The following is a 57,671-nucleotide window of genomic DNA, read 5'->3' on the forward strand; positions in this document are numbered from 1 at the left end:
AAACAGGCTCTTGATGATTTTCGCCAATTTCGGCGGTGATGGCTGCGGTTAAGGCGGTTTTATTCGCCGTGACGGCCTTGGTAGGCTCGCTTGTGACGCTGCCGGTATAGTGTCCGCTGACCTTTCCACTTGCGGTTAGGGTAAGGCTTTTGCCAATATCGCTTTCACGAACCGTATATGTGCTGCCACTGCCGGCATCCTGGCCGTCCAATTTCCAGCTCAATAGGACATCAGAGGCTGCGCCTTCGGGATCAGCCGCGGTGAGGGAAAGAATTTCCCCGACAGTGACGGTTTTTCCGCTGCCGCTCATTGTGACGCCTTTTAAGGGAGCGGTCACACGGAGGGTGATGGTCGCCATGATGGAGGCGTCGGTGGGATTTTCAGGAATCGCCATGATAACAACGTCTCCCGGCGCCTTTGCGGTAACGGTGCCGTCTTTATCGACAGTGGCGGTGCTTTCCGATGAGCTGCTCCATTTGACGTTTTTATTCGTGGCGTTATCCGGTTTGACGGAAGCGGTTAAAGGCAGGGTACTGCCAGTTTCGATACTGTCCGCTGTTTTTTGAATAACAACGCTGTCGACCGGGATATCTACCGGTTCTTTTTTTGTGACGGTAACGGCGCAGGTAGTTTTGTAGCTGCCGTCTTTTGTCACAACCGTAATTTTACTCTGTCCCTCGGCTAAAGCTGTGACTTTCCCGTTTCCGTCGACATTTGCAATTTTGCTGTCCTCGGCATACCATGCGATGGTTTTGTCTGCAGCGTTATCCGGAACGACTTTAGCGGTTAATACAGCGGTGTCGCCCACAGTCATGGTGAGCTGGCTTTGATCCAGGGATACGCCGGTAACACGGACTACTGCAGGCGTTGGTGTTGGTGTCGGCTCAGGCGTGGGCGTTGGCGTCGGTCCAGGCGTTGGCGCGGGTGTGGGGGCAGGGACCGGCTGTGGTGATGACGGCTGCGGCGTTTGCTGTGGCGCTGCCGGATTTGTCTGCCCGCCGCTGCTGGTATTATCGGCATTGCCGCTGGTATTATTGCTTTCGCGGCTGGTGTTGTCTGCCGTGGTGCTGGCGGTGGTATCAGTCGTTTTGGTCGAATCCACTTTGTTGTTCACGTCGTTCCCGTTCGCGCTTTTCGCGATAGGATTGGCGGAAACCTTAACGTTTGCGGGGACGATATTGCCCTGAATGTTTTCTTCTCGGTTGGTAATGACGTTTTCGACAACACCTTCTCCAGTAAGGCTTAACGTGGTTTCTGTGGCCAGTGTGTTTACTCTGGCGTCTTTCGCGATGTTCACGGTGCTGTCTTTGGCTTTATCTGTCACGATGAGCTTTCCGACTTCGGAGCTGGCATTGAGGTTTATCTCTGCCTTGGCGTTAATGTCAAGCTTATCGACTTTGGCGTTGATGACGAGTTTGGTCTCTTTGGCGTTTTCACCGACGACCAGTGTCTTAAGAGGGCTGTCGATCGTCATTTCGGCCTTGCCGTCCAGCTTGACGGTTTCGATCTTGGCTTCTTTGGCAATGGCAACAGTACTCCCCTCGCCATTTTTAGCGATTGACAGTGTGCTGATCTGTCCGCTGAGCTCCAGCTTTGCGGGCTGGATAACGTTCAGCTCTGCCGCCTCGGATTCTTTGTCCAGAATAAGGCGGACGTCTTTTTTGTTGACGCTGATTTTATTCAACGCGGTTTTTTCAAAATGGACGGAGTTTGCGCCGCCGCCGTTGATGTCCGTATCTTTGGAAATACGGCTGTTGCGGACGGTAACGGTTCCTTCTCCAACGGCTTTGTCGATGGTCAGGGTGCCGTTGATGGTGGCGTTTTCCAGTATGACGCCATCTGATTTGATCTGTACGTCGCCATAGGTGGCCTGATCGCTGTAGGTTCCTGCTGTGTCAAAGACTTTTGCTGCTGTCTGTTCGCTGCTTTTCCTGCCGCAGCCAAAGACCAGCAAAAGAATGGTGATCACGGCCAGAAGGACAATCGCGATGTTTTTCTTCTTCATCTTTTTACCTCTCGTATAGGATTATTTTATTTATAGTTATCGGGCATGGCCCTTGATAAGTAAATAATGATCTAATATTGCGCGTTTCTTTGAAAAGGCTTTTGTTTTTTTGAGAAACGCTTTACTTTTTTATTCCAAACCTTACCGCTTCCAGGAGCGTCGAAGCCATAAAAATGCCGAAGCGCACTTAGGTCGAAACGCAGCCAGGTAATCTTTTTTTGACAGAGGTTTACCTCCGCTGCTTTATCTGCCAGCTGCTTATAAAGGATTTCTGGCCGCCATTCATAAGCGTTTGAATAATCTTTGTATTTTTGGCTATCCACGCATGAGGCTTGGAGGGGATTATCATAAAAAAGCTTCTTAAGAATAAGGGTGGTTTCATCAAACTGGTAGCAGCGAGAAGCCTCTTTATCTATTACTGCGGGAGAGCCGCCTAAATCCCGCAACACATTGTGAGCGGCTGAAAATGCTTCTTCTCTTAGGAATAACTCGATTTTTTCACAGCAGCGTATATCTGGATAAGGATACAGATTTTTTAAGGAAAGATCTTTGCCTAAAAGGCACTTTATACCCTGTTCATCAAAGCTGCTGAGGATTTTTTTCAGCAAACGCTGCTGTTTTGCTTCCTCCAGAACAATTTTAATTTTGTTTTTTCGTATTTCGGCCATTACAGAAAGCTCAGGTTGATCGTTTTCACTCAAATATTCCACACCATAGCAAATGAATGGCACCATAGACAAGCGCGCCGCCTCCTGGTATAAACGTCCCCAGTCTAACTCTGAGGACGGCGGGGCTGGCGGATGTGCCGTCAGCACCGAACTGGCCAATTCATGCAGATACTGCGTTTCAGTTGTGCTGTTTTTCATACTGTCTCCTTAGCCCAAAACCGATTAAATATTTCTTTAACCTTATTTGTTTATAATATTAGCTGTTGCCATAGATAATACGGGTGCAGCTCGTTTTTTATTCGTGGAATCCTGTCATTCCACGAACTTTCCAGCGAAAACCCTGTAATCAGAGGGATTTTTTTGTTTTTTGACCAGAATTTGACCAGATTTTCAGAGGTTTTCGATTTTCGACATTTCGATACGGTCCTGCTCATCAATGGCATGTACATAAATCTGCAAGGTGATGCTGGGGTTTGAATGACCAAGGATTCTGCTTAATGTGGAGATCTGCATATTTTTGCTGGCCGCAATGGTGGCAAAGGTATGCCGTAGAGCATGGAAATTTACACAACGGATTCCAGCTTCTTTCAGAAGCGCCGAAAAATAATTTTGATAGGCTCTCGGGTCCAGATAGGAGCCTTGCCGGTTACTGAACACAAAGCTTTCTTCAGCGATGACGCCGCTTTTTTTCAAGCTTTTCTGATATGCGTGTAACAGCCTATAAATACCGTCGTTCATGGGAATATCTCTTTCAGAACAGGCGGATTTTGTTTGGCCAAACACGACTTCGGTTTTGTTCTTTTCAGACGATTCTGCCTTGACCCGCTGAATTGAATGACGGACATGAATCGTTTTTGACTGCAGATCAATATCGGCCCAGCGCAAGGCTGCCAGCTCGCCCAGGCGGATACCTGTTTTTAAGGCGAGTAAGATGGCGCGGGCTCTTTTGTCATAAAGCTTATCTTCAAGCACTTTTTCCAATTTTTGATACTCACTTTGTTTTAAATAATTGGGTTTTTTCTTTTGTCTGGGGGGAATATGTATATTTTTGCAGGGATTATTCTGAACCAGCTCTAATTCGAGCATCTTTTCAAAAAAGGACGACAGCAGTACAAGATGGATTTTTATGGTAGCGGGGGCCAGCCCCTTGCGGTTTTTTGCGTCGTTGCTAAGATAATGAATATAATCTTGAACCGTCTTTGTGGTCACTTCATTGACAGGGCAGTCCCCGAGCTGCGGCAGAATATGCTTATAGACGATGCTGCAATAGCGTGTGTAGGAGGAAGCCTTTACAGTAAGCTTTTTAGATTCTTCCAGCCATTGAACAAGGCACTGCCTCAGCGTTGCGCTGCTCTGGGCAAATTTATTATGCGAATAGCTTTCCGCCATACGCTCCAGGCTTTCTACCGGTAAGTTTTTTCTTTTTTGTTTGCGGATCAGACGTTCCAATGCTACTTTTTCGGAGACGCTTTTTTCAGCCTCCTCCAAAAGCGCTACGGCTTCCCGGTAAGTATCGGCGTAGATCGACCGGTAGATCGCTTTTCCATGAATACCCTTATATCCAGTAATATAACGCCCCTCATAACGGTGATCGGAACGCTTATATACATTTTTACGATGTTTTTTCATTACGATTCCTCCTCATACCATTTTTTTGACCAGATATACAATAATTATAAAACTTAAATAGTTCCAAAAGCGCTACTCGCACAGGCGGTTTCCTGTGACAACAATATTTTTGCCGCACATTTTTAAAATTAATGTATATAATTAATGGGAAAAGTGATATAATAAAAACAATATTTAATATTTGTATCTAAAGAGTGTTGCATTTTTGTTCGTGGAATGACAGGATTCCACGAGCTTTTTATATTTTCGGACTATAATTTTTAACAAAAAATAAAAAACACAGCTATATGATGGTAGCTGTGTTTTTTGTGAGAAAAAATTTCTGTTAATTTACAGTTCTTCGGCCGCCCCGGTCTTGTTCAGAATCACGACTGCGGCGATGACAACAGCGATCCCGAGAATCTGAATCCAGGAAATGACCTGCCCGAACATAAAATAGCCTAAAACAGCGGCGGTAATGGGCGAGAAGGCAGCCATCATATTGGTGATGGCCGGGTCCACCAGCGAGAAGGACTTGACCCAGACGTACTGGGTTAAAATCTGAGTAAAAATGCCGTAGGCGGCAATGGTGGCCACCAGCAGCGCGATGTTCTGCGCGGCGGCAATTTCTCCGACAACAGCCCAGGGTGGGCACACAGTCCAGTAAATCAGGGCAGCGCCCAGGTTATAGTAGGTGATCAGCACATCGTTGTCGATTTCATTGTTGAGTGCCCACTTGAGCAGCAGGGCAATGGCGCAGTTGCAGAACCAGTCCACCGCAATCCACAGAAGGCCCACGGGGCTGATGAAAGCTTCGGGTGAAAAGACATTCAGCACCATGACCATCCCCACAACCGCCAGGGAGAGGGAAAGAATTTTCCCCTTGGTGATCTTATATTTGAAGATAAATGAGGACAGCAGCATTAGAATAAAGACATGTGAAAAATCGAGAGCCGAGAAAACACCGGCGCCCATGTAATTTAAGCACATGGCATAAGAATAATAGGTCAGGGCATTGACGATGCCGCCGCCCACCAATACGATAAGCAGGTGTTTCCAGCAGATTTTAAATGCTTTTGGATTTTTCACCAGCGTTTTAATACCGTAAAAAATGATAATTATCATTGGCCCGAGCGACGAAACGGCAATATCACTCATGCCAAAATTTTTGAGCAGTGAGATGAAAATGCTCAGTGTTCCCCAGATTATTCCGGCAAGACCCCCGTACAGAATCCCCTTTGTCAGATTGCTTTTGCTTGTATCACTCATTTTAATTTCCCCCTTACATGATTAAGCTGATGATAAATGTTTCAAATTCTTTTTCCGTGACCGACAGGCTTTCCCGGATCAAGGCTTGATATTCCTCAGGATATTCTCTGATAAACGTTTCAATGCTTTGGTTTTCTTCATACATATGATTTTCCCCCCTAATATTTTCCGTATTCTCGTACAAATTGCAGCACCGCTTTCATTTTTTCAGGCTCTGCCTCACTAATGTGGAAAGGCGCTTTATTAAAGCCGAAGTAGAATTGCCCATACGCCATTCCAATATCCATAAGCTCTTTGGCCTTATCCAAACATTCTTGAAGTGGGTAATGTGTCAGATAATCCAGTGGATAGGCGCAGGAAACCATGTTTTTTCCTTTAAAAGCTTCGAGGGTTTTTGTGAAATCCTGATTTTGAATGGCGATGATGACCTTGTCTTTGGGCAGCTCGGCATAATAATCTAAATACCGGCCATCGCTGTAGTCTCCCTGAAACTGGAGGTACAGATAGTGCCCCTTTTCTACCAGGGTATCACAAACCTTCTTAAAAGTAGGCCAGAAGAATTTGTCAAAATTCCGAGGGCTGATCATAGGCGGCAGGTGCACAAAAGCACAGGCGCAGGACAGGCCGCTTTCATCCGCCGGAAGGGTATTTTCAACATAATCAATCATGACGGGCGCCAGCGCTTCGCAGGCTGCCTTCAGCTCTTTCTTCCTCCGACGCATATCAAGTGAAATCTGCGTCAGGCCTCTGAGGTGATCTCCGATCAGATCAAAAGGTGCGTAAAACATGGAGCCGTAATAGATTGGAACCTCATGTTCATACGTAACGGTAAAAAGCTGGTTATAGAAATTTGTCATTTGATTTTTTTCAAAAAGAAGGGTCTGGGCAATGGCACTTATAGCTTTTTGGTCGTCTTTTCCAATGGCACTGTACATTTTTGGAAGGATATTTTTGATAATACACGCCATGGGGTCAGCAATAAGCGCAGGATATTCTGTGTCGCTCAGTGCCATAACCTCGGGGTGCTGCATAATGCCATTTTCCCGGTTTTGTATCCATGTCCGGCTTCCTAAAAGAAAGCTTCTCTGCGGTGGTATCCAGCCAAGGCCAAAGGTGGCATCTATCTCAAAATCTGAAAGCAGCTTTTCATAGGCCTCAATAATTAAGGTGTAATCCCAGCTGGCCCTCATAAAATCCAGTCCTGCGTATTCACAGGCGTAGCTTGTCTCAAAATCTGCCAGTATGGGGACGTGCGCGGCTGTTTGCCCGCACATGGCATTCTTAATATTCTGAATGCGTTCTTCATAAATCATTTTAATCTCTCCCTTTTATTATATGCATATAATATTATATGCATATAAGTTTATAATCTGTTGATATTTTTGTCAAGTAATTTTTATTTTTTATTTTTTTTACAAAAAATGCATGCTATAATAAACCAGAGGTGAATTATGGCCAATTACAAAAAAGGAACAGAGACAAAAACAGCGCTATACGACAGCGCGAAGAAGTTTTTTTATACAAAAGGTTACAATGAAACGACCATTAAGGAAATTGTTGAGGACGCCGAATCAAATCCTGGTTTGTTTGTCTATTATTTTGAGGGAAAAGAGTCGGTTGCCATCAGCATTTTTCGGGAATTTGCAGATGCGATCACTTCTGCGCTTAAGGATATCCTCGTGCCGTTAGGAGAAAAAGGGGAGGATCTGCTCATTGATATGGTAGAATACCGGGCATATTTTGAGTGCATTAATGCCGGCCCTGAAATTATACGATTTTACAATGATATTTCTGAGCTTGGAAGCTTTCCAAAGCTGGTCATCAGCTGGATGGATTTCTTTACCCATAAACGTTATAAAGACGGTCTGAGATATGAAACGAATCCCATGATTTGTGATAAAACCTATTTTGATGCCGTCGCTTCTCTGACGGCAGGTATGCAGATTCAGTTTTTCAGGGATATTATCCAAAAGAATATTGATATTCCCTATGAGGACGCTGTCGATATGTTTTTAACGGAGTGTTACCGTTTTTTGGTGCCGGATAAAAATCAGGTTCTGGAAAATGTTCGGAAATCCCGTAAAGTGAACGAGGGGTTAAATTTTGTGGTGAGTGAATACTTTAAGGTGACGGTTGAGAAGAAAAAGCAGAAAATAAAAACACAGCTGTGAGATTTCACAACTGTGTTTTTTTATAATGTTTTATTTTACAAAAGATTTCCCATAAAGGTCAATGTTTTCTCCGGCTGCGTAGAGCACGCTTTTTCCAACGGGTTCGTCCTTCATGGTGTAATAATAGGTGGTAAAACAGAATACCGGGTCATCCCTGTCCACTAACAGTTTATTCTGGATAAAGCGGTTTGGCGTATCCATGGTAATCTCGAGGACTTTTTTGATTTCAAAACCATCGAGGATTTTGTTGATGGTCAGAAGGTTTTTTTCAGTCATATCCGCCATACTCTCCGGATTATAACGGCCGTTTAAGAGAAGCGCGGTAATGATATAACAGATAGGGAGAGTGTCGGAATACAGGATCTGGCGCAGCTCCACGGCTTTCATTTCCTGCCGGATCTCACGCATTTTTATGAGAGAGAGGCTTATGTCCTCAACGCTGATCTCGGTGATCTCCTCGTTAATATTGGCCTGTGGTGCGAAACTGATGAGGTACTGTTCCTTTTCACATTCCCGAACAAAGGTCCCTACCCGCTCCACAGCGCTCAGGTAGCCCTTATTGATTAAGGAGGAGATGCTCTTGCGGACTGTGACGATGCTGGTGCTGTACTTTTTAGCCAGCTCGGCATAGGTGGGGAGCTTTTCTCCAGGCTTCAGGTTGCCGTAATGGATGTCGTCCATAATATCATTGATGATCTGATCGTATATTTTTACTTTCATTGGTGTCACCTGCTTTGGCCTTTAGGGCAGATAGGTAATGCCGGTCAGCTTACAGCACTCCTTCCTTATATAAAGCTTGCGCATACCCAGAGGGTCGTCGTTATCCATGAGGTTTTGGGTAATCTGCATGACGGGCGTATCCTCGGGGATATTCAGCTTTTCCGCGGCCTGGGCGTCACAGCATGCGGCCTCGATGTGAATGCGTTCCTGGGTAATGTAAAGATGGTTTCGCTGGTTGACGATTTCGCTGAAGCTGTTGTACTCAAAATCGTCGTTCCAGGGAGAAATGCCGGGAAAATAAGGAATAAACTGGTTGTCATAGATGACGGGAAGGTCATCCTTGAACAGAAGCCAGTTGATGAGCACAATGCGGGAGTCCGGCGCGACCCGCAGATGATAAACCAACTCGATGGTGGGTTTGATGATCTCTGAGCCCAGCAGCTCCACGCGGTTGTAGGGCTCCTTTAAAATGTTTTCAGGCTTTAAGGAGAGGACAAACTTATCGTTGGTTTTGGCCAGCACATAGTTGCCCTTGCCGGGAATGGTATAGACATAGCCCTCCTCGATAAGGTTACGCAGGGCGTTGCGGATGGTGATCCGGCTGACTTTAAATTCCTCGGCCAGGGTGTTCTCCGGCGGCAGCGGTGTATCGGGCAGATAAATGCGCTGCTTGATTTTATTTTTTATTTTATCGCAGATTTCGTCGTATTTATAACTTATGGGAAACGCCCCCTTCCATCCATTCCTTACAGAGGTTTACGCCTTCGTAAACATCCTTGGTAAAAGCATCGGCGCCTACGTATGCCACAGCGTCCTTGTGCGTTGACAGGCCGCCGAGGATGATCTTTACTTCATCTCTCAGGTTTTCCTTTACCAGGAGCTCGTTGGTCTCTTTCATATATTTTACGCCGTTTGCCATGATCGAGCTGATGGCAATCACATCGGGATGGGATTTTTTGGTTTCCTCCACGATTTTTTCCGGCGAGATGTCAATGCCCAGGTCGATGACCTTAAAGCCGGACATGAGGGCCGCGCTTTTGAAAATGGACTTTCCAATGTCGTGGAGATCGCATTCGATGGTGCATAAAAGAATGGTGCCGATAGCCTCTTCGGGATTTTCCTTTTCGAGCTTCAGGCAGTCGAGCTTTAGAATTTCCTCAAAAATAATGCCGGCCATCATGAGGTCGGTGACGCCGTAACGTCCAGTTTCAAAATATTTGCCAACCTCGTCCAGTCCGGCCTGGACGGATTCGATGATCTGCATCTGGGAGGCGCCTTCTTTAACGGCGTAGCGTACCAGCTTGATGACCTTTTTTTCTTCCAGTTTTTTAACAGCGGTTACGATGGATTCTAGCAATGGGGGGCCTCCTTTTTAATCGATAAATGCTTTGGGCAGATAGTCTTCGATGCGTTTTTTCTGCGCATGGGTCAGTGGCGGCGCTGTATAATTTCCAAGCCGCTCATCAATGAGTGCGCTTGTTTCTTCGATAATATCCTGCTCTCCGTCTGTGCTTTTAAAGGGATAGGGATGGTAATGCTTTCGGATAAGGCGCAGATTACTCATGTTGATATAGTTATCGGTGCATCCGGTCTCCTTGATGGCGTCTTTCATCAGGGTTACAGCGTTGACCTCAAAGCCGTTTAAATAATGTTTAACCGTAGCGTACAGGGCTTCGTCCAGGATATATTTATTATAATTGACAGTGTTTAGAGAATCCTCCATGCCAAAGGCATGCATCATGCAGTCGATGCCGGAAAACAGGCAGGAAAAAAGGTTCATGAAGCTCTCGGCGCCGCTCTGGTAGTCCAGGTACTTGGAGTCTGTAAAGACACCGCCGGACCGGACAGGAATCTTATAAAACCGGCCCATTTCTGCTGCGGCCATGGTAAAGAGCGCAGTGGTTGGCTCGCCGGGGGAAGCGTCTGCGTTAAATGGATTCACGCCAAAAAGCGGGAAGCCGTAGACAATGGGAAGGCCCGGCCGCACCATTTGAGCCAGAATAATACCAGCCAGCACGGCGGCATTGCTGATCAGGAAGTTGGAAGTTGGCAGAGGCGGTGCGGTCAGCCCGCTGAGTCCGCTGCCGCAGGCCACCATCAGGGGCTGATTTTCCTCTCCGTGTACCAGAATGACATCGGCGGTGCCCTCTCCCATGATCAGCGGTGCGGAGATATTGATATTGCCGATGAGGAGATTGCTGTCCTGGGAGTCCCAGTATTCTCTGGCAAAACGAATGCTTTCACGTGCCGACGGGCCGCTCTGGGTCATGGAAAAGGCAGGCTTATCGGAATATTTTAGGCACATGGCCATTTTATATTTTTCTCTGAAATCAATGGGAACATCCATGGGCTCAAGAACATAGGGACAGGCCATGCTCATCAGTCTGCTTGTCTGGTTGAGCTTTGTAAAATTGATAAAGTCTTCGCGTCCCGCCAAATGGCTGACGTTGTTCTTCTTTGCATAGGTGGCGCCGTAGGGCGGCATGGTGCAGGTAGTACCGTCGCCCACGGTTACACGGTGACCGGGTGTGTTAAAGGTAAAGGAGGAAGGCACGTCGACAAGACGGTCTTCTACGATTTTGGGCGGAAGAAAGACCTTTTTGCCTTCTACCTTTGCACCGTTTTTTTTAAAGGTGCTTCTTGCTTTTTCAGAATGAACAACAATACCTGTGTTTTCCAAAATATCCAGAGAATATTCATGAATTTGCTGGCACTCTTCTTTTTCAGAAAATGAATAGCGTAATTTCATGGGTGACCTTCCTTTTAAGTATAACCGGGTAACAAAATAAAATCTGATACCACTAATGATACCAGATTTTATCCGAAAAATGAATACTATATATAGAGGGTTAATTAAAACTTTTCGTCTTCAGGCAGATAACGGTTCAGGATATCCTTCTGAGTCTTGGTTAAGTCAGGTAATGTATAGCTTGCGACACGTTCTTCTACTTCTTTGCTGGCGCGCTCGCGGAGATCGCCGATTTCATCGAAGATCGGCTGTGGGTTGCCAGCCTGGCGGTTAAAGAGTTTGGTCAGCCAATGTTCCTGACGGTATTCCTTCGGCGTTCTTCCGGAGAGGTAATTGCCAAGAGGACCGGCTTTCTTGATGGCGTCAAATACTTTTTCGGCCTTGACGTCAGAGATGTCGATACCCCTGTTGAGGCGCAGTAAAATACGGTTGACTTCTTCGTCAAGAACAAATTTTTCATAGCTTCCCAGTGCATAGGCCTGGAGAATACCGGCATGGTTCAGAACAAAGTCGGATTTTCCGAGATAGGTGGTCATGAGGATCATGAAGCTTTCAACACCGGCCTGATAGTCTGGTTTTAAGGAGTCTGTACCGGCAATACCGGTTCTTACTGGCAGCTGGTAGTAGCGGCCAAGAGCCAGAGAGGCCATCTGGATGAGCTGGGCTTCCGGTGCACCGATGGAGCAGGCTACGCTGCGCATATCGGTAGCGGTAGAAACGGTACCGTAGATAACAGGGTTGCCAGGGTTGATCAGCTGAGTTAAAACGATACCGGCCAGAATGGTCGCGTTATTCTGGATAACAGAACCGAGAAGTGCTGCCGGTGCGGTCAGGTTGGTCATAGAGCAGGTGATGATGGTAACCGGCTGTCCTTCTTCAACCAGCCCCATGATATTGTCAAGAACTTCATAGGAATAGCCGAGTGGCGACAGTGCACAGGTATTGGTTAAGAGCACCGGGCGGTCCCAGATGTCATAGAATTCTTTATAAAGCTTTGCGATGTCCTTGGCTTCCTGTTTTAAACTTTTGCCCCGGACGTTCATGCTGTTGGCGACATTGCCGTAGGTTGGTTTCTGAGAATATTTCAGGCACATGGCGACCTGAGGCAGATAGAAATCTTCTTTGGTCTTGTCCAGATCTGGTGTATCGTATGCGGAGTTGTTGACAAAGTCAGTGACATCGCTGGTATCCATTAATTTCAGGAATTTAACCATGTCGTCTTTTTGCGCAACGCGGTATTCGTCATCTTCAAATAAGAATTTCGGTGGTCCGTAGCAGCCAACTGTTTTTGGCTTATAGCGTTCGCCTATTTTGGTTTCGCCGGCAGCGGTATAAACGGTAAAGGTTTTGGGTGCGGTTTCGAGCGCCTTGTTTAACAGGTCTTCATCGATCTTTACAATGCTGCCTTCAACGGTAGCGCCGTGCTTTTTAAAGATTTCCAGTGCTTCTGGACAGTCGAAAGAAACCCCTACTTCCTTCAAAACTCTCAGCGAGTATTCGTGTAATAATTCAACATCTCTGGTAGAAACATATTTGTCATAAAATCTTCTGTTAACGTACATGGTACACCTCCAAATTTAATAAATACATGTATTTCACAAGCTCAATATATCACGATATGGAAAGGTTGTCAATACAAAAAACTGGAAAAATATAAAAATTTTGATAAATTTCAGGGTTTAAATCGGGTTATTTAGTAAAAAACAGTAGTTTTCTTCTATAGAAGCCTTAAAGAAACATCGTAAAAAATAGAAAATAATTATTTTTTTGGTTGACGTTTCTAATGAAATCGTGTTATACTTCGTTTATAAAAGACATGTATTTCACAAAAAGCATGCTTTTTTACAGAAGCATTTCGATCGTCGTTGTTGTTTATCTCAGAATGGAGGCAATTATGAAAAAGATATTTGAGTCTGTAGATAAAACAATTTTTTTGGTAGCCGGAAGTATCACTTTGTTACTTGCCATTGTCAGCATTGTTTTTACCGAACAGGTCGCAAGCATATTTTCTGGTATTTTTAATTTCTTTACGAGTACACTGGGGTTTGCCTATATTGGCTTTGCGCTCTTTGTAATTGTCGCCTGTTTGTTTGTCTCTTTCAGCAAATATGGAAAAATACGTCTGGGCGGAGATGATGAAAAACCTGAGTACAGCAACATCAGCTGGTTTTCGATGATTTTTGCGGCAGGCATGGGCATTGGCCTGGTATTCTGGAGTGTGGCGGAGCCCATGAACCATTTTATGGTGCCGCCCTTTGCTGATCCGCAGACACCGGAGGCAGCTGTGGAAGCGCTCCAGTATACTTTTCTGCACTGGGGAGTGCATCCCTGGGCATTATATGCAGCGGTCGCGCTGCCCATGGCCTACTTTCATTTCAGAAAGGGTCTGCCGCTTCTGGTGAGCTCGTCCTTCTATCCATTCCTTGGTGATAAGGCGCTGAAAGGCGGGTTTTCAAAAGGAATTGACACCTTTACAGTTATTTTGATTCTGATTGGCGTGGCCACATCCTTTGGGCTGGGAGCGCTGCAGATTCAGAGCGGTCTGGAATTTGTTTTCCATATCTCAGGCGGAACGCTGCTGGCGGTGGTGATTGTTGTTATCTGTACGGTTCTGTTTGTGATTTCCTCGACAGCAGGCATTGACCGGGGTATGAAGCTTCTCAGCAATACCAATACGGTCATTGTGTTTGCCGTTATGCTGTTTGTCCTGCTTGTGGGACCGACGCTGTATATCTTTAATATTACGCTGGAGAGTATCGGCGATTATATTTTTAAATTTATTCCCATGAGCTTTTTCACCGATGCTAACGGCACCGTGGCGGCTCATACGGGTGAAAACTGGATCGGTAACTGGACTGTCTTTTACTGGGCATGGTGGATTACCTGGACCCCCTTTGTGGGCAGCTTTATTGCCAAGATTTCAAAAGGGCGCACAATCCGGGAATTTGTCCTCGCTATTTTGGGTGTTCCAACCATCATGAGCTGTATCTGGTTTGGTATTATGGGCGGCACCGGCCTTAATATGGAGCTTACAAATCCTGGCAGCGTGATTCAGAACGGCGCTGTGGATACGAACAGCTCCGTGTTCCAGATGCTCAGCAATCTGCCGCTGTCCGGTGTTATTTCTGTCCTTGTCATGCTGTCCCTGCTGGTCTTTTTCCTGACCTCGGCTGATGCGGGTGTGCAGGTCGTGAGCACCATGAGCTCCAGGGGCAGAGAAAATTCTCAGAAGCTAATCAAGGTCATCTGGGGTGTGATCTTGGGCTTGCTTGCTATTATGTTTATCGTGACCGGAGGACTTTCTGCGGTGCAGTCATTGTCCTTTGCTTTCAGTTTCCCGTTCTTGATTATTATCTGCCTGATGATGGCGGGATTTTTCAAGTATCTTAAAAAAGAGGAATTGGATGAGTAATGCCGTTGTCGTCAAAGAACGAACGGGGCTGATTGTTTGTTAAATTTGGAGGGGTAATTATGGAATTAGATAAAAAGAAAAGAAATATTGTTCTCGTCATTTTGAGTATGATCGCCGGGATCGCTTACCTGACGCCGCTGATCCGGTTTTCCTTTTATGACCAGATGATCGTAGCGCTGAACATCAACGATGTGCAGCTGGGGACCATCGCCGGTGTTTACGGGCTTTTTAATGTTATCGGCTATGTGCCGAGCGGTATTTTGGCTGAAAAGTTTAACACGAAGAAACTGCTGATTCTGTCCTGTGGGGCCATGTGCCTGGTAACACTGTGGTATTCGAGCTTTCCGGGCTACACGGCGCTCATTATCATTCACGCGCTTTACGGCATCTTCAGTGTGGGAACTTTCTGGTCACCTTACCTTAAGGCCATTCGCAACCTGGGCAGCGAAAATGAACAGGGACGTCTCTTTGGGATCAGTGAAGGGCTGCGCGGTATCGGACAGACAGCGGTCGCTTTCCTCTGCCTGTGGGCCATGGGGCTTTTTGCGACTCAGGCAGCCGGCTTCAGAGCAGTGCTTTTAATTAACGCTGCGGCCTTTGCCCTGTTGACTGTCTTGGTGATCGTGCTGGTACCAGATTTTGATAAAGGCAAAAAAGAACAGAATGCCAAGGCGGAAAAAAAGGAAAGCATGTGGAAAGCTTTTGGCATGTCCTCCACCTGGCTGTGTATTTTTGTAATTATGTGCGGTTATACCCTCTGGAATACTGCCAATGGTTACATGGGCACATACTGTACCCGTGTGCTGAACATTTCGCCAGAGCTCTCAAGCACCCTGTCCATTATCCGGAGTTATATCATTGTCTTTGTGGCCGGCATTTCCGGCGGGATTATCATGGACAAGTTCAGCTATAAAGGCAAGGGGATGTTCTGGACCTTCCTGGCCACAGGCATCTGTGTGCTGGCCATCCTGTTTACCTCTAAGATTGTGGCAGTCTGTGTGGTCATTACCGTTGTGCTGGCTTATCTGGTCAATGTGCTTAAATCTACCTACTGGTCTATTCTGGGTGAAGCGGGTGTGCCGTTAGCCATGACCGGTATCGCCACCGGGATTATTTCCTTTATCGCACTGACACCAGATATCTTTGTAGCGCCGATCATCAGCCGATTTTTGGCCTACGGCGAAGCAGGCGGCAATGTAGAACTGGGCTTTAACATGATGCTGATCTGGATGGTTGTCTGGGCTGTACTCGGCGTTTTCTCCGCTATTTTACTCAAGAGACGCGGTGTGAAGACCAAGCAACTGGAACAGGCGGCACAGGTAGAAAACGCGTAAGCTGAAAAATAAAGCATCATCAATCTCATATAAAGAAGGCCCCGGGAATAACGCCCGGGGCCTTTTGCATATTAGCGCTTTACACACCTTCTTTGTTGTGCTTTAATAGAATTAAAGAAAACGATTATAACAGGAGGGCAAAATGAAGAAAGAAATCATCATCGGCGACTGGAAAATGCCGGAATGTGATACGGAAGCGTCTATGAACATGTGGAACGCCCGGGCTCAGGAGTTTGCAAAGCAGAGAGCCGTTGAGGAGAACGACTGGGTAGCGGCGCTTGTTAAGCGGCACGGCATGCTACCGGCGGACGGCGCGTTCCTGGATGTGGGCTGTGGCGCTGGAAAGTATACGGTCTATTTTGCAAAAAAATGCGCCGAGGCCTGCGGGACTGACTTTTCAGAGGAAATGATTAAGAGCGCTGAGCAGCGGGCCAGAGAGTCCGGAACAGATAATGCTTTCTTTTCCTGTGACAACTGGCATACCCTGGAGCTTGAGAAAAAGGGCTGGAATGGGAAATTTGATTTTGTACTGGCCAACATGACTCCGGCCATCCAGTCGGCAGAAACCTTTGAGAAGCTGACCGAAGCCAGCTGTGGCTGGTGCCTTTACATTCATCCGGTTTTAAGAACCGGCTCGGTGGCAGACCGGCTTAAAAAGAAAATTTTCGGTAAAAAGCCAGATCCCCGCTACCCTCAGCTTCAGTACGCCTTTAACCTGCTCTGGGAAAAGGGGCTTTTTCCGGCTGTGGAATACCGGGAGCACAACTGGATTCGCAGCTTTGAACTGGAACGGGCCATTGATATTTTTAAAAACGACCTGAGAAGTAAAAGAGCCCTGACCACCGGCGAGGAAGCCAGCATCGAAAAATACCTGGTCGAGCACGCGGTAAACGGCATTGTGGAGGAAGAAGTCCAGACAACGCAGTTTGCTCTGTACTGGGAGGTGTAATTAAAAAAAGACTGGAGGAGGATTCCAGTCTTTCTTTGATGTTATATAAGTCCGATAAGCATCCAGTATGGAACAGCAATGGCTAGAACAAAGACAAAACTTAAGATCATTTTCGTCCCCCAGATTCTTGTGAAATCTTTTCCGCTGGTTAGATTATACCCCATGAAAATAAGAACAAGTGCCCATTGATACGGGAACAGGATCTCCGTAGTGGACAGGTTCATGGTGTAATAGATAACCAATGGGCTGATACCGAGGCTGAGGGCGATTTGTGTCAGCGGAACCGTTAAGGTTGCATAGGTGGCCAGCGGCGTGAGGAAGATCTTTGCGACAACACAGACGAGCCAGACAGCTCCGATAACAAAGAATACGCTTTTACCCTGAAGCAGTGGAAGAACTGCGTCGGCGATGATCTGGCCAATGCCCAGCGAGTTTGCGACATGACCAATGGACAGACACGCGGTGGTGAAGATGGCCATAGTAAAATTGATTTTACTGATATCAACAGGCTTGCCTACATTGATTCCCGGAATAAAGAAAAGCAATGGGATTAAAGCAAAGCCCCAGCCGACATCAATACCGTGCAGGTCACTGGTGAACATAAAGATAAACAACAGAGAAACAACAATGAGGGACTTTTTTTCTTCAAGGGATACTTTTCCAAGTTTTGAGTACTCTTGAATAGCGTAATCTTTGATATTAATCTGTTTTTTGGGCTTACAAAGCTTAATCACCATAAATATACAGACTGCGAGCCAGAGAACAAACGGAATATTATTAATAAAATATTGAATCCATGTTACTTGAACAGGAGCAACCTCCTTGCCTAAAGAAGGCATAATCGCAAAGGTTGGGTTGTACAGAAAGAACGTAGGAAACCAGGAGGCAAAAAAGCCGCCCATCATAATGCCCGCGCTTTCCCTTGACTTTTCAAAATTCAAGGCTTTACAGATACCAAAAGATAAAGCGGCCATTGGAACATACGCCTTGCCGGGTGCGATGAGATTTAGAATAATACCCGCAATGGCAAGCCCCCAAAGGATACCGCTGTAGGTACCGCCCGTCTTAATGATGCTCCAAAAAGCAACTCTGTTTAGCAGGCCGATTCTTTCCAGAACATTGGCGAGTAAAAACCCGCCCATAAACATCCAGGGAATATTGCTGAACCAAGCGGCAAAAGCGATGTTTGGTTCAGCCACCTTCAGCAGCATATAGGAAACAGGCAGGGCGACTGCCACAACAAAATTTGGCAAAATATTAAAAGCAAACAAAAGAATAGCCGTGAGTGTGATTGCGGAAAAGGTTCTCAGCTGAGGGGTAAAAACACCCTGCGTGGGAATCAGCATGACGATAATGGGTGCAGCGATCACACAGATCCACATGATCAATGTTTTGGGGTTGGTTTTACGAATAGCGTCTGGCATGGAGTGCCTCCTTTAAATTAAATGATTGTGAAAATCATTTTGTAGAGCATGTCTTCATAGGATTGAAGAAGAGGATCAACGGTGGATTCAAGCGATGTTTCAATTTCGTTTTTAGGGACATCTCTCCAATTCGTATAGAAAGGCGATTCAAATGAACTGACAGTGGTATCCGGCTTTTCGTATTGATTATTATCAGGTCCTTTAGCTGTTTCGCCCGCGTTTTGATAATTCGTATTTTCGGCAACATACTGGATTACAGCAGCATAGTTTTCGATATTAATCGTATCGAGGGACATCGCGCTTTTATCGAAATTAAAGATAAAGCGCCCGCCCGGAGCCATAATATCAATCATTTCCTTTGCCTTATCAATACATTCCTGTTTTGTGCCGGTTTTTGTCAGTGTGATGGGGTATAATCCAGATAGCACGTGCTTGTTGCCGAGCTTTTCCTTGATGACTTTGGGATCGCCGTATTCAAACTGTATCCGTGTATTTTCAGGAAGATCCTGGAGCAGATCAAGGTAACGCATCCAGTCATGCTCACAGAAAAGCGATGCTGTCTGCCCATTCTCTGCCATAATGTGGATAAATTTAGAGAATGAGGGCCAGTATATTTTTTCAAAGTCTTTTTTTCTTAAGTATGTTCCAAGATGAAGCGGCATAAAAACTTCCCCAAGCTTATGGGGTTTAGCTGGAAGTCCTCTTTTCACCTGCATGGGCAGCATTGCTTCACAGGCTTCAATAATTTTTTCCGGACGCTGACGGACATCCATGTAGATGCCCTTAACACCTCTTAAAAAATCACCGATAAGGTCAAATGAAGCCTGACATAATGTATTTGCGCCTGCCGGAGGTGTGAAGTAACCATATTTTTTAAAAACAGGGGCTTTAATAGCGTTGAATTTTGCCTGATGGTCATAAAAAGCTTTCATTGCTTCGGCTAAAATCATACCGGCTCTTGGAGAATCGGTGTCCAGATTTTCGAAGATACGCGGTAAGGATTTTGTAACGATAAAGGTGTAGGGGTCCTTTATGAAGGCATCGTATTCATCTGCTTTTAGTGTTTCGAGATCAGTGTGCTGCATATAACCAGTTTGTCCCATTGAGTAACCTCTTGAGCCAAGCAGCTTAAAGACAGCGGGATTTTTTAAAATGCCGCCAACAGCCGGTGTATCGGATGGGATGAATTCACAGACACGGTCCATAGCGGCAGTTATGTTTTCGGGATCGAGATCCCAGAGGGTTTTGCCGACAGGAATTTCTGAATACTCCAGTGCGGCCTCAAGCGTCATTGAGGCTTTGATTGGTACGCGTTTAGGGATAACACCACTGTATACATCTTCAAATAATTTCGTTCTTTCCGCCTTTTTTTCCTGGGCGCTGGTCATTTTTTGATCACTCATTTCAGTATCCTCACATATTCAAATGATTTTTGAAGTTCAAACTTTTTTCCATTGCAATGTCTTGACAGAATTATATATTATCTTATAATTACGAATCAATGGAATTGAAAGACTTGTCAATTTACAGCGGTTGACACTTAATTGACAGCGTATTCAAAAGCGTTAAATCAAACCAATTAGCCGCCAGTATGGAATATAAACCAGAAGCATGTAAAAAAAGTTAAGAACCATAACCGTTCCAAAGATTCTGGTATAGTCTTTTGTCTTTATTAAGCCAAAAGAAAAATAGAAAAGGGGAAGCGCCCATTCATAAGGAAAAAGGACTTGGCAGGAGGCCTGATACATTTGGTAGTAGATTACCAGAGCGTTAATGCCGAGCGACTGGGCTGCCTGTACAAAAGGAACTGTATAGGTAGCCCAGATTGCGAGAGGAGTCAGAGCGAGGTTGGTAACGACGCAGATTGCCCAAATAATCATGAGGGTAAGTGTAACATTTGAAGCGCTGAGGTGAGGAAGGATCAGGCCGGCGATAAGACTGCCAAATCCAATATAGTTTGCCACGTAACCAATGGACAGACAGGAGGCGATGAAAACAATCATACCAAAATTGACAGAAGTGAGATCCTCAGGTTTACCAAGCTTTATTCCAGGGAGGAAAAAGACCAGTGCGACTAATGGGAACCCCCAGGCAAGAGGAAGATGATGGAGACCTGAGGTCAGGAAATACACAAAGACCAGAGCGCTGACAAGCGCTGTTTTTTTCTCTGTTTTTGACATCGGCCCCATCTGCGCAAGTTCATTTTGGGCGTGATCTACCGCGTTCAGCCCGTGCTCTGGTTTTGTGAGACGGGCGGTAACAAAGACAATGATAATAATCCATAGGATGCTGGGGATATTATGGTAAAAGTATTGAAAGAAGGTTAAATGTGTCTGAGCCACTGTTGAGCCTAATGTCTGCAGGTTATTGATTTCACTGCTGTAGATAAAATACTTTGGCATATAGGACGAGAAAAATCCCGTCAGCATGATCCCGGCAGAGGTAGATGATTTTCCAAGCTTCAGTGCTGCGCAGATGCCATAAGTGAGCATGGCCATTGGGATATAGCTCTCCCCTGGTGCCAGAAAATTCATGATAAATCCAGAAAGTGTGATGGAGAGCAGGAGCTTGTAATAAGTATTGCTGGCATGCTCAATGAGCACATAAGCAATTCTTTTAAGAAGGCCGGTCCGCATGAGAATATTTGACAGAATCATGCCGCCCATAAACATCCAGGGGACAGTACTTGTCCAGGGCGAAAAAACCACCTCTGTGGGGGCGAGATTTGTGATATTATAAAATATAGGCAGAATGAGCCCGGCAATAAGTTGAGGAATATACCCAAATGCAAATATAAAAATAGCAGCTATTGTGATGGCCGAGAAAACCTTTATCTCATAGGTAAAAGTCTCGTTTTCAGGTATCAGCATTATAACGGCTGGTACCAGAAGCGTTACAAACCAGGACCATTTTTCTTTATTAACAGCTGCGAAATATTTTTTTAGAGTAAATAGAATATTCATATACCTCTCCTTAAAATGACATGTAGCTAAATGCCAGGTATTCGTATTTTAATTTGATTTTACAAAGAAGCTTGAAAACCGTCAATGTGCTGGATGGAATTGTCAATTTTCTAAAATTGACAGTTTATGGACAAACTTACAGCGTACCAGAGCGAAGGAGGAAAAATGGAAAGTTATCAGGAATTATCACGATTGGGGTATTTAATGGACCTGTTTCATGTGAAAGGAATGGAGCTGGCTGATTATCTTCATGTGGATACTTCATTAATCAGCAAACTGAAAACGGGAAAACGAAAAATCAACACGAATTCTGAGATTTGTGACGAGATTGTAGATTTTTTTATCATGTTGGATAAAAGGTCGAATTATGCGTCCGTAAAAGGACTGCTTATGGAAGCGGGTCAGGCTTCAAAAGAGACAGAAGCAAGCGCGCTGAAGGTACTCCTAAAACGCTGGCTGGTAGAAGAAAATGACGCAAACAGCAGTTTTACAGACAAGACAGTCTATACAACAAAGGTCAAAATTTTTCAGGGAAAAACAGGACGCAGGAAGGCGGCTCAGGAATTTATTCAGTCCGTTTTATTGGAAAAAACAGCGCAGGATGTTTATGTGTTGGACTGGACAGAACACTATAGCTGGCAGTCAGAGGATACGGAGTTTTTTAAGGAGTGGAAAAAGCAGTACTTGAAGATTGCGGAAAAGGGACACCGGATTGTTTTTTTAATTTCGCTGAACCATAGTATTGACTATTTGATTAATACACTGCTCTATCGTCTTCCCATGCTGCTTACAGGCAATGTTCAATATCTGTATTATCCTGTGTATTCCCCACTTCTGTATAAACATAACATTGTCGTCTTAAAGAACAAAATGGCTTTGGTAAAAATTGCTGCAGATGAGATTACCCAAAAAGATATTACGCATATGTATACGGATTACCCAACAGTGAGACATTATGAAGAGCTGATCAAATCCGCCTATACGCTTTGCAAAAAATCGCATGAAGTAATCCATCATCAGGAAATACGGGAGTTGATTAAAAAACTTCCCTATAAATTGGGCAATACCTATGTTAAAACAAAAATGCCCTTTTCACTCGTTACGACCAGCCAGAATTTTGAATGTATTTTAGCTAAAAACGATATGGAGGAAGAGGAACAGAGAGCACTGCGTGAAATTCATAAAATACACCATAAAAAATTTTCTGAGGATGTTGTCAATTTCAAGTACTGTCTACTGGTTAACAAAGAAGCTTTGATACAGGGGCTGCACAGCGAAATGATCCCGTTTCATGAGCTTACATTATTTACAGGAAGAGAAATTACATTGGATAAACAGGATGTTTACAGACAAATTGAGTACTTGATCTGGCTGCTGGTTACTTTTCCAAATTTTAATGTTGCTTTTTATCGAAGCGGACAGGAAAATCTTCTCGACGGTTTAAACTTGTGGTTAAATGAAAACGGACCGGTTATTATCAATCAGGAAATAGACGATGACTCTTCTATTATTATGGATGAACCATCCATCTGTACCGCATTTTATGTTTATGCAGAAAAATACTGGTATTCGATACCATCGGTTGAAAGAGAAAAAGAGTCTGTTATTCGGCAATTAAAAAATATGTTGTTGAGTTAGAACGTTTGGTGTAAGCTTCAGTCATTGACTTATAATAGGACTTCCGATATACTGAGGTTATCAGACAACAAGATTGGAGAAACGAGGCGTAGGGATGAGAGATAAGCGCAGACGCTCCAGCCGGCTGCTCAATGGCATTATTGTTATTGCGGCAATTCTGGTTGTGATTGGCGTTTCTTTTATATATGTTAAATCCGTTAAGGGAAAAGTCTCAGAAGAAACAGGCCAGTACCTGGAGGAGGTCGGAATCCAGAGTGCTGCGTTGATCAAACAGAAATTTGATGACGACCTCGAAAATCTGAAGGCCGCCGCTGCGGTTATCGGCGCAACAGACCTGGCTCTGGACGATGACCAGATTATGGAGGCGCTGCAGCAGACCGAGGAAGCGCTTAAGTTCAGAAACGTGGCTGTGGCTGAGCTGGACGGAACAGCCTATGAGATTAAGGACAGTGCTGTCTATACCGTTGACGTTTCAGAAAAAGAGCACTTCCGATATGCCGCGGTCGGTGTGCCGACGATTTCTAATCCGACAGTGCCAGAGGACCATTCCGAGGAATCCATTGTGCTGGCTGTCCCGGTTTATCGGGATGACGCCATCATCGGCGTGATCATGGGCCGGTACTATCTGAGCGATCTTACCGAGCTTCTTTCTGTCAACACCTTTGACGGAAAGGGTTATTCCTATATGGCCCGGCGCAGCGGTGAGGTTTTTGTTACCTCCAATAATGAGAATGCCGATAGAACACTAAAAAATCTGAATACGGATTTTGAGGACTCCCATTTTGAGGATCCTTTTGCCCTCCAGACCATGCAGGTCAATATGCTGGAAGGTAAAAGCGGCAGTGTCTCCTATGTGTGGAATGGCACCAGCCGTACGATGCGCTATCTGCCGGTGGGCATCAACGACTGGTATCTGCTCTCCGTTTTACCCAATGAGGTGGTCGAAAGCCGGGCCACAGGGCTGGTGGTGCAGGCGGCGGTTTTCTGCTGTGTTCTCTTTGGTGTCTTTACCGTGCTCAGCCTGTATGTTCTCGGAAATCAGAGACGCAAAAATGAAGAGCTCCGCAAGACCCATCAGGAGCTTGAGACCAATGAACAGCGCTATGAAATCGTGATGGCCCAGTCAAAGGATATTATTTTTGAGTGGAATATAAAGACCGGGCATATTTATCATTCGGACATGTTCAGGCAGAAGTTTGGCTTTGAATCTCCCAGTGAGAATTTTCCAGAAGCAGTCCTTGAGGCCAAAGGGGTGCCCGAAAGCGATGAGTCTGTGTTCCTGGAAATCTACCAAAAAATTGCCGGTGGAGCGCCCTATGCTGAGGGCGAGTTCCGTGTGTATGATAACACTCATTATCCGCGGTGGTGCCGCTCCCGGGTCAGCCTGATTGTTGACGAAAATGGAGAGCCGAGCAGAGGCATCGGGATCCTTATCGATATCGATGAGGAAATGCGGGAAAAGGAAAAGATTATGGAAGCCGCGGAAAAAGACTTCCTGACCCAGACCTTTAATAAGGGCGCGGCGGAAAGCCGCATTGAGCTGTGGATGAAAGAAAACGCTGGCGCTCAGAGGGCTGGGCTGCTGATGATTGACGTGGACAATTTTAAACAGGTCAACGATACTTTCGGGCATATTTCTGGCGACCGCGTACTGCGGGAGGTTACCAAGAAAATCTCCGCTATTTTCAGAGAAAGTGATGTCGTGGGAAGAATCGGCGGCGATGAGTTTGTCGTACTTATGAAAAATATTCAGGATACAGAAGCAGTGACCAGAAAGGCTCAGGAGATCATCAGGATTTTTGAGAGCTGCCGCGTCGGGGTACAGAAAGAGTACTGTATTTCCGGCAGTATCGGCATTGCCCTGTTCCCGGAAGACGGAACCGCCTACAAAGAGCTGCTGGGAAAGGCCGATCAGGCGCTGTACTACGCAAAGGCCCACGGAAAAAACCAATTTGTTTATTTCAAAGAGGATTAAAATAAAAAGCTTCGCTGCCTGGCGAAGCTTTTTTATTGGCTAAAAATTATGTTCAATGGGGCCTGTATGGTTGATCTGGCTGTAAATAATCTGTATATGGCATTTTGGCGGTGCTGTAGCAATGCTGCCTGGCCATCTGAAACGATTGCCATCCTCAAAGGGCAGGTTATTTAAAAGCGCGTTTACCGTATCCAGGTAGTAAAAGAAATTTCCGGAAACCGTCAGAGAGTTTTCAGGATAATCACCGTAGGTCCAGCCAGCATTTAAGCTGTCACGCCCCTCCAGAGTCCGCCCGCTGTTCTGCAGAAAAGGCTGGCAGAAGGCTTCGCTTTTTACGGTGCGCTCAAGGGTGACCGGTTTTGAAGCGTTGACGGGGCTGGGTTCTGGCCTCAGGATTGTTTTTCCATAGGCTTTAAAAAATTCAGGATCATTTAAAAACAGGACACCGTCAATGGCGCGCAGCGTTTCTGGGTCGTTGGTTTGAAATGTATTGTAGCTGCCGTCCCCCTGAGGCAGACTAAACAAGACCTGATCTTCCTTGATGGACAGAAATCGGTACTCCCCGCCGCTGCTGAAGGCGGCTGTTTTATGCAGCCGGTCCACTGTGATATCAAGAGAGGCGCCATTGCCTTTTGTCGTTGTATTCACCCAGTTCCAGAAGGGCAGCTCCTCCAAAGAAGAAAAGTCCAGCGTGTTTTCAGGAAAACCGTCAGACAGATAGAGGCGGATAGAATAATTTTTGCTGCTGTACAGGTTGTTCTTCATCCAGGACATAAAGGTGTCCTCTGCGTCTGCTGAAGCTTGCTGAGGTGCATTGCCTTTGTCCTCTAAAGCAACCTGATAGACGAAATAGATAAAAAATGCTGTGAGAATCACAGCCAGGATAAGCCGTGTGATGAGCATCCGTTTTTTCATTTTTTTAGTGTCATAGCTCATGTCAATCCTCCGTATGAAAAGCATATCATAAAGAAAAGCGGCTGGCAATGGCAGAGTACGAAGAAAGATGTTCACAGAAGCGAAAACAAGAAGATTTTTATGGGAGATCGGGCGGAGATACCGGTATCTGAGATTAAGCGGGCATAGAATGAAGGGCAGCCTGCCGTTTTTATGAGTTGGCGGCAGGCTGCTTTTTACAGGCTATTAATTTTTAATCTGAAGGTCTTTGGGAATATATTGATCAATGATTTTTCTCTGTACCTGGTCGAAATCGCCGGGTTCATACTCAGCTATGCGGTCAAGGTATTTTTTTCGGGCTTCAGCTTCAAGGCTTGGACGGCCCTGGGCCATCCATTCAGCGGAGCTTTCTTTAAAGTATAAAGATGAGCGGTAGAAATCTTCCCGGTAAGCCCGGTCTGTTCTCGCGAGGTAATTCCCCGCTGGGCCTGCTTTTAGAATTTTATCGATTTTCATACGCTTTTCATCAATGGCCACAGGTGCCAGTAATTTTAAAATGGATTGAACGTTTTCTTCATCCATGATGAATTTTTCGTAGCTGATGGTATTGTAGGAATCCAAGACCCCCAGAGACTGTGCGACCAGATCCGGATTTGAATGGTAGGCAAAATAAAACATCATAAAGGCTTCTGCCCCACACTGATAATCAAGCTCCTTGGCGTCTGCCAGTCCGGTGGTGCCAAGGCTTGGCAGGCCATAGAAATCAGCCATATCCTTTTCTGCCATCATGCGATAGGGAGATTCGGGGGTGGCCACAACACAGGAGGTATAGCGCAGATCGGAAAGCATGGAAATCAGGCTGTACATAACTGGATTTCCTGGGTTGATGGTCTGGGAAAGGGTGATGACTCCGAGCTTTTCGGCGTTGCCCTGAAGCAAGGTGCCTGCGAGGGTCGGTGGTGTTGTTAAGCCGGGCATTCCGGAGCCCTGTGCCCAGAGGAGTTGGTTGCATCTGCAAAAAGACAGTAAAGTTTCGCATGTATCCTGGGTCAAGCGAAAGGGTGACGCAGTGCTGATGCAGATCATGGCATAGACGTCCTCGTCACTGGCGCCGCCGTAAAACTGTTTGATCAGTTCAAAGCTTTTGTCAGAAATTTCGCCGCCTTCACAAAAGGTTTGAACCGGTTTAGTAGAGTAAGCAAGGGTGATTGCCAGGCGCGTCATGGCATTGTCGAGGGGGGACAGCGGCAGGTCGCGCGGCCTTAACATATTTGCCCCTACGGTCCGCATTAAGTCGCTGGTTTCATGCAGTATTGTGAAATCCACCATGTCTTTCATGGTCGTTGGCCGGTAATGGCCGTTTTCCAGGACATTCATAGGCCCAAGGGCCGGAGCGAGCTTTGTTTTGCCATCCCGGATACTGAAAGTCTTTCGCCCATCCCGTCCGCGAAGTTTAAAATCTTTGGGAGCCTGTTTTATAGCGGCCTCAACCTTTTCACGGGGATAGTAAACGCGCTGACCCTCAACGCGAAATCCTGCTTTTTTACATATTTCAAGGATTTCATCACTCTCGATGATTTCACCGTTATTTTCCAGCAAATAGAGAGATTTTTCATGGATTAATTCCATTTCTGTTTTTGATAATACAGGTTGATAATTTGCGATTTGCATTTTTTCCTCCATAAAGTGATGTTATTAATGATTGCTTGTTTTTGTTTTTAGGATTGATTTCTTCAGAACAAAGGTTGCTGCGATTCCGACAACACAGGAAACCAGACACAGAATGAAGATTTGCTGATAGCCCGAAAAACCATTGGCGTCAATCATGCCACCGCCGACTTTATAGAACCAAATGTCACTGGAGTATCCCACACAGGAGACAAAACCGGAGATGGTTCCAGTATATTTAGCAGAAATACCCGCTTCCGAAATCGGGATAAAGCTGCAGGTGACGGAAATATTATATAGTGCAGATACCAGACATAAGGAGGTAACAATTACCCAGGCAAGTGCTGGATTCAGCGGTGTGAAAAGAACCATTGCAAAGGCCAGGATTCCGATGACAAAGGCGATCCGCATGACGATCGACGACGCGCCGATTTTATCGCGGAGCCATCCGGCCAGCGGGTTAGCCACTAAGCGCACCACCTGCTGCCGGAAAATGGCAATAACTGAAATCCATGCCACAGGAACAGCAAAGTATTCGCTCATATAGGGCTGGAAATAGCTTTGGGAAGATTTTGGAATGTAGGCGCACAAAACAACAATGGCCATAATCCAGACAATGGGCATTTTTAATACCTTTCCAAGATCACGAAGATTGACTTTGCTCTCTTCAGAGCCTGTATCCGGCAGGGCTTCCTTTTCTTTGAAAATGACGAAGAAGATAAGCGTCGGGACAGCAACGACCAGGGCAAAAAAGATGATCAACGCTTTGAAAGCTGTCACATTTTCGCCCAGCCCACTGTATAAAGCGGTCGCGGCAAAGCCCTCCAGCGCGCCGAAGATGCCGGAAAAGGCGAAAAACAGCCCATAGAGTTTTCCCTGCTCGCTGTCATCCCCCATAATGCGGATAAATTTGATGATTGCTCCCCAAAAAGTAAAAATAGTGGTGACGGCAAAGCCAAATTGAATGACAAGCATAATTGGAAGCGGAGGAATCAGCAGCATGCAGAACCCAAGCGCTGCCGTTCCTAAATAAGAGACTGTTATCAGGGCTTTAACGCTAAATTTGTCTGAGAGATATCCGCCGGGAAAGTATAAAATAACGGAAACAATCCCAAAAACAGTCATCATTGAGCCGATCTGCTCATTGGTAAAGCCAAAGGCCTGCTGCACAGGGATATAGTACGTTTCCAGCATATACGGGAACTGCCAGACGGCCCCGTAGCTGATGGTCACTAACAGAATGATGATCCACCTTTTCTTTTTAAAATCCATTTTCAGTGCTCCTCAATAAAAATATTTAACCGGTTATGCTGGTTATAATAATGCAAGTTGTGTGCCAAGCTTGTTTTTCCTTGATAAAACACTAAAAATTTTAAAAAAGTGTAAAAAATAATATTAAAATAGTGAATTGAGCAGATTAAACGGTATGCTCTTTTGTGTTTTTGTACCGTTTGTGGTACAATATGTTCCTATAATGGACATAGAGGTACATGGAAAATGGATAAAAAATATAAACCGAGTAAAGAATATCTGGCCTATCTGGATTCACTGCCCAAGAGCTTTTTTGTAACGGTGCTTGAAAACAGCTATAATGAGCACATTGTTTACGATGCCGATGGAAAAATCCTTTATGTAAACCCCGCCTGCATAAGGCATTATGGCTTAAAGCCGGAAGAGATGATTAACCGCAATAACGCGGATGTGTACCAGGGCTACTGGACGCCACCAGGGCTTGATGTTTTTTATGTTAAAAAAGATACAGCGTTCCTGCGTCAATATTTTATTCCTTCAGATTCTGTTTTTTATACGATTGGTGTTCCGGTCCTCAATGAAGAGCAAGATATTGAGATGATTATTGGGACAGTGCAGGAGGAGCCGGTAAAGGAATGGGATGTTGATTATAATAAAAAAAGCAGAACCTCTAAGAGCCATTTTAAGTCGGAAGAGATTCCCTTAATCAGCGTTTCATATCAGTATTGGAAGATTGTCAGTGAATTAAAAGAAGTATCGGAGTCGACTATCCCCATTATGATTCTGGGCGAGTCTGGAACTGGTAAGACCTATATGGCAAAATATATTCATGAAAACAGCCACAAAGAAGGCCTTTTTATGGCTTTGAACTGTGCCGCTATTCCAGAAGCGCTTCTGGAGTCAGAACTGTTCGGCTATGCCGGGGGTGCGTTTACCGGCGCCAGTAAAGCCGGAAAAGTAGGATTAATTGAAATGGCCAATGAGGGAACGCTGTTTTTAGATGAAATTGGGGATATGCCGCTGTCAATACAGGCAAAACTTCTGGATGTTATTGAGAATAAACGCTATCTGCCTGTGGGCAGTACAAAAATGAAGTATGTAAATACGCGGATTATAACAGCTACCAATAAGGATATTGACCAGCTGGTCGCTGAGGGTGAATTCCGGGAGGATCTCTATTGGCGAATCTGTACCTTTAAGGCCATCATCCCGCCGCTGCGAGAACGGGTAAAAGACATTCTTCCTCTGGCAACTTTTTTCTTGAAAAATTTTAATCTGAGCTATAATAAGTCGAAAAGATTCTCAAAAGAGATCATTAGTTTTTTTCAGGAATATCCGTGGCCGGGTAATATCCGGCAGCTTAAAAATCTGATTGAACGGCTGGTTGTAACAGGACGGGGAAATGAGATTTCCATGAAGAGTCTTCCAGATTACCTTTTGGAGGAAACAAAGCGGTTTCCGGATTATCAAAAATCTGGCGTGGGCTTTAACAAACGTGTAGACGCCTTTAAAAAGGAGCTTGTGCAAAAAGCGTATGAACAGTATCCAACCATCAGAAAGCTTGCGCAGGCCCTGGAGGTAAGCCCGACAACTGCCCAGAGATTAGTAGAGAAATACTGTAAAGAGGTTTCTGAAAGATCGTCGGAAATGTAAAAAAAGCAGCTGTGGCGGGCTGCTTTTTTATTGGTTAAAAATTATTTTTGATGGGATTGTATGGTTAATCTGGAAGTGAATAAGCCGCAGAGAAGAAAGATTGTTAAAAACAAAACATAATTTATTTTTAAGAAAAATAATTTTTTATGAAAATTGATTTACTTTTATTTCTTGCTGTGCTATGATTAAACCATTACAAAAGTAAGGGGATTTAATATGTTTACAGAAATTGAAACAGACGTGCTATTGGAAGAAATTGCTCAGGGGGATGAATTGTATGAGAGCGATGCATACAGAGCGATCGATATCTGGTATTCGGTTTTCCTGAAAATTGCAAATGAGAGTAAGGCAATGAAGAGTACCTATTTATATGCGTGCATCAGGGATTATTGGAAAGCGATGGAAATCAGCGGTTGGTTTGATGATCTGGTGTCGACTTTCTTCTGGTCCGGACGCAATCGGGAGAAAGAGCGGGAAGATTTCTGCAAAATTATGATGAATGATTTTGATACGGGCAATATCCGGAACGTTTTTCAGGTTAACCTGGCCGATCTTTTTTATCTGCAGGGCAAAGAAAATGAAGCCAATGCGCTGGTGGAAAACGCGCTTGCAGATTATCCGGTGAATTTTTTTGGCTGGCAGCTCTACGCTGAGCACTATGCGAAAAAAGAAACAAAGAAAGATATGAACAAGGCTTACCGTATCTGCGAAAGAGGGGCGGCGGCATTTTTGAACAGCAGAATGGATGCCAGCATACTCATAGAAAACGGCGCGGATATTTTTATAGAGGGCTTTGCAGCGCTGTGCGAAAGCCTCGGAAAAGATGAGGAAATGGATCATTGGCAAAGAAAAAATAAAGACCTGAAGGAACAGCGCGAAAGGGAAATCCGGAATTACAAAAAGTATGAGGCTTATAACATTTTGTATAAAGAAAAAGAAATAATAGAAACGATTGACGAGCGGGTGCTTTCTGAAATTCTGGATCCATGCGCAGGCTGCAGAAAACGAGGCAAATGTAAATCCAAATCCGCGTGAAAGTGAAAATAAACAAAGACCATGGGCGCTTTATTCTTTTTAAGGCTCATGGTCTTTTTCGCTTGTATTTTTCAGCAGAGCGGGTGTTTTTGAGGATATTAACAACCTGTTTTTATGCTTCCGGTATTTCCTCAACCGGGTCGTGACTCAGCAGAAACAGCGTCAGAATTTCTTCTGCGTATTTACCTTTATCTTTGGGACAGCGCTCGAGCAGTTCCAGTATGGCCGAGTACTTTGTACCCATGTACTCCCTCGGGCCATAGAGAATTGCGTCCGACGACATTTTGAGGGCGTTGCAGAAATAATTCAGGCTTTTGAGTGAAAAGCCCTTTGTTCCAAGCTCTATATCTGCCAGAAAGGTGGGTGTGATGCCAATTTTTCTGGCCAGCTGGTCCCGTGACATATTTAAAAAGGTCCGCTGTTTGCGGATACGAAGGCCAATGGCCTTGTGGTCGAGTTCCTGCATTTTTCTTTCCTCCGTCATTGTGTTTTTTGTCCGCGGGACAGGGGTTCAGCCCCGCTGCCCCGCAGACGGCAAACAAAAAAGCCGTGCAGGGCCAGACGTGACCATACACAGCTTCAAAAAACGAATTAAGGATACAGAAGTCCCCTCGATCTCTTTCTCCGAAAACGCGTTACACAAATAAACCGCCTTATTACATTGGAGCACAAAAAATCACTTGTGATAAAACACAAAATGGCATATAATAAATAAGCGGTACGTGCCCCTGTGGGCCGTTGTGTATGGTGGTGTCTTCACCCTGCGCAAGCCGGTAATGTGGTGGTGCACATTGCCGGATGCCGCACTTTTTATTTGCTTTTACTTTATCATTATATCCCCTCTTCTATAAATTTGCAAGCTTAATTGTGCATAACTCTTTTCAAAGTTATTTTAAATAAATTTTTGTCTTTAAAATTCGAGGCGTTTGGTGTGGATAAACAGGTGGTATAAATGCAGCAGATTTTTTTGATTTTTCAGTGGCGGCTTGCTCGTTTTTGTATTTTATCGTGGAGCATGGGTGGTTCTTTTAAAAGACAGATGATCCAAAGCAAAAAATAGTGAATAAAAAAAGCCAGCGAAAGCGATCTTTGCTGGCTTTTGGGCCTATTTTTTTACTTTTGCGCCGTACTGTACCTCGTCCGCGCGTTCTTGTTCTTCCTCACTTAAAACTTCGTCTTCTTTTTCAAGTACCCTTGCACCGAAGTACACTTCGTCATCACGTTCCTGCTTTTTAGACTTTTCGCCTTCTCTTTTTGCGTTATCTTTAATGTCAGCGCCAAAAAATAATTCATCGTTTCTTTCTTTACTCATATTGGATGTCTCCTTTCGTAAAAAGACAATATACTTTAAATACACTATACAGCAAAAATGACAAAAAATCAACTACTATGGAACAAAAAACCTCTTTTCTTAAAAATATGTATACTAAAATGTTTTTTGTTTTACAAAGTAAGAAAAAACAGTTTGATAAGAAGCAGAGCCAGATGCTTTCTCGTGTCTGCGGCCTTTTCAATAAATAAAAAGCCTGCGGGCCAGTGATTGTTCTGACTTACAGACTTTTAGAAACGCTGTTATTTTAGGTTTTTTTGAAATTCATTCAATGTTCTTTCACACACTGTGAAGCCTGGGGCTTTTGACATTATATTTTTGAAGCAAACCGCTTAGTGATGGTCAAAATCTGGATTGTTATCTAAATCGTAAGGGGTCGCCTGGTAAACGTAATAGTTGAGCCAGTTGAAAAACAGCAGATTGGAATGGCCGCGCCAGCGCACCACGGGTTTTTTCGTAGGGTCGTCGCCCGGGTAATAGTTATTGGGAACATTGATGGGCTTACCCTGGGAGATATCCCGGTCGTATTCTTTTTTCAGGGTATCCCAGTCGTACTCGCTGTGGCCGGTGATAAAGATCTGTCGCCCTTCTTTAGCGGTCACGATATACACGCCCGCTTCATCAGACATGGCCATCATGGAAAGCTCTGGCACCTTTTCGATGTCCTCGCGCCGCACTTCGGAATGACGGGAATGGGGTACATAGAAGATATCATCAAAGCCGCGGAACAGCGGGATGTACTTTTCCTCAAGATGGTGCTCGAAAACACCGAAGAGCTTGTGGTCCAGATTGTGCTTGGGCACGCCGTAGTGGTGGTACAGAGCCGCCTGGGCGCCCCAGCAGATGTGAAGGGTGGAATAGACGTGGGTCAGACTCCAATCCATAATATCCACCAGCTCATCCCAGTAGTCTACTTCCTCAAATGGAAGGGTCTCGATGGGTGCGCCGGTGATGATCAGACCGTCAAAGTATTCGTAGCGCACATCGCTGAAGGTTTTATAGAAGGTATCCAGGTGGGCCTGGTCTGTATTTTTGCAGTCATGGGTATCGGACTGCAAAAGGGTGACGTCCACCTGAATAGGGGTGTTGCCGACGAGCCGCAGCAGCTGGGTTTCGGTAACCACCTTGGTGGGCATGAGGTTCATGATGGCGATTTTCAGCGGACGGATATCCTGTGTGGTCGCCCGGTCCTGGTCCATGACAAAGATGTTTTCATTTTCGAGAATCTGAAATGCAGGCAGGTCGCCTGGAATTTTAATAGGCATAAAGTCACTTCCTTTTTTAGTTGACGTCAATTAAGGCCAGGCTGCCGCGCCTTACAGTCTGGCAGGTTCTGGCTTTGTTCAGTTAAAAAGCGGTGTGGACAGGTAGCGTTCACCGGTATCAGGCATCAGGACAACAATGTTTTTCCCCGCGTTTTCCGGCCGTCTGGCAAGCTGGATAGCCGCCCAGGCCGCAGCGCCGGAAGAGATACCGACCAGAAGGCCCTCGGTTTTGGTTAACATCCGGGCGCAGGTGTAGGCATCCTCATCCTTTACAGGAATGATCTCATCGATGATTTCAAGATCCAGAACAGCGGGAATAAAGTTTGCGCCGATCCCCTGGATGGCATGGAAGCCGGCCGGCTCTCCCTTTAATACCTGGGAGCCCCAGGGTTCTATGGCAATGATCTGCACGTCTGGGTTTTTTTCTTTTAACCCCTTTCCCACGCCGCCAAGGGTGCCGCCTGTGCCAACGCCAGCCACAAAGATATCTACCTGTCCGTCCAGATCATCCAGAATTTCCACAGCGGTGGTTTTTTCATGGGCGATGGGGTTGGCAGGATTTTCAAACTGCTCCAGGATAATGGAATTTGAAATTTTCTGGTTGAGCTCTCTGGCTTTGTCGATGGAGCCCTGCATGGCCATGTCGCCGTCGGTCAGGACGATTTCTGCGCCAAAGGCCTTGAGCAGGCTTCTGCGCTCAATGCTCATGGTTTCCGGCATGGTCAGAATAAGGTGGTAGCCTCGGAGGGTTGCCACCAGAGCCAGGCCGATGCCTGTATTGCCGCTGGTGGGTTCAATGATGGTGCCGCCAGGTGCGAGAAGCCCCTTTTCCTCCGCGTCGAGGATCATGGACAAAGCGATGCGGTCTTTGACACTGCCGCCGGGATTAAAAAATTCCAGCTTGCCGAAAAGATTGGCCTCCAGATCTTCCTTTTCCATCAGGTGGTTCAGCTTCAGAAGCGGCGTGCCGCCGATGAGCTCGGTTAATTCTTCATAGACTTTCATATTATGACACTCTCCCTGTTTTTTATTTTTGTGAAAGCTTTAGCGCGTCGTCAAGGGCGCCGATCAGGTCGTCAGCGTTTTCCAGACCGATGGATACGCGGATCATATCCTCTGTAATGCCAGCGGCCAGCAGTGCATCGCCGGAAAGCTGCTGATGGGTGGTGGTGGCCGGATGGATCACCAGGGATTTGGCGTCGGCTACGTTGGCAAGATGGGTGAAAATCTGGATATTATCAATGAACCTGCGGGCAGCCTCAATGCCGCCTTTAATGCCAAAGGTGAAGATGGAGCCTGTGCCGCGGGGGAAATATTTTTGCGCCAGGGCGTGGTATTTGTTGTCTGCCTGATCGGGATAATTCACCCAGGTGACCGCTGAGTGGCCGGATAAAAAGCCGATGACCCGGCGGGTGTTTTCTACATGGCGGTCCAGCCGCAGCGAAAGGGTCTCAAGGCCCTGAAGCAGCAAAAAGGAGTTGAACGGGCTGATGCAGGCGCCGGTATCTCTGAGCATCTGGACGCGGGCTTTGGTGATAAAGGCCGCGCTGCCGGCATCCCGGGTATAGACAATGCCGTGATAGCTTTCATCAGGCTCGGTGAATTCCGGAAATTTGCCGCTGCCTGCCCAGTCAAAGGTACCGCCGTCCACGATCACGCCGCCGATGGTGGTGCCATGGCCGCCGATAAACTTAGTGGCAGAGTAAACCACAATGTCTGCCCCGAAGTCCAGCGCCTTAAAAAGGTAAGGGGTGGCAAAGGTATTGTCGATGATCAGCGGGATTTTATGGTCATGGGCGATTTTTGCGACAGCTTCGACATCGACGATGTTGATGCTGGGGTTGCCAAGGGATTCGATGTAAATGGCCCTTGTGTTCTCATTGACCGCAGCCTCAAAGTTCGCCGGATCGTCCGGGTCCACAAAGGTCGTTTTAATGCCAAACTTTGGCAGTGTCGCGTCAAACAGATTAAAGGTGCCGCCGTAAAGGGTAGAGGCAGCGACGATTTCGTCACCGGCCTGGGCGATGGTCATGATGGTCAGGGTGATAGCCGCAGAGCCAGAGGCTACCGCCAGAGCTCCGACTCCGCCTTCAAGGGCGGCCATACGCTTTTCCAGTACGTCGGAGGTCGGGTTCATGATGCGGGTGTAGATATTGCCGTTTTCTTTTAATCCAAAGAGGTTTTCTGCGTGTTCGGTGCTGTCAAAGGCATAGGAAGTGGTCTGGTAAATGGGCACCGCCACAGAATGGGTTACAGGGTCCGGGGTTTGTCCGGCGTGAAGCTGGAGGGTTTCAAATTTCAAGTTTTTATCCATGATTTATCTCCTTAATGCATGAAAACATATTAATTTAATAAGAATTATATGTAATATACCATTATTCCATATTCTTGTCAATGCAAATAATGCTTTACGGGCTTTTAAAAGTACTGTATAATAAAATTTAAGGAAGCATTTGGACCTGAGGAATCCATTTGTGGAAGAAAGCCCGACGGAAAGCCCGGAGGGCTTTTTTTAGAATTTACGGAAAGAAGGTGACAGGAAATGATCAATACACAAGGGCGTCTGGCCAGAGTGGCAACGGTTCCGGGCTCAGAAAAATGGAAGGCCGCCACCGCCAGACAACATGCGCTGTATCAGAAGGAGGGGGATATCCGCACCCCCTTTGGGAGAGACTTCACACGCATCCTCCACAGTACAGCCTACAGGCGTCTCAAACATAAAACCCAGGTGTTTTTTTCGCCGGGGAATGACCACATCAGTACCCGTATCGAGCATGTAAACTACGTGGAATCGGTAGCGTCCACCATCTGTGAGTACATGGGGCTTAACGTAGAGCTGGCAAGGGCCATCGCCATCGGCCATGATCTTGGTCATCCGCCCTTTGGCCATCACGGTGAAAAAGTGCTCAATGACATTGTGAGGGATGAAAAGCTATGGAGCGGCCAGAATGGTCAGTATTACTGGCATGAAAAAAACGGGCTGCACTTTGTGGATAATATTGAGCTTCTGGAAGGGCCGGACCGGAAAAAATATAATCTTGATTTGACCTACGGGGTGCGGGATGGTATTATCGCCCATTGCGGCGAAGTCAGCGAGGCCGCCCTGTACCCAAGAGAAGAAGCCATTGACCTGTCAACCTTTAAGCGCGTCAACCAGTTTTCACCCTTTACATGGGAGGGCTGTGTGGTCAAGCTGGCTGACAAAATATCTTACCTGGGACGCGATATCGAGGACGCGCAAACCCTGGATATTCTGAGCGGCGGCCAGCTGGAGATACTTGATGGTATCGTGGCAGAGTATTTTGAAAAGCAGGGACAGTCCAGAGGAAATGTCAACAACACCACGGTTATCCACCTTTTGATTCTGGACCTTGGAAAAAACAGCTCAGTGGAAAACGGCCTGCGCTTTTCCGATGAGGGCTTCGAGGTTTTAAAAAACATTCAGGATTTTAATGTGGAAAACATCTATCATCATGAACGGCTAAACGGTTATAAAGACTATGGTGAATTGATTATACACCGGGTATACGATGCCCTGAAGGAGCTCTATAATAGAGGTGAGATGGCAGAAAAACTTCCCTATTTTAAGAAGCAGTTTCCCCTGTTAACCACCAACTTTTTGGACTGGATCAGCGACTACTGGAACCAGACTGACCGGCGGACAGAGGGCTGTCTTCTGAAAAACCGGATTATCTATCGTATTCCTGAAGAGCCTATGGACTTCTATCGGGCCATTATTGACTATATCTCTGGTATGACGGACCAGTTCATCGAAAAAATTTACCAGGAACTCATCCGGTTTTGATACAGGAGGCTCTCCCTCCTGTAATATATTTTTACAAAAACGCGTTGACAACTCACGGAAACAGGTCTATAATGAAAAACAACTTAAAAATTCAGGTAAAGGAAAAACGTCATGAAGGATTTAAGAATGAGCTTAAATGCATACTTTTACTTTAGCCAGGGCTATTATTATGGTGCTGGTTATTTTGCGTGCATAAAATTAAGTTCACCTGAGAGTCGTTTTGCGGTGTCGTAGAGACATTGTAAATTTTCCAATACTGAAGAAAAATCAGTTTATTAAGGGAGACTCGGTGAGTCTCCCTTTTCTTTTGTCCTAAAACGCCTGTAAGTGCACGTACAGGCTGTGAATTCAAATAAAATATTAAGGAGAAACACAAATGATTGTTGTCGTAAAACCAGGAACCCCGGAAGAAGAAGTACAGAAGCTGGCCGCTGCCATCGAGAACCAGGGATTGAAGATCCATTACTCTCAGGGGGTGGATCACACAATTTTAGGATTAATCGGCGAAACGCAGACCATTGACGTTCATAAATTGCGTTCAAACCATATCGTTGAAAAGGTCATGCGGGTACAGGAGCCCTACAAAAAGGCCAACCGTGCTTTCCATCCAGATGATTCAATCATTGACGTTCAGGGGAATCGTATCGGTGAAGGCCATGTTTCCGTTATCGCGGGCCCCTGCTCGGTGGAAAGTGAGGAACAGATCGTTGAAATTGCCAGAGATGTCAAGGCTTCTGGAGCAAAATTTTTGAGGGGCGGTGCTTTCAAGCCCAGAACCTCCCCTTACTCATTCCAGGGAATGGGCGCAGATGGGCTGGAGCTGCTGCTTTTAGCCAAAAAAGAAACGGGCTTGCCCATTGTTACCGAGTTGATGGACATGTCTCAGCTGCCGCTTTTCGATGAAGTGGACGTTATTCAGGTTGGCGCGCGCAATATGCAGAATTTTACGATGCTCAAGGAGCTTGGCAAAATCGACAAACCCATTCTGCTGAAACGCGGTCTGTCTGCCACCATGCGGGAATTCCTGATGTCGGCTGAATACATCATGGCAGGCGGCAACGAGCAGGTTATTCTCTGTGAACGCGGTATCCGTACCTTTGAAAACGCGACCCGCAACACCCTTGACCTGAGCTGCATTCCACTGCTCAAGAAAAAGAGCCATTTACCAGTGATCATTGATCCGAGCCACGCGACAGGCATTAACTGGATGGTAGAATCCATGTCTAAGGCAGCCATTGCGGCCGGTGCTGACGGCGTAATGATTGAAGTGCACAATAAGCCTGAAGAAGCATTGTGTGATGGTGACCAGGCCATTACGCCGGATGAATTCGATAAAATTATGGCGACACTTAAAAAATACGCAGAATTTGAGGGAAAGGTTCTTTAGGATGGAAACATTAAAAGGAAAAACCGTCAGCTTTATCGGCCTTGGGCTCATGGGCGGCGCGCTGGCCATGGGTATCCGGAAGCAGGGGCCAGATAAGATCTGCGCCTTTGACATCAATGAAGAAGTCCTGGAGGACGCTCTGAGGAAAGAGGTTATTGACTGGGGCGTCAGTGAGCCGGAAGGAATCCGCCAGATTCTGGGAGTGTCTGATCTGGTGGTGATTTGTCTTTATCCACAGCTTGCGCTGGATTTTATTTTGGAATATATGGAGGACTTCAAAGAGAACGCTGTTATCACAGATATTACCGGTGTTAAGAAGCTGCTGGTCGATCATCTCAGAGGCGTGCTGCGGGAGGATCTGGATTTGATTCTGGGCCACCCCATGGCCGGCAGCGAAAAAGAAGGCTTCGGCAATGCGGATGATTCTATCTTTAAGAATCGGAATTATATTTTAGTTCCTCAGCCGGAAAACAAACCGGAAAATCTGGCTTTTATCAAAGAGATTATCCATAATCTGGGCTTTGTGAATATTGTGGAAACCACCGCAGAGGTCCACGACCAGAAGATCGCCTTTACCTCGCAGCTCTGCCACGTTATCGCCAGTGCCCTTGTGGACAGCGAGGATGACCTCCATATCACAGATTATGAGGGCGGCAGCTTCGGAGACCTCACACGCATTGCCATGATCAATGCGGGCATGTGGACAGAACTGTTTATCTGCAATAAAGAAGCGCTGGTCGACCAGATTGAAAAATTTGAAAAAAGCATGGACACCATGAAAAAAATGATTCAGGCAGAGGACAGCCAGGGTCTCACGGAGATTTTGAGTAATGTTCGAAAAAAAAGAATTACGATGGAAGTGGACCGGCAGAACAAAACATCGGCGAAAACACAAAAAGCTTAAAACTTTCTGAAGGGATATTCAGACAAAGTGAGAGCGAAAACGAGCGTCATTATCGTGAAAACTGTTACAGAAAAGGTGCAACGCATTTCACTATTGACTTATTTTCAAAAGGTTGTATACTATAGACAAATAAACAAATACCAATTGAAACTCCCCTGTTTCAAGCGGTACAGATTTGTTTATTGAGCTGTGAATAGTGAGGTTCACAGCGGAATAAAATCATATATTACCCCCCCTCTCCCCTATAGAGAAACCCTCGAGACAACGTCCCCCCTTATGCGTTGCGAGGGTTTTTCTCTTTTTTGAATTTCTTCTGGAATTTTGGCAATAAATCTTTTTAAGGCCTTTCATAATTATGTTTGTTCGATTATAATAAACCAGAAGGATGTGATAAAAATGTTAGCAGACAGCCATGCGCATTTAGATGACGAGCGTTTTGAGAATGAAGTAGATACGATTATTGAAAATGCCCAGGAGGCCGGCGTCGGGTTTATTTTAAATCCTGGTACCGAAGAAAACACCAGCACCCGGGCCGTAGAGTTGAGCCAGACCTACGACATTGTTTATGCCGGCGTTGGGTTTCATCCCTCCGATTGCGCGTCTTTTGATAAAAATAAGCACCCGAAGATGATTAAAGACTGGTGTGAACAGGAAAAAGTACTGGCCATCGGCGAGATTGGCCTGGATTATTACTACGATGACGGCGCGCCGAGAGATTTACAGAAAAATGTTTTTGAAGAACAGATCGCCCTGGCAAACGAATTGAAAAAGCCCATCATCGTTCACGACCGTGATGCCCACGGCGACTGTCTGGATATGGTAAAATCCTGTCTTGATCCCAATGTCGGCGGGGTATTTCACAGCTATAGCGGAAGTGTCGAGATGGCCAAAGTTCTCCTTGATTTTGGGCTCTATCTCTCCATCGGCGGTCCTCTGACCTTTAAAAACTCCAGAAAAGCTCCCGATGTGGTTCGGTATATGCCTCTGGACCGGTTACTCATTGAAACCGACAGCCCTTACCTCACCCCTGTTCCCTACCGGGGAAAACGCAACGAGCCCGCCTATGTCCGTTTTGTGGCCGAAAAGGTCGCAGAGATTAAGAAGATACCAGTGGAAGAGGTACAGGAAATAACGTTTGAGAATTGTCGGAGGTTGTTTGGGGTTTAATATTGTGAGGAGTATAAGGAACCGCTAGTCGGTTCTTTTTTATTTACTTTCAATTGTAAACGTGATACAATCGAAGTGAAATCTAACTTTTCTGAAATGTTTTTGAAGTTTAACATGGGATGTTTATTTATACCACAATAACAAAAGCCTGGAAAGGAAAAGATGAAAATAAAAATTATTTTTAGAATAAAGTTATTTAATATATTTGAAGTTTATGTGTCTAAAGAAAAAATTAGATAAAATTTTGCTGATTTTTTGAAATGTAAATTTACCAGCATACAGAAGATTTCAACAGATGATTCAGAAAAGTGTTGTGTGCTGGTATTTTTAAAGAATTATAAAACTTTCTGAATTTTTAATTATTAAAATGGGGTGATGGATATGCAGGTTTACGAAGGACGGTTAAAAGTATTTTTACTGAAGGATATTCCAATTAGTGCAGTACAGGAAAAGATTAGCGCTTTGATTGACAAAGCGCTGGTTCAGAATGAAAAAATGGCGGCATTTCATCAAAAGACCGATTATAAAAATTACAGCTTCTCTGGATTTTATCCAGTGGAGCCGCAAAGAGTCTACAGGCAGGATAAAATTTACACTATACAGATACGGACCATTGATGAAAACTTGATGAACTATTTTCAGGAGTATCTCACCAACGCTTATACCGAAGAGATGAAGTCCCTGACCATGACCGTAAGAAAGATCAAAAAAATTCCCATCGGCCGAGTCTACACTTTAACGCCAGTCATCCAGAAATTCGATGGCGGTTACTGGAAAGAGATTGTCACACTTGATGAATTTGAACGGAGGCTTAAGGAAAACCTGATAAAAAAATATAACAACTTCATGGGTGAAAAATGTGACGAAGACTTTGATCTTTACACGCATCTGCAATTTGACAATAAAGGCCCGATCTCCTGTCCTTATAAAGGAATAACCTTATTGGGAGACAAGATTACTTTGCAGCTTGCGCAGAATCCCATGGCTCAGGAGCTTGCCTACATGGCACTGGGCTGCGGGCTTGGAGAAAATAATGCCAGGGGAAACGGCTTCTGTGGTTATAGATACCTTTAGAAAGGGGTGATTGAATGCTTAAGGAATGTCTTGATGTCTTTAAAAAAATTTATGAAGAAAAAGGGGAAAGCCTGATTTTAGATACCTATGTTCCTGAGGAAGGCTCTTATGTGTTGGTTGGAGAAGATGGAAATGTCATAAAGACAAGAGAACTTAAACGGATGAATGAACCCCCTGAAGATTTCGACGATTTTTTGGAAAAAGATTATTGCTCTAAAATATTTGGAACAAATAAAGGGATAGATGTTCCAAAGAAGAAAGTACACAGTAATAACTATTACTCTTTTTGGATCAAAAAGGAAAATTTAAAAAATGATAAAAAGGGGTTAACAAATGAGATTATTGATCTATACTTTGATCGGTTGAAAGAACCAAAAAAGAAATATAAGAAGAAAGGATTAGAGATCTATCATTCAGTTGAAACACGTATCGGAGAACCAGAGATAGAAATTGTTGAAAAGCACAGGGAGTGGATTAAAAAACACATATTCAATATTGTTAACGACCTTGGATTGACCGATGATAAAACGTATTTAAAAATTTTTTTTAGTGCTGATAATAATGTTTATCAACGTGAAGGAAATCGATACTATTGGACCAATGTTTATAATAAAAATGATTATAATATCAATTTGAATGGAGAGGTTTTTGGCGTGCATGATAATAATAATGGCCTCAATCAAGATAAACCTTATTTAGAATGCAGGACTAGGAAAAACTCGTTGCCATATTTAATATCTGAAGATGAAGTGCTTCTTCAAAAAAAATTTTTTGACTATTTATATAACCAGGCTTTGTTGGGGAAGAAACGTATTTATTTAAGCCAAGAAAAAGGAATTGAATCATTCAAACAAAATGAAGGTTATCCTCAAAGTAGTTTTAATGGCTATTATATGCTTATTGACATTAAAAATACAAAAGCAAAAGGTAATTTTGTTGAAATTCGAGATTTTGATAAAATAACAGGATACCATTCTGAAATAGCTCCTTTAGAGTTAAAACAAAAAATTAAATATAACGGGAAAAATCCATTATCTTTGATATATGAGAATGTGACAAAGTTAAAAGTAATTGAAGGGATTGTAAACGAAATTTTCTTCTTCAAAAGACTGGTACCTAACTATTATAAAAAAGAAAAAAACATTAAGGCACCAAGTGATCTTATAAAGACAGCCATTATTGAATGCCGTAAAGGCTTTATTGATTGGTTTTATAAAGGAGATGAAACGGTTATTTCTAACGTTTTTCCGTTTTATGGTAGAGCCTTAACTATCGATAGTATTTGTCGGGGATATAGGTTGCGAGCGATTGAACAGTACAATCTTAATCAAGCGCTTTTAGCGCATTTTAAAGGGAGTAATAATGTGGAGAATAAAGCTAAAAATATTTATGATTGCCTTTTAAAGAAATTTTATTTAGATAGAGAATATAAAAAAGAAGAGATTCCAGATGATTTGTATATGCCAGTATGTGATGATGAAGATGAATACTATTTTATCATCGGACAATTGGCGAGTTATTATATTTCTAAAGCAAGAACTTCTGATGTAGCAATAGGGCAAATTAATAATATACTAAATTGCAGAAACAATCAAAAATTAAAAGAGGAAATGCTGATTCTTTATAAGAAATATAATTTTGCATTTAATGACCATACAAAAAAATTTAGGAGATTGTGTGCGATGGTTGCGGGTGAATCGCTAAAAGGTAAACCAAATACGGATATGATTTTGGCGGGCTATTTATATCCCTGTATTATGTATAGAAAATTAGAGATATATGAAGAAATTAAGGAGGGAAAAGAAAATGAGAAATAGAATTTTTGGTGTTTTGGGGGTTAAATCAATAATGGCAAATTGGAATGCAGATTTTAATGGAAGGCCAAAAAGTATCTCAACAGGTGAGATATTTGGAAGTGATAAAGCTTTTAAGTATCCAATAAAAAAAATGTGGCAGGAGCAAGGAGAGAAAATATTATATATAAAATCTTATAAACAAGAAAAAGAGAAAATTATACCAAAAACATTGAAAGAGCGTTATGAAGAAATCTTTGGCGTTAAGGATTTAGCAAAAGAAAAAAGTGATATTGAGATTTTAAAAAAGCTATTTCAAGCAATTGATGTAAAGAATTTCGGAGCAACCTTTGCAGAGAAAAAGAGTAACTTTGCCATTACGGGAGCGGTTCAGATTGGTCAAGGCTTTAATAAATACGAAGGTTGTGAAACAGAAGTTCAACAGATACTATCGCCCTTTAGAAATCCGAATAATAATCCAAATAAGACGAAAAAAGATCTTCTTAATGAAAATGAGGAAGATGAAAAAGCAGATAAAGAGGAAGAAGATAAGCAGTCCACCCTCGGCACAAAAATTGTCAGCAACGAAGCCCATTATTTTTACGGATTTACCATTAATCCGACAGCCTACAAAGATTTTGTGGAAATGGGTGTAACTGAAGGCTATACCGAAGCCGATTATGAAAAATTCAAGGAAGCCGCTTTAATGGCCGCCACGGCTTTTAACACCAATGCAAAGGTTGGCTGTGAAAATGAGTTTGGCCTGTTTGTGGAAACGGAAGCGGATCTGTACTTGCCGGATTTAGCGCAGTTTATCCGATTTGAAAAAACAGAGGATAATGAAAAAGGCGTCATATCTTTAGGGTTAGACGAGCTGTTAAACGCCTTTGTCGACCGGATTTTATCCATAGAAATCTATTATAATCCCCTGACGACAATCCTGGAAGGCAGCTTGGATAAGGCGAAGGCCTACCATATTTTCACAAAGGAAGCGCTCTAAAATGAAAGCCCTGAGATTTCTGTTAAGGGGGAAGACCGCTTTTTTCAAACAACCGGATGTCAATACTTACTGCTATTATACCTACGGCTGTATCCATAAGATCGCCCTGCTGGGAATATTTGGTGCGGTGATGGGCTTCCGGGGGTATAACGGGCAGACTAAAGCAGAAACCTACCCGGAGTTTTATGAAAAGCTGAAGAATCTGAAGGTATCGATCTGTCCGCTGAATGAAAAAGGCTATATTCCCAAAAAGGTACAGACCTTTAACAATTCGGTGGGCTATGCCTCCAAGGAGGAAGGCGGGAACCTCATCGTCAAGGAGCAATGGCTGGAAAATCCGAAGTGGGAGATCGCTTTTCTCGTAGACGATCCACAGTCTGAGAACCTCGCGGAGCGGATTTTAGAATCCCAGTTTGAGTTTTTACCCTACCTTGGAAAAAACGACCATACTGCGGTCATCGAAAATGTGGAGGAAGTGGAACTGGAGGCAGAGACAAAAAGGGAGAATTTGAGAGTATACGGACTTTTTCCGGCAAATCAGGGCAGCCTGTCAGAGAATTCTGTCCGCCGCCCTCTTGGCCGGGAAGTACCATACAAATACCAGGAACGACTTCCGGTGGCTCTGGAACCAGCGTGTAACCAATACGTGACACAGGCGATGATTGACACGAATCAGCGGGTTTCTCTGACTGATGCAGCCTGCGTTTTCCGTCTGGAGGAGAGACATTATGTCTTTTTCTAAAAAAGTAAATTCCTATTTTGAAAAGACGCCAGTTTTTGATTTTGCAGGGCTTATCGAAACCGATAAGCCCTTTTATGCACACATCAAGGATGAAAAAAGACCGGAACACTTACAGGAGCATCTGGATTTAACTCTGGATTATTTCGGTCTTCTGTGCCGGGAAAAACACCTGGAAAGCGTGTTCAGATGTCTGGAAAAAAACTTTTTTCCAGACTGCGCCAGAGAAACGGTGCCTTTGTGGCGCGAAATGATTTTGAATACCCTTTATCTGCATGACATTGGAAAGATTAATCCCAATTTTCAGCATGATAAGATGCAAAATAAGGCTTTTAGTCGCACTGAATCCAATAACCAGAACCACTCTGCTTTTTCAGCCCGCGTTTATTTTGATTATTATTATCAAAAAATTGATGCGGTAGAGGACGACCGGCAGTATGATTTGTTTTTCGTTTTTCTGCTGCTCAACACCTTTGTCATCCAAAAGCATCACGGCAGTCTGACGGAATTCAGCGTTTTTCTGGAGCGGTTTGAGAATGATTTGAGCGAGACGAGAGAGGAACTGGAGGCTTACAGGAATCTGACGACTTTTGACACTACCGCTGGACTCGGTTTGTTTTTTGAGGAAAGGCTGAATATTATACATAAAAATAACCCGTGGAAATGTGTGGATTTTTACATCTATACCCGATTCCTCTACGCTATTCTGGTTGCCTGCGATTTCTACGCAACCTCAGAATACATGAACGGCGCCCCGGTTGATGATTTTGGCGTACTGGATGACGTCACGCCCTATCTAGATGCGTTCAATGCCGATCCCGTCACACAAAATATCCGAAAAATTAAAAAAGATCAAGCGCCTGATGGCGATATTAATATTTTAAGAAGCCGGTTGTTTTTAGAAGCAGAAGAAAATCTGCTTCATAGCCAAAAGGATAATGTGTACTATTTAGAGGCGCCCACGGGCTCTGGGAAGACGAAAACCTCCATCAATCTGGCTTTGCAGCTCATAAAAAAGGATCAACAGCTCAACCGGATTCTCTACGTTTTTCCCTTCAACACCTTGGTCGAGCAAACCCGGGATTCCCTGGAAGAATGCTTTGGGAAAGCCCTCGGCGAAAAAATGGGGGTCATTAACAGCATTACACCCATCAAGAAATACGGGGAAACGACCGATGAAGGCGAATGGGATTATACAAGGCAGGATAAAATTGATTATGAAAAGTCTCTGCTGGCCCGGCAGTTTATGCACTATCCCATTGTGCTGACCACCCATGTGAAATTTTTTGAGGGTATTTTCGGAACAGGCCGCGAGGCGGTATTTCCGCTGGCGCATTTGGCGAATTCCGTCATCATTCTCGATGAAATACAGAGCTATAAAAACCGGATCTGGAAGGAAATCATTATCTTTCTGAAAGCCTATGCGCGTATTCTAAATTTTAAAGTGATCATTATGTCCGCAACCCTGCCAGATTTAAACCGGCTCAGTGTTGGAGATGAAAAGGTGACTTATCTCGTGAAAAACCGGGAATTTTATTTTCAGAATCCCCTGTTTAAAGACAGAGTAGAGCTGGATTTCTCCATGCTGGAGCTGGAACCGGAAGAAACCTTTGATGCGCTTTTAAAAAAGGTCCTCGAGGTTTCAAACGCCCTCAGGAAAAATCCAGACGCTGAAAACAAAATTGTGGTTGAGTTTATCAAAAAAGCTTCGGCTGTTGATTTCTATAACCGTTTGAAGGACGTTGTGGAAAATGATCGGGTATCCATTGAACTGATGACTGGGGATGACCACAAAGCGGAACGCAAACGGATTATCAGCCAGGTGAGAACAGCAGAAAATATCATACTGGTGGCCACCCAAGTCATAGAAGCCGGCGTCGATATCGACATGGACATTGGCTTTAAAGACACCTCTATTCTGGACGCCGAGGAACAGTTTCTCGGGAGAATTAACCGTTCCTGCCGGAAAAAAGGCGCTGTCGTGTATTTTTTCAACCTGGATTCACCCGATATGATTTATCAGAAGGATATCCGTAAAGCCGATAATTTGAGGCTGACCGGCGCCAACAAGGCCATGCAGGAAATTCTGATCAATAAAGAATTTTCGAGGTTTTATGATCTTGTCTTAGAAGGCCTTGAGGCACAGAGCCGAAAAGAAAATGATTTGAATTTGGAGGCCTTCCGGGATAGACATTTGTGGACCTTTGATTTTCCCAAGGTGCAGGAAAGAATGCGCCTCATTGACGATAACCAGAGAAAGGTATCCTTATTTTTGAATACAAGAGTGACCGGAGAAGATGGCAAAGTCCTTGTCGGAAGCGAGGTGTGGAAAGCCTATAAGGCGTTATTGCAGGATATGGGAATGTCTTATGCTGAAAAACGTGTTCGTTTATCAGAAGTGCAGTCAAAGATGGACTACTTTGTCTATGAGATTGATAAGCGCTTTGCCGACACCTGCGTGTTGTGCCCAGACGACCTTTTGGGTGAGCTGTACTATTTTGAGGACGGTGCGCGGTTCTTTGAAAACGGCAAATTCAGCCGCGAAAAATTAAAGCGTGAAAACGACTTTTTATGAGGAAACGAAAATGAAGGTAAACGGAACCCTGGTCAATTATTATTTTCATTGCAGGCGGCAATGCTGGCTGCATGGAAACCGGATCAATCTGGAAAGCAACAGTGAAAATGTAAAAATTGGAAAAGCCCTTCATGAGATAAGAGCAGAGGAAAGTGAATCGACAGAAATCGGCATCGAAAATATCCGCTTAGATAAGATCACCAAAGATTATCTGGTCGAGGTTAAAAAATCCGATGCCGATTATGAAGCTGTCAAATGGCAGGTGCTGTTTTATTTAAAAGCCTTGAAGAATAAGGGAATCGAACGCCGAGGGAAAATTGAATTTATAGAGAAGAAAAAAGCTGAGCGGAAAATCTACTATGAAGATCTGACACAGGAACGCGAAAAAGAATTGGATGAAGTAGTTCGGGCAATTGAAACACTTCTGGAAAACCCTTATCCGCCTGGGCGGGAGGCAGATAAAAAATGCCGCCAGTGCGCATATTTTGACTACTGTGTTTTATAGGAGAAGATAAAATGGGAACAACGAAGTATTTAACCTCAATGGGTGAGCTGAGCCGTAAAGATAATTCGCTGTGTTTTCGGGTGGGAAGCCATAACAAGTATATTCCGGTTGAGCAGGTCAGTGAGATTTATTGTATGTCCGAAATATCCCTGAACACAAAATTATTAGACTTTCTGGCGAAAAATGAGATTATTGTACATTTTTTTAACTATTATGGCGGTTACAGCGGCACATTTTATCCCAAAGAGCATCTGGTCAGCGGACGCCTGCTCATCGCGCAGGTAAAGGCATTTGAAAATCGGCGTCTGAATATTGCAAAAGCCATCGTGGGCGGTATTGGAAAAAATCTTGACGCGCTGCTGTATCATTATTACAAGCACGATAAAAAGGATGTCAAGCCAACCATTGACTGGATCAGACACAATCTGTCCGATAGACTAGGAAAAGCCGAGGATATCAAGCAGGTTTTACAGGCTGAGGGTGAAGCGTGGCAGCGGTTTTACAGCAGCTTTCAGTATTTTCTGCCCGAAGATTTTATCATGAATAAACGGGTCAAGCGGCCGCCGGATAATCCGATCAATGCGTTGATCTCCTTTGGAAACAGCCTGCTGTACAGCAAAACGGTATCAGTCATATACCAGACTCATCTTGATCAGCGAATCAGCTTTCTTCATGAGCCTTCAGAGGGGCGGTTTTCCCTGAGCCTGGATTTATGTGAAGTTTTTAAACCGGCCATTGTCTTTAAAACGATTTTTGATGTGGTCAACAATCGAAAGCTGCAGGTAGATAAGCACTTTGAAAAAAATCTGAATTATTGTATTTTAAATGAGAAAGGCCGAAAAATTTTCATTGCAGCCTTTGAAGCCCGTCTGGATAGTGTGTTTGAGCATCCAAAACTCAAGCGAAAAACAAGCTATCGAACTGCGTTGAAGCTGGACTGCTATAAGCTGATCAAGGATATACTTGAGGAAAAACCGTTTATTCCGTTTAATATGGGAGAAAGGCAATGAATACAAATAAAAATTTTAATTATAACTATGCCTTTGTATTTTATGATGTCAATGAAAAGCGTGTGGCAAAAGTTTTTAAAATTTGCAAAAAATATCTTGTGTATTATCAGAAGTCCGTATTTAGAGGCGATATAACCCCATCAAAATTAATTACTCTGAAAAACGAACTGAAAAAAACTATTGTCGAAGATGAAGACTTTATCTGTATTGTAAAACTACTGAATGGAAATGTCTTTGGAGAAGAAGTTATGGGTATCTCCGAATCCTCTGAAGACCTTTTCCTGTAACTCAGTTTTACCAGGCGCAGAAAAAAACAAAATGCCAGAATCCTTTTAAATAAACAGTTTGTGCGCTATCTGAAAGAAAAACTGACAAAAGTTTGTGCAGCTGGTAAATTTATTGATAAATGGCTTAAAATCAAAGGTCTTAGAGAATACGAATAGAGGAAGAATGGCTTGTTTATTATGGTTGAAGTTTAACATGAGATGTATTTAAATTAAACGCCGGGAGACGTTTCGGGTTTTCCTTCCATTGTTGAAGTTTAACATGAGATGTATTTAAATATGGTATGCATTAGATAACGTAACAGTTGCGGATATAGTTGAAGTTTAACATGAGATGTATTTAAATTAGGTCATTTGTTGGTCTTGCATAAGAATATTTGGTTGAAGTTTAACATGAGATGTATTTAAATTCGCCTTAACGATCTGTTCTACATTCGCCTCCTAATTAGTTGAAGTTTAACATGAGATGTATTTAAATCGGCAGATATCACAGACTTTCCCATCCCCCACCGGTTGAAGTTTAACATGAGATGTATTTAAAGGCAGATAATTTTAACTTATCGCTGTGGTAAACACTGTTGAAGCTTAACATGAGATGTATTTAAAGCCGTAAAGCCAGGCTAAAGCCTGCTGGATGCTGAGTTGAAGCTTAACATGAGATGTATTTAAAGGCTGCGTTCCGAGGTGATTGGTGTCCCAGGCAATGTTGAAGCTTAACATGAGATGTATTTAAAGAGGGGAAACTGAGAAACAGGATACTGGTGTCAAGGAAGTTGAAGCTTAACATGAGATGTATTTAAAGAAGTTTTAGCATCCAGCTATCTGACATGGGCAGACGGTTGAAGCTTAACATGAGATGTATTTAAAGTTTTGAAACTTTTTCCTAGTGTGGCGTCGGCCATGGTGTTGAAGCTTAACATGAGATGTATTTAAATTGGTACATAGCCCGTTTGGGTGGTCGAGCGGTAGTGTTGAAGTTTAACATGAGATGTATTAAATCACAAGGACATCAGAGATAAAAGAGATTGTTAAGAATAAAGACGTATATTTAAATCGGGGTTTACTAGAAATGAAAATATCGAGGCAATATATTCACCGTTCTCAGATAGCATTGAAGAATAATAAAAGCTATATTTATCAACATAAAAACTAAAACCGCCAGCTTACGCTGACGGTATAACAAGCTTTTATTTTTCCTCATCATTTTCTAACAGAGCATCCTCCTGCTCAGCGTAGAGGCTGTCCAGCTCTTCATTAAGCAGTTGGTTTGCAAGAATAACCTCCTTAATTTTCTGGACCAGGCCAGAGGCGGTTAGCAGGCAGGCTGGGATAATGATGAACCAGAGCATGTGGAACATACTGACTTCGCCGCCGGTAAAAAAGGTGTATATCAGCCCGCCAAAGCACCCGAGCATAATGACCACTGTCACGATGAGGGTGGCGTTAAAGGACATATCCATGGTCAGAGCCACGAAAATGCAGAGAACAAAAAGAATCAAGTAGTCCATAGCAATAAAATGTCCCGAGGACAGGGCGGTAAAAACACCCATGCCCAGCATGGCAATGACAAATAAAATCAAACGCAGGGATACTGCGGAATATTTAAAGGCGCCGAGGGATACGGCATCAACATTTTCGTAGGTGACATCATCCAGGTTATTATCGGAATATTCTTCATCCGGGGCCTCATCCAGTGGAAGCTCATCAAATAACTCTTCTTTGACGGACTCTGCAGTATCTTCAAAAAAATCGGCAAAGGGATGGTCTGGCTCATCTTCGGGAATCGCGTCCTCAACGTTTTCCTGAAAAATTTCTTCATCTTCAGCTGAAAGGATTTCTCCATTGAAATCTTCATCTTTCAGGAAGTCATCAGGCTCGTCTTTTTCATAAAGAATTTCCTCATCAGAGTGAGCATCTAAAAGGGGATCTTCGTCGTCAAAAGCTTCGTCTTCTTCAAAGTCATCTTCTTCAAAAAGGGCGGCGTATTCGTCATTGTCTGCTTCAAAGGCGTCGGAAGCATCGCGGTCATATTCATCGAAGGCTTCTTCATCTTCGTCGAAAGCTTCAAAATCAGTTTCTTCATCCTCGGGTGTTTCCAGAGGATTATCGTCAAGAACTTCTTTGTCGACGGCGGCTCTTGCCGCCATATACCGGCTGTAGGGGATATCCTCCATTAAGTCTTCGGCTTCCTGCAACAGCTCGTCAATTTCGGCCAGGTCAGGCTCGTCAACGCCAAGAGGAAGCTCCATTGGCTCTTTATCGTGCTGGGCAATTCTTTCCTCTGGGAGATCGTCCATAGTATCTTGGCTTGCGGCAGAAACAGATCGTTCAGGAACTTCTGTTTCCGATGGAATATCTGCAGACATCTGGGCGTCCAGCCCGGATATCTCTGGTTCCGCCATTTTTGGATGGGGCGATTCGATAGGGTCAGTATGCGTAAGAATAACCGGTTCTTCGGACGTTTTGAGCATTTCCTCGGGATCTTCAGCGCGTTTTGCTTCAGAAGGCTTAACCGGTTCTGTTTTTTTTATTTCGGCCAGAGCTTCCTCTACGCCGAGAATTTCTTCGGTGTGGAAACCAATAATGCCGCTTTCATGAGTTTTTTGTCGGCTCTTTAAAACAGCCTGCTCGAAAAGATCTTCAACAGGATCCTCCGGATGATGCCTGGAGGGCTCTGCGATTTTCTGTTTGATGGATTCCACAGGAATTTCCGCGGAATCGGTGAGATGGGATATTTTATGATCGATCCGGTCCTCAAAGGCGGAGAAAAGGGAAAAAAGGTCTTTCTTTTTTTCCAGAAGCTCTTCGACTTCGCGGCTCTCTGGATTGCGTTTATCCATAGTCTATACCATGCTTTCGTTTATAGTTAAATTTATTATAACAAAAAGCTGAGCCAGAATAAAGTAAATTTACGAAAAAGTGACGTCGTTCGTATTTAAACTGTGAATAACTTATGGTATAGTAGTAGAAAATTGTACACAAAAACACTTGTTTTGCTCGGAAAAGAAAAGCCCTAAAATAAAGGTACTGGGGATTCGTCCACAGAACACACACAAAAAACTGTGGAAATGTGGATAACTTTATAAAAGAGTAATAAACAGGGCAGACAAAAAACAAAAAGTGTTCAACCGCTTAAGATTACAGTCTTTTTGTTAAAATTAGGACAATCTTATACAGAGTTATCCACAATAAGTGCACAAAATCGGGCAAATTGTGGACAACTTTTGTGGAAAACGGGTGTTTTTCAAAATATTGTGGTATAGAAAGAGTAATGGAGCATAAATTGTGGATAACTTTATAAAAGAGAACGAGCGTTTAGAAGACTTGGGCATTAAGGGGCTGAGGATCATTCAAAACCCAGATTATTTCTGTTTTGGCATTGACGCGGTACTGCTGGCCTGGTTTGCCTCGGGCGCAGTTCGCAGAAAGAGCCGGGTGATTGATCTGGGAACTGGAACTGGGATCATTCCGCTGCTTTTATACGGAAGAACAGGTGTCCAGAAAATCCAGGCCCTTGAAATTCAGGAGAATATGGTGGAGATGGCCGGACGCAGCGTGGCCTGTAATGGACTGGAAGAAAAAATTGAGATTATCCATGGTGATATCAAGAACCCTGGCGAGCAGGTGAGGCCCACCAGCTATGACGTGGTGGTCAGCAACCCGCCTTATATGAAAGTGGGGCACGGGCTTAAAAATCCTATGGAGACCAAGGCCATTGCACGCCACGAAATTCTGTGTGGTATTGAGGATGTGGTGATTTTTGCCAAACGGATGCTGAAGGACCGCGGCAAGCTGTTCTTAATCCACCGTGCGGACCGTCTGGCGGATATTATGAGTGTGATGCGGGAGCACAGGGTAGAGCCCAAGCGCCTGCAGTTTATCCATCCCTATTCGGATAAGCCGGCCAATCTGGTTTTGGTGGAGGGGATGAAAGCTGGAAAACCTTATTTAATCACGGAAGCGCCCATCGTGGTCTATGAAAAGGATGGGCGGTATACACAGACGATCAATGCGATCTATGGAACCCCGGAGCCCTATGACCGGATCATCGAAAATAAAACAGCACCGGAGCAGTAAAGCGCCGGTGCTGTTTTTTAGCCCATACGTTTTTTAATCAGCCGGATATCGTCGCCGGCAAAAACAATGTTCAGAAAATTGCCGCGGATTCTGGAGGTCAGACGCTCATCATAGTTCTCAAGAATCTGGGGCATGGTCAGGTTGGTGGATAAAATGATTTTTTTATGCTCCTGCAGACGGGTGTTAATGACCTCGAAAAGCTGCTTTTTGCTGAAATCCGAGTAAGACTCTGCCCCGAAATCGTCGATAATCAACAAATCGGCGGTAAAAAGTGGGGAATATATTTCATTAATGGGTATATTATCATTGAAAATTTTACTCTGAATATCCTGGACCAGATGAGCGGCGGTGATATAGACAACATTGTAGCCCTTGCCAATCAGGGCGTTGGCGACACAGTTTGACATAAAGGTTTTGCCCACGCCGGGCTTTCCGGTAAACAGATAGTTGTCGTTTTGAGACTCGAAGTGCAGGCAGTAATGCTGCATTTTTTCCTTGAGACGGCACATTTTTTCCCTGGGCGAGCCGTTTTGGGTTTCGACGGCTTCATCTGCGTAATAATCGGGGTTAAAGGTATCGAAATTTTCCGCCTGGGCATGGACGTTTAAATCATAGTTATTAAAGGCAGCCCGGATGAGCTCTTGCTTTAAGCAGGAACAAACTTGTCCGTTTATGTAGCCGGTATCCTTGCAGATCGGGCAGTCGTAGCGCAGCGTCAGGTAGTCCAGTGGATAGCCGTTTTCAAGCAGCAGGGCTTCCTTTTGCTTTTTTAAGGCTTCGACGTTTTGACGGAATTCGGAGATAGCGTCAGGATTTTTGCGGGATACCTCGCGGGTCATTCGGATTCCCTGAAGATTGATGGCATGGTCGAGTTCGGCGAGCTTTGGAATGGCGGCATAAAGCGCGTCCTGTTTTCTCTTAAGCTCGAGCTTGTTGCGAAACTGTTTTTGCTCAAAGGCGTCATAGACTTTTTTTGTTCGTTCATTCATTATCGTCACTCCATAACCAGGCTTCGTCCAGCTGGTCAAGCTCCTCGTAGACCTTTTTACGGTCATCGCTGATCACGACGTCGCCCTTTGACTGATGGTAGCCTTTTTTAGGCTCTGCATTAATTTCTTCCAGGCTGGTATAACCCTTCTGGGACCAGCGTTTTAAAATCGCGTCGATGTAGCGGATATCCTGTTTGCTGGAACGCTGCATGGCGGCGGTGATGATGTCCATATCAAAGCGGTACTCGTCTGCCCAGCGGATGACCATTTCCTTTTCCCAGGCGATGGGCGCCCGATGAAGGCCAAGGTATTTAAAGACATCATAGACCAGCTTTTGATCCCCCGCGCTTTTAAGGATATAGGCGTCGGCCTCTGTGGCTTCCCGGATACCGGCTTTGTGCCAGCCTTCGGCCACGGATTTCAGGTAGTTGATAATCTGTTTTGCCGTAAAGGGCTTTTCCTTTTTACCGATGAGGTTCATGGAATATTCGACCAGAAGGATCACAGCCTCCGGTGTAAAATGGTATTCAGTAATCCAGTTTTTAAACATCTGAGTTTCTTTCTGGGTGATGGTCCGGCTGCCGTACATCTGCTGAATTTTGGAATACATGTGGGCAACACGGGCCTCCATGCTGTCAGGGTCCTGCCTCTGGGGCGTTTCCGTTTTTTTAGTCTCGGACTCTGTCTTGGTATGGTGCGACATCAGTTTGGCAGAAATGTTGTAATAAGTGACGATGACATCTTTTATGCCGACGTATTCCAGGGAGAGGATGCCCTCCTTTTCCCAATATTCCCAGGCCTTGATGACGTCCCCCTCGGTCAGGTCAAAAAGTTTGCTGAGTGCCAGATTGTCGATGGGCTCAAGGGACTGATTAAAGCAGTGCTTCAGCCCAAAAAGATACACCTTCACATAATCGCCCCGGGCGCGGGGCATATAGTGATTAATAAATATATTTTCGACTGGCGTCATGGCCATATTGTCATTGTCGATGATAAACTTGAACTGATTCATTTGGAAAACACATCCTTGATTAAAGAGTGCTCTTATTATAGCACAAAACCCTGCAGTTTTTTATCCCAATTGTATACGAGTTGTAAATTCTTTCATTTGTTGGCTTAAAAACGGGCACTTTGGGTTGCAAATCGGTTTAGGTATGATATAATAACAAAGTTAAATGCGTGTGCGAAAGGAAGACTAATATATGGATACTTTTATCATTGAAGGAGGTCACCCGCTAAACGGTGAGGTGGCAATCTCCGGAGCAAAAAATGCAGTATTGGGTATTATCCCCGCAGCCATCCTTTGTTCCTGCTCAAGCAAAATCGATAATGTGCCCGACATTAAGGATGTCAACAAGATCGTTGCAATCCTGGAAAAAATGGGGGCAGAAATATATAGAGAAAATGATACTTTAATTATAAATACTGACAAGCCGATCAATTATGATTGTTCGGAATATGAAGAAGAAACAGGAAAGATGCGTGCGTCTTACTATCTGCTGGGAGCGCTGCTGGGCCGTTACCACAAGGCCATTGTTCCGTTGCCGGGAGGTTGTAATATTGGAGACCGTCCCATTGACCAGCATATCAAGGGTTTTGAAGCGCTCGGAGCAAAGGTGCTGATCGAGCATGGCCAGGTTAAAATGACTGCAGACCGTCTGATCGGCGCAGATATTTACCTGGATGTGGTCAGCGTTGGCGCGACCATCAACATCATGCTGGCGGCGACCCGCGCAGAAGGGATGACCATCATCGAAAATGCGGCAAAGGAACCGCATATTGTGGATGTGGCAAACTTTCTGAACCTGATGGGAGCAAATATTAAAGGTGCGGGAACAGATACCATTAAAATCAAAGGTGTGGATGAAATGCATGGCTGTGAATATTCCGTCGTGCCGGATCAAATCACAGCAGGAACCTATATGATGGCAGCTGCTGCAACCTGCGGCAATGTGCTCGTAAAAAATGTCATTCCGAAGCATATGGAAGCTGTCACCGCAAAAATGCGCGAAATGGGCGTCGAAATCATTGAAGAGGACAATGGTATCCGCGTTATTGGAAAAGAAAATATTAAAGGGTGTAAGGTGAAAACATTGCCTTATCCAGGCTTTCCGACCGATCTGCAGCAGCCCATGGCAGTGCTTATGAGTATTGCCAGCGGACAGAGCGTTATTACTGAGAGTATTTTTGAGAACCGTTTTAAATATGTCGATGAACTGCGTAAAATGGGCGCAGATATTTCAATTAACGGCCGTGTCGCCAATATTACCGGAGTCCCGACCTTGTCCGGGACCAAGATCAAGGCGACAGACCTGCGCGCCGGCGCTGCCATGGTCATCGCAGGGCTTATCGCAGAAGGTGAAACACGGATTACGGATATC

The 57,671-nt window shown here is 44.5% G+C and carries 47 protein-coding genes and 1 CRISPR repeat array (2 of these 48 cut by a window edge); of the genes, 22 read left to right on the forward strand and 25 right to left on the reverse strand.

The genetic code is table 11. The features are described 5' to 3' along the window. From DW091_RS16230 to DW091_RS16250, 6 genes are all read right to left on the reverse strand, one after another. Nucleotides 1–2,005, reverse strand: the 5' portion of a protein-coding gene (locus tag DW091_RS16230) for an Ig-like domain-containing protein (RefSeq protein WP_118518685.1). The gene continues 5,159 nt to the left of window position 1, outside the view; the window shows 2,005 of its 7,164 coding nt (coding positions 1–2,005); its start codon is at nucleotides 2,003–2,005; the stop codon falls past the left edge of the window. 71 nt (nucleotides 2,006–2,076) lie between these two features. Beyond that, nucleotides 2,077–2,871 (reverse strand): nucleotidyltransferase family protein, encoded by a 795-nt coding sequence (locus tag DW091_RS16235; protein WP_118518686.1) that lies wholly within the window; start codon nucleotides 2,869–2,871, stop codon nucleotides 2,077–2,079. A gap of 192 nt (nucleotides 2,872–3,063) precedes the next feature. Then, complete coding sequence (locus DW091_RS16240; RefSeq protein ID WP_118518687.1) at nucleotides 3,064–4,302, reverse strand: tyrosine-type recombinase/integrase; 1,239 nt, start codon at nucleotides 4,300–4,302, stop codon at nucleotides 3,064–3,066. A 330-nt stretch (nucleotides 4,303–4,632) separates the two neighbouring features. Then, on the reverse strand, nucleotides 4,633–5,550 hold the full coding sequence (locus DW091_RS16245) for a DMT family transporter (protein WP_096918873.1): 918 nt from the start codon (nucleotides 5,548–5,550) through the stop codon (nucleotides 4,633–4,635). A 13-nt stretch (nucleotides 5,551–5,563) separates the two neighbouring features. Beyond that, complete coding sequence (locus DW091_RS20745) at nucleotides 5,564–5,695, reverse strand: hypothetical protein (RefSeq protein WP_263422120.1); 132 nt, start codon at nucleotides 5,693–5,695, stop codon at nucleotides 5,564–5,566. A 13-nt stretch (nucleotides 5,696–5,708) separates the two neighbouring features. After that, a complete protein-coding gene (locus DW091_RS16250) occupies nucleotides 5,709–6,863 on the reverse strand; it encodes a uroporphyrinogen decarboxylase family protein (protein ID WP_118518688.1) in 1,155 nt (384 codons plus the stop codon). A gap of 138 nt (nucleotides 6,864–7,001) precedes the next feature. Between DW091_RS16250 and DW091_RS16255 the strand changes: the two genes are divergently transcribed. Next, nucleotides 7,002–7,721, forward strand: coding sequence for a TetR/AcrR family transcriptional regulator (locus DW091_RS16255; RefSeq protein WP_096918874.1), 720 nt, complete (start codon nucleotides 7,002–7,004; stop codon nucleotides 7,719–7,721). 30 nt (nucleotides 7,722–7,751) lie between these two features. Here the strand turns inward: DW091_RS16255 and DW091_RS16260 are convergent, their stop codons facing one another. The 5 genes from DW091_RS16260 to DW091_RS16280 all read right to left on the reverse strand — a co-directional run bounded on the left by DW091_RS16260 (nucleotide 7,752) and on the right by DW091_RS16280 (nucleotide 12,752). Then, on the reverse strand, nucleotides 7,752–8,441 hold the full coding sequence (locus DW091_RS16260) for a GntR family transcriptional regulator (protein ID WP_058693058.1): 690 nt from the start codon (nucleotides 8,439–8,441) through the stop codon (nucleotides 7,752–7,754). A gap of 21 nt (nucleotides 8,442–8,462) precedes the next feature. Next, complete coding sequence (locus DW091_RS16265; protein ID WP_158577922.1) at nucleotides 8,463–8,963, reverse strand: UTRA domain-containing protein; 501 nt, start codon at nucleotides 8,961–8,963, stop codon at nucleotides 8,463–8,465. Between the two features lie 187 nt (nucleotides 8,964–9,150). Further along, on the reverse strand, nucleotides 9,151–9,798 hold the full coding sequence (locus tag DW091_RS16270) for a cobalamin-dependent protein (protein WP_096918875.1): 648 nt from the start codon (nucleotides 9,796–9,798) through the stop codon (nucleotides 9,151–9,153). A gap of 15 nt (nucleotides 9,799–9,813) precedes the next feature. Further along, complete coding sequence (locus tag DW091_RS16275; RefSeq protein WP_096918876.1) at nucleotides 9,814–11,190, reverse strand: trimethylamine methyltransferase family protein; 1,377 nt, start codon at nucleotides 11,188–11,190, stop codon at nucleotides 9,814–9,816. Nucleotides 11,191–11,294: 104 nt separating this feature from the next. Then, nucleotides 11,295–12,752 (reverse strand): trimethylamine methyltransferase family protein, encoded by a 1,458-nt coding sequence (locus DW091_RS16280; RefSeq protein WP_058693062.1) that lies wholly within the window; start codon nucleotides 12,750–12,752, stop codon nucleotides 11,295–11,297. A gap of 332 nt (nucleotides 12,753–13,084) precedes the next feature. Between DW091_RS16280 and DW091_RS16285 the strand changes: the two genes are divergently transcribed. The 3 genes from DW091_RS16285 (at nucleotide 13,085) to DW091_RS16295 (ending at nucleotide 16,885) form a co-directional block, all read left to right on the forward strand. After that, nucleotides 13,085–14,602 (forward strand): BCCT family transporter, encoded by a 1,518-nt coding sequence (locus tag DW091_RS16285; RefSeq protein ID WP_074616302.1) that lies wholly within the window; start codon nucleotides 13,085–13,087, stop codon nucleotides 14,600–14,602. A 59-nt stretch (nucleotides 14,603–14,661) separates the two neighbouring features. Next, entirely contained in the window at nucleotides 14,662–15,936 is a 1,275-nt protein-coding gene (locus tag DW091_RS16290; RefSeq protein ID WP_058693064.1) for an MFS transporter, read from the forward strand. A 142-nt stretch (nucleotides 15,937–16,078) separates the two neighbouring features. Then, nucleotides 16,079–16,885: a class I SAM-dependent methyltransferase gene (locus DW091_RS16295; protein WP_118518690.1), complete on the forward strand. Its 807-nt coding sequence runs from the start codon at nucleotides 16,079–16,081 to the stop codon at nucleotides 16,883–16,885. A 41-nt stretch (nucleotides 16,886–16,926) separates the two neighbouring features. Here DW091_RS16295 and DW091_RS16300 read toward each other — a convergent pair whose 3' ends face one another. From DW091_RS16300 to DW091_RS16310, 3 genes are all read right to left on the reverse strand, one after another. Then, the gene (locus tag DW091_RS16300; protein ID WP_058693066.1) at nucleotides 16,927–18,309 is read right to left on the reverse strand and encodes an SLC13 family permease; all 1,383 of its coding nucleotides are present in this window, start codon (nucleotides 18,307–18,309) and stop codon (nucleotides 16,927–16,929) included. A gap of 17 nt (nucleotides 18,310–18,326) precedes the next feature. Continuing rightward, a complete protein-coding gene (locus tag DW091_RS16305) occupies nucleotides 18,327–19,712 on the reverse strand; it encodes a uroporphyrinogen decarboxylase family protein (protein WP_058693067.1) in 1,386 nt (461 codons plus the stop codon). A gap of 162 nt (nucleotides 19,713–19,874) precedes the next feature. Next, nucleotides 19,875–21,272, reverse strand: coding sequence for an SLC13 family permease (locus DW091_RS16310; protein WP_118518691.1), 1,398 nt, complete (start codon nucleotides 21,270–21,272; stop codon nucleotides 19,875–19,877). Between the two features lie 165 nt (nucleotides 21,273–21,437). On the opposite strand from DW091_RS16310, the gene DW091_RS16315 reads away from it, so the two are divergent. After that, nucleotides 21,438–22,910, forward strand: a complete 1,473-nt coding sequence (locus tag DW091_RS16315; protein WP_118518692.1) for a hypothetical protein — start codon at nucleotides 21,438–21,440, stop codon at nucleotides 22,908–22,910. A 94-nt stretch (nucleotides 22,911–23,004) separates the two neighbouring features. Continuing rightward, on the forward strand, nucleotides 23,005–24,885 hold the full coding sequence (locus DW091_RS16320) for a diguanylate cyclase (RefSeq protein ID WP_118518693.1): 1,881 nt from the start codon (nucleotides 23,005–23,007) through the stop codon (nucleotides 24,883–24,885). A 39-nt stretch (nucleotides 24,886–24,924) separates the two neighbouring features. Here DW091_RS16320 and DW091_RS16325 read toward each other — a convergent pair whose 3' ends face one another. The 3 genes from DW091_RS16325 to DW091_RS16335 form a co-directional block, all read right to left on the reverse strand. Continuing rightward, nucleotides 24,925–25,821 (reverse strand): hypothetical protein, encoded by an 897-nt coding sequence (locus tag DW091_RS16325; RefSeq protein WP_096918881.1) that lies wholly within the window; start codon nucleotides 25,819–25,821, stop codon nucleotides 24,925–24,927. A 204-nt stretch (nucleotides 25,822–26,025) separates the two neighbouring features. Beyond that, the gene (locus DW091_RS16330; RefSeq protein WP_074616297.1) at nucleotides 26,026–27,450 is read right to left on the reverse strand and encodes a trimethylamine methyltransferase family protein; all 1,425 of its coding nucleotides are present in this window, start codon (nucleotides 27,448–27,450) and stop codon (nucleotides 26,026–26,028) included. A gap of 24 nt (nucleotides 27,451–27,474) precedes the next feature. Continuing rightward, on the reverse strand, nucleotides 27,475–28,719 hold the full coding sequence (locus DW091_RS16335) for an MFS transporter (protein ID WP_058693073.1): 1,245 nt from the start codon (nucleotides 28,717–28,719) through the stop codon (nucleotides 27,475–27,477). 225 nt (nucleotides 28,720–28,944) lie between these two features. On the opposite strand from DW091_RS16335, the gene DW091_RS16340 reads away from it, so the two are divergent. Then, nucleotides 28,945–30,351, forward strand: a complete 1,407-nt coding sequence (locus DW091_RS16340) for a sigma 54-interacting transcriptional regulator (RefSeq protein WP_118518694.1) — start codon at nucleotides 28,945–28,947, stop codon at nucleotides 30,349–30,351. 216 nt (nucleotides 30,352–30,567) lie between these two features. Next, nucleotides 30,568–31,386, forward strand: a complete 819-nt coding sequence (locus tag DW091_RS16345) for a hypothetical protein (RefSeq protein WP_118518695.1) — start codon at nucleotides 30,568–30,570, stop codon at nucleotides 31,384–31,386. Between the two features lie 112 nt (nucleotides 31,387–31,498). Here DW091_RS16345 and DW091_RS16350 read toward each other — a convergent pair whose 3' ends face one another. From DW091_RS16350 to DW091_RS16370, 5 genes are all read right to left on the reverse strand, one after another. Next, complete coding sequence (locus DW091_RS16350) at nucleotides 31,499–31,852, reverse strand: helix-turn-helix transcriptional regulator (protein WP_118518696.1); 354 nt, start codon at nucleotides 31,850–31,852, stop codon at nucleotides 31,499–31,501. 639 nt (nucleotides 31,853–32,491) lie between these two features. Beyond that, on the reverse strand, nucleotides 32,492–32,698 hold the full coding sequence (locus DW091_RS16355) for a hypothetical protein (protein ID WP_058693077.1): 207 nt from the start codon (nucleotides 32,696–32,698) through the stop codon (nucleotides 32,492–32,494). 350 nt (nucleotides 32,699–33,048) lie between these two features. Further along, on the reverse strand, nucleotides 33,049–33,981 hold the full coding sequence (metA, locus tag DW091_RS16360; RefSeq protein ID WP_118518697.1) for a homoserine O-succinyltransferase: 933 nt from the start codon (nucleotides 33,979–33,981) through the stop codon (nucleotides 33,049–33,051). A gap of 78 nt (nucleotides 33,982–34,059) precedes the next feature. Then, complete coding sequence (gene cysK, locus DW091_RS16365; protein WP_118518698.1) at nucleotides 34,060–34,986, reverse strand: cysteine synthase A; 927 nt, start codon at nucleotides 34,984–34,986, stop codon at nucleotides 34,060–34,062. A gap of 22 nt (nucleotides 34,987–35,008) precedes the next feature. Continuing rightward, the gene (locus DW091_RS16370) at nucleotides 35,009–36,298 is read right to left on the reverse strand and encodes an O-acetylhomoserine aminocarboxypropyltransferase/cysteine synthase family protein (RefSeq protein ID WP_058693080.1); all 1,290 of its coding nucleotides are present in this window, start codon (nucleotides 36,296–36,298) and stop codon (nucleotides 35,009–35,011) included. A 225-nt stretch (nucleotides 36,299–36,523) separates the two neighbouring features. Here DW091_RS16370 and DW091_RS16375 point away from each other — a divergent pair, with 225 nt between their 5' ends. From DW091_RS16375 to cas2, 12 genes are all read left to right on the forward strand, one after another. After that, nucleotides 36,524–37,786 (forward strand): HD domain-containing protein, encoded by a 1,263-nt coding sequence (locus tag DW091_RS16375; protein ID WP_118518699.1) that lies wholly within the window; start codon nucleotides 36,524–36,526, stop codon nucleotides 37,784–37,786. Nucleotides 37,787–38,162: 376 nt separating this feature from the next. Next, nucleotides 38,163–39,173 carry a 3-deoxy-7-phosphoheptulonate synthase gene (gene aroF, locus DW091_RS16380; RefSeq protein ID WP_058693082.1) on the forward strand — a complete coding sequence of 337 codons (1,011 nt, stop codon included), beginning with the start codon at nucleotides 38,163–38,165 and terminating at the stop codon, nucleotides 39,171–39,173. A 1-nt stretch (nucleotide 39,174) separates the two neighbouring features. Then, on the forward strand, nucleotides 39,175–40,077 hold the full coding sequence (locus tag DW091_RS16385; protein WP_118518700.1) for a prephenate dehydrogenase: 903 nt from the start codon (nucleotides 39,175–39,177) through the stop codon (nucleotides 40,075–40,077). A gap of 396 nt (nucleotides 40,078–40,473) precedes the next feature. Continuing rightward, nucleotides 40,474–41,244, forward strand: a complete 771-nt coding sequence (locus DW091_RS16390) for a TatD family hydrolase (protein WP_118518701.1) — start codon at nucleotides 40,474–40,476, stop codon at nucleotides 41,242–41,244. A 375-nt stretch (nucleotides 41,245–41,619) separates the two neighbouring features. Then, entirely contained in the window at nucleotides 41,620–42,318 is a 699-nt protein-coding gene (gene cas6 / locus DW091_RS16395) for a CRISPR-associated endoribonuclease Cas6 (protein WP_224168829.1), read from the forward strand. A 14-nt stretch (nucleotides 42,319–42,332) separates the two neighbouring features. Beyond that, complete coding sequence (locus tag DW091_RS16400; protein WP_090412149.1) at nucleotides 42,333–44,135, forward strand: hypothetical protein; 1,803 nt, start codon at nucleotides 42,333–42,335, stop codon at nucleotides 44,133–44,135. After that, the gene (locus tag DW091_RS16405) at nucleotides 44,125–45,111 is read left to right on the forward strand and encodes a type I CRISPR-associated protein Cas7 (RefSeq protein WP_118518703.1); all 987 of its coding nucleotides are present in this window, start codon (nucleotides 44,125–44,127) and stop codon (nucleotides 45,109–45,111) included. Before DW091_RS16400 ends, DW091_RS16405 begins: the two co-directional genes overlap by 11 nt. 1 nt (nucleotide 45,112) lies before the next feature. Next, nucleotides 45,113–45,853: a type I-B CRISPR-associated protein Cas5b gene (gene cas5b / locus DW091_RS16410; RefSeq protein ID WP_118518704.1), complete on the forward strand. Its 741-nt coding sequence runs from the start codon at nucleotides 45,113–45,115 to the stop codon at nucleotides 45,851–45,853. Beyond that, the gene (gene cas3 / locus DW091_RS16415) at nucleotides 45,840–48,425 is read left to right on the forward strand and encodes a CRISPR-associated helicase Cas3' (RefSeq protein ID WP_158577923.1); all 2,586 of its coding nucleotides are present in this window, start codon (nucleotides 45,840–45,842) and stop codon (nucleotides 48,423–48,425) included. Before cas5b ends, cas3 begins: the two co-directional genes overlap by 14 nt. A 10-nt stretch (nucleotides 48,426–48,435) precedes the next feature. Next, nucleotides 48,436–48,930, forward strand: a complete 495-nt coding sequence (locus tag DW091_RS16420; RefSeq protein WP_074616279.1) for a CRISPR-associated protein Cas4 — start codon at nucleotides 48,436–48,438, stop codon at nucleotides 48,928–48,930. Nucleotides 48,931–48,941: 11 nt separating this feature from the next. Continuing rightward, a complete protein-coding gene (gene cas1b / locus DW091_RS16425; RefSeq protein ID WP_118518706.1) occupies nucleotides 48,942–49,940 on the forward strand; it encodes a type I-B CRISPR-associated endonuclease Cas1b in 999 nt (332 codons plus the stop codon). After that, the gene (cas2, locus tag DW091_RS16430; protein WP_118518707.1) at nucleotides 49,937–50,227 is read left to right on the forward strand and encodes a CRISPR-associated endonuclease Cas2; all 291 of its coding nucleotides are present in this window, start codon (nucleotides 49,937–49,939) and stop codon (nucleotides 50,225–50,227) included. The genes cas1b and cas2 overlap by 4 nt, the downstream gene beginning before the upstream one ends. A 180-nt stretch (nucleotides 50,228–50,407) precedes the next feature. Further along, nucleotides 50,408–51,223: a CRISPR direct-repeat array (repeat unit 29 nt; unit sequence GTTGAAGCTTAACATGAGATGTATTTAAA). A gap of 188 nt (nucleotides 51,224–51,411) precedes the next feature. On the opposite strand, the gene DW091_RS16435 is transcribed toward cas2, so the two are convergent. Next, nucleotides 51,412–53,064, reverse strand: coding sequence for a hypothetical protein (locus tag DW091_RS16435; RefSeq protein ID WP_118518708.1), 1,653 nt, complete (start codon nucleotides 53,062–53,064; stop codon nucleotides 51,412–51,414). Nucleotides 53,065–53,509: 445 nt separating this feature from the next. Here DW091_RS16435 and DW091_RS16440 point away from each other — a divergent pair, with 445 nt between their 5' ends. Next, nucleotides 53,510–54,301: a tRNA1(Val) (adenine(37)-N6)-methyltransferase gene (locus DW091_RS16440; RefSeq protein WP_118518709.1), complete on the forward strand. Its 792-nt coding sequence runs from the start codon at nucleotides 53,510–53,512 to the stop codon at nucleotides 54,299–54,301. 17 nt (nucleotides 54,302–54,318) lie between these two features. Here DW091_RS16440 and DW091_RS16445 read toward each other — a convergent pair whose 3' ends face one another. Continuing rightward, on the reverse strand, nucleotides 54,319–55,290 hold the full coding sequence (locus tag DW091_RS16445; protein WP_158577924.1) for an ATP-binding protein: 972 nt from the start codon (nucleotides 55,288–55,290) through the stop codon (nucleotides 54,319–54,321). Beyond that, nucleotides 55,283–56,302: a DnaD domain protein gene (locus DW091_RS16450; protein ID WP_118518710.1), complete on the reverse strand. Its 1,020-nt coding sequence runs from the start codon at nucleotides 56,300–56,302 to the stop codon at nucleotides 55,283–55,285. The genes DW091_RS16445 and DW091_RS16450 overlap by 8 nt, the downstream gene beginning before the upstream one ends. 190 nt (nucleotides 56,303–56,492) lie before the next feature. On the opposite strand from DW091_RS16450, the gene DW091_RS16455 reads away from it, so the two are divergent. Further along, nucleotides 56,493–57,671: the 5' portion of a UDP-N-acetylglucosamine 1-carboxyvinyltransferase gene (locus tag DW091_RS16455; protein WP_058693097.1), read on the forward strand. Its footprint extends 99 nt past the window's final position; the window shows 1,179 of its 1,278 coding nt (coding positions 1–1,179); it begins with the start codon at nucleotides 56,493–56,495; its stop codon lies beyond the right edge, outside the window.

Source organism: Eubacterium sp. AM05-23 (assembly GCF_003477535.1).
Lineage (GTDB): Bacteria > Bacillota > Clostridia > Eubacteriales > Eubacteriaceae > Eubacterium > Eubacterium maltosivorans.

Excerpts from the sequence above, each read along its gene's own strand:
- DW091_RS16235 (WP_118518686.1), bottom strand. The coding sequence starts at position 2,871 with ATGAAAAACAGCACAACTGAAACGCAGTATCTGCATGAATTGGCCAGT.
- DW091_RS16240 (WP_118518687.1), bottom strand. The coding sequence starts at position 4,302 with ATGAAAAAACATCGTAAAAATGTATATAAGCGTTCCGATCACCGTTAT.
- DW091_RS16245 (WP_096918873.1), bottom strand. The coding sequence starts at position 5,550 with ATGAGTGATACAAGCAAAAGCAATCTGACAAAGGGGATTCTGTACGGG.
- DW091_RS20745 (WP_263422120.1), bottom strand. The coding sequence starts at position 5,695 with ATGTATGAAGAAAACCAAAGCATTGAAACGTTTATCAGAGAATATCCT.
- DW091_RS16250 (WP_118518688.1), bottom strand. The coding sequence starts at position 6,863 with ATGATTTATGAAGAACGCATTCAGAATATTAAGAATGCCATGTGCGGG.
- DW091_RS16255 (WP_096918874.1), top strand. The coding sequence starts at position 7,002 with ATGGCCAATTACAAAAAAGGAACAGAGACAAAAACAGCGCTATACGAC.
- DW091_RS16260 (WP_058693058.1), bottom strand. The coding sequence starts at position 8,441 with ATGAAAGTAAAAATATACGATCAGATCATCAATGATATTATGGACGAC.
- DW091_RS16275 (WP_096918876.1), bottom strand. The coding sequence starts at position 11,190 with ATGAAATTACGCTATTCATTTTCTGAAAAAGAAGAGTGCCAGCAAATT.
- DW091_RS16280 (WP_058693062.1), bottom strand. The coding sequence starts at position 12,752 with ATGTACGTTAACAGAAGATTTTATGACAAATATGTTTCTACCAGAGAT.
- DW091_RS16285 (WP_074616302.1), top strand. The coding sequence starts at position 13,085 with ATGAAAAAGATATTTGAGTCTGTAGATAAAACAATTTTTTTGGTAGCC.
- DW091_RS16290 (WP_058693064.1), top strand. The coding sequence starts at position 14,662 with ATGGAATTAGATAAAAAGAAAAGAAATATTGTTCTCGTCATTTTGAGT.
- DW091_RS16295 (WP_118518690.1), top strand. The coding sequence starts at position 16,079 with ATGAAGAAAGAAATCATCATCGGCGACTGGAAAATGCCGGAATGTGAT.
- DW091_RS16300 (WP_058693066.1), bottom strand. The coding sequence starts at position 18,309 with ATGCCAGACGCTATTCGTAAAACCAACCCCAAAACATTGATCATGTGG.
- DW091_RS16305 (WP_058693067.1), bottom strand. The coding sequence starts at position 19,712 with ATGAGTGATCAAAAAATGACCAGCGCCCAGGAAAAAAAGGCGGAAAGA.
- DW091_RS16310 (WP_118518691.1), bottom strand. The coding sequence starts at position 21,272 with ATGAATATTCTATTTACTCTAAAAAAATATTTCGCAGCTGTTAATAAA.
- DW091_RS16315 (WP_118518692.1), top strand. The coding sequence starts at position 21,438 with ATGGAAAGTTATCAGGAATTATCACGATTGGGGTATTTAATGGACCTG.
- DW091_RS16320 (WP_118518693.1), top strand. The coding sequence starts at position 23,005 with ATGAGAGATAAGCGCAGACGCTCCAGCCGGCTGCTCAATGGCATTATT.
- DW091_RS16325 (WP_096918881.1), bottom strand. The coding sequence starts at position 25,821 with ATGAGCTATGACACTAAAAAAATGAAAAAACGGATGCTCATCACACGG.
- DW091_RS16330 (WP_074616297.1), bottom strand. The coding sequence starts at position 27,450 with ATGCAAATCGCAAATTATCAACCTGTATTATCAAAAACAGAAATGGAA.
- DW091_RS16335 (WP_058693073.1), bottom strand. The coding sequence starts at position 28,719 with ATGGATTTTAAAAAGAAAAGGTGGATCATCATTCTGTTAGTGACCATC.
- DW091_RS16340 (WP_118518694.1), top strand. The coding sequence starts at position 28,945 with ATGGATAAAAAATATAAACCGAGTAAAGAATATCTGGCCTATCTGGAT.
- DW091_RS16345 (WP_118518695.1), top strand. The coding sequence starts at position 30,568 with ATGTTTACAGAAATTGAAACAGACGTGCTATTGGAAGAAATTGCTCAG.
- DW091_RS16350 (WP_118518696.1), bottom strand. The coding sequence starts at position 31,852 with ATGCAGGAACTCGACCACAAGGCCATTGGCCTTCGTATCCGCAAACAG.
- DW091_RS16355 (WP_058693077.1), bottom strand. The coding sequence starts at position 32,698 with ATGAGTAAAGAAAGAAACGATGAATTATTTTTTGGCGCTGACATTAAA.
- metA (WP_118518697.1), bottom strand. The coding sequence starts at position 33,981 with ATGCCTATTAAAATTCCAGGCGACCTGCCTGCATTTCAGATTCTCGAA.
- cysK (WP_118518698.1), bottom strand. The coding sequence starts at position 34,986 with ATGAAAGTCTATGAAGAATTAACCGAGCTCATCGGCGGCACGCCGCTT.
- DW091_RS16375 (WP_118518699.1), top strand. The coding sequence starts at position 36,524 with ATGATCAATACACAAGGGCGTCTGGCCAGAGTGGCAACGGTTCCGGGC.
- aroF (WP_058693082.1), top strand. The coding sequence starts at position 38,163 with ATGATTGTTGTCGTAAAACCAGGAACCCCGGAAGAAGAAGTACAGAAG.
- DW091_RS16385 (WP_118518700.1), top strand. The coding sequence starts at position 39,175 with ATGGAAACATTAAAAGGAAAAACCGTCAGCTTTATCGGCCTTGGGCTC.
- DW091_RS16390 (WP_118518701.1), top strand. The coding sequence starts at position 40,474 with ATGTTAGCAGACAGCCATGCGCATTTAGATGACGAGCGTTTTGAGAAT.
- cas6 (WP_224168829.1), top strand. The coding sequence starts at position 41,620 with ATGGATATGCAGGTTTACGAAGGACGGTTAAAAGTATTTTTACTGAAG.
- DW091_RS16400 (WP_090412149.1), top strand. The coding sequence starts at position 42,333 with ATGCTTAAGGAATGTCTTGATGTCTTTAAAAAAATTTATGAAGAAAAA.
- DW091_RS16405 (WP_118518703.1), top strand. The coding sequence starts at position 44,125 with ATGAGAAATAGAATTTTTGGTGTTTTGGGGGTTAAATCAATAATGGCA.
- cas5b (WP_118518704.1), top strand. The coding sequence starts at position 45,113 with ATGAAAGCCCTGAGATTTCTGTTAAGGGGGAAGACCGCTTTTTTCAAA.
- cas3 (WP_158577923.1), top strand. The coding sequence starts at position 45,840 with ATGTCTTTTTCTAAAAAAGTAAATTCCTATTTTGAAAAGACGCCAGTT.
- DW091_RS16420 (WP_074616279.1), top strand. The coding sequence starts at position 48,436 with ATGAAGGTAAACGGAACCCTGGTCAATTATTATTTTCATTGCAGGCGG.
- cas1b (WP_118518706.1), top strand. The coding sequence starts at position 48,942 with ATGGGAACAACGAAGTATTTAACCTCAATGGGTGAGCTGAGCCGTAAA.
- cas2 (WP_118518707.1), top strand. The coding sequence starts at position 49,937 with ATGAATACAAATAAAAATTTTAATTATAACTATGCCTTTGTATTTTAT.
- DW091_RS16435 (WP_118518708.1), bottom strand. The coding sequence starts at position 53,064 with ATGGATAAACGCAATCCAGAGAGCCGCGAAGTCGAAGAGCTTCTGGAA.
- DW091_RS16445 (WP_158577924.1), bottom strand. The coding sequence starts at position 55,290 with ATGAATGAACGAACAAAAAAAGTCTATGACGCCTTTGAGCAAAAACAG.
- DW091_RS16450 (WP_118518710.1), bottom strand. The coding sequence starts at position 56,302 with ATGAATCAGTTCAAGTTTATCATCGACAATGACAATATGGCCATGACG.